Origin of the sequence: Corallococcus aberystwythensis (assembly GCF_003612165.1) — a bacterium.
Lineage (GTDB): Bacteria > Myxococcota > Myxococcia > Myxococcales > Myxococcaceae > Corallococcus > Corallococcus aberystwythensis.
Genome location: NZ_RAWK01000042.1, coordinates 1 through 44,575 on the forward strand (window position 1 = coordinate 1; position 44,575 = coordinate 44,575).

Consider the following 44,575-nt stretch of genomic DNA (forward strand, 5'->3'; position numbering starts at 1 on the left):
GCGCGTGGGCGTCCTCCGACCTGGACCAGCTTTCGTTCAGCGTCGCGCGCACGCAGTTCAACCTGCGGATGACGCCGGACAACGTCACGGGCCCCGAGTTCCAGGTGTCGCGTCTTCCCGGCGAGCTGCGCGGCCGCGTGGCGGACATGCCGGTGACGCTGAAGCTGGAGGACGAGAAGGTGAAGGGCAACATCGGGTCCTCGGTGGTGAACCTGGACGTGAAGAAGGAAGGCGACGCGGTGAAGGCGAAAGGCGGCTTCCAAGGCCGTCCTGTCACGCTGACGCTGTCGCCGCAGGAGCTGACGGTGTACGTGCGCGACTGCACGTACCGGCTGAAGGCGAAGGAAGCGGGCCGCACCTACGAAGGAAAGCGCAGCTGCGACCGCTCGTTCATGCCGCCCACGGTCATCACGCTGCCAGACGCCTTCCTCGCGGCCTCGCCCGCGGAGCAGGCGTCCCTGCTGCTCCTGGCGCTGTAGTTTCCCCATAGGCTCGGGGCGCCATGGCGCGTCCCGCTTCATTTGGAGTGAGGTCCTGGCACCGGATACCGCCGGTGCTGGGACTTCTTTGGATGCTCGCGCTGACCGCGTGCGCGAGCGATGGTCCCTTCGAGGGAGAGTCCCCGGAGGGGGCGTCGGGGAATGACACTCCGGCCGAGCGCGCGGGCCTCGGGTTCACGCGGGATGGGGCGCTGGAGCGCGTCTCGCCCGTGGGCGGTGAGCGCGCCCGGCAGGCGGAAGCGGCACGGGTGGTGCGGGAGCTCTGGGAGGTCGCCGGTGCGCGCGGAGCTCCGGGCGAGGTGTGGACCTTCGACTACCAGGTGCACGGCGGTGCGCTGACGTTGTTGTCGTTCCGGCGCACGTCGGTGGGCGTGGGCCAGGGCGCCGGTGGGACCGTGGAGTGGAGCGGGTTCTCCCGCGAGCTGACGCGGAGCCTGTCCACGCTGGCGGGCGTGAAACCCAGACGTCTGCGCTTCACGCTGAAGCGTGGGCCGGAGCGCTGGCGCTTCGACCTGGAGACGGTCCGTGGCCCGGTCGCGGTCCATGCGCGAACGGTGGCGGAAGCCCTGCCGGGTGCGTCCGAGCCCCGGGTGTCCGATGCGTTGACCGTGGCTCGGCAGCTGCTGCCCGCGTCCCGTGTCCCGTGGGAGGGCCGGGTGCACGAGCGGGCGAGGCTTCAGTTCGAAGGCCTGCGATTGCTTCAGGAGGTGGAGCTGGGAGTCTTCGAGGTCCAGGAGGGTTCGGGCCGGAGGAGCGCTCCCGGGAGCGCGGATCTCCGCATGCCGGTGGTGCAGGCTTTGTTGCCCTTCGCGAACGCGGTGGGAAGCCGCACGGTCGAGGTGGAGCTGGAAGGAAGGCACGTGCGCGGTGAAGCCGAACCGCGCTGGAGGGTGGTGGCGGCGACGACGCTCGAACCCACGGCGCCTTCCGAGGGGATGGAGGACATCGCCAGGGAGTACCGGGCGATGCAGGAGGACATCCTCCGGCACTGGCGTCAGGAGGTGGAGGACAGCGCGCGCCGCGCGGGAGTGTGGTCCTTCGAGCAGCTCGCGTACTGGTACGTGGGAGGCTTCATCGCGAAGGGGGCGCTCGGGGCGATGGAGGCCGTCGCGCCGACGGTGGCTGCGGTGCTCGGCAAGGGAGGGGCGAAGGCAGCGCAGTGGTTCCGCACGGTGCTCATCCGGACGCCCCCCGCCGAACGTGAGGCCCTCCAGCGCATCTGGATGAAGGCGGAGGCGGAGGGGCTGATGGCGCTCAAGGCCGGGGAGCGGGCCGAGCTCCAATCATTGCTGAAGGACATGGAGCACCGGCTCCGGGCGCCCATCACAGACAAATACTCGAAGGACAAGCTTCGGGAGTGGGCCCGGCAGGAGTACTTCGAAGTGCATCAGCCCCGGTTGGCTCAAGCCCTGGGGAAGGACCTCCTGGGGACGTATCAGGTGCACCATCTGGTGCCCATCGAGCATGCCCATCTGTTTCCCACCCGCAGCATCAACGCGGCGGAGAACCTGGTGGGCATGGCTCGGGAAGTCCATTCGAGCGTCAACTCGGTCTGGACCTTCGTGCGAACGAACGCGAAGCACGCCTCCGCGAAAGAGGTGGAGGAAATCGCTCGCATCACGCACAAGCACTTCGGACGGTGGTTTCACGTCCTGTACGATCCGTCGAAGTCAGGAGCTGCACTGGCCTCCGCGGAGAAGGCCGCGCTGAAGGAAGTCGTGGCCGTGCTGGGGTTGTAGGTCCTGACGGTTCAGGAGGCGCGTTCGCATGGTGGGACTGGATGCGGAAGGAACGGGATGGATGAGGCTGACGGAGGCCTGCCGTCGCCATGGCTTCCGGGTCAGCGTGGAGCCGCCATCGGCCGATGCCCCCCGTCCTGGCTCAACGCTGTTGGGGCATCCGCTTGATCCCATCCTCGCCGGTCTCTATTCGCAGGCGGGCCGAGCCACGCTGGGCGACATCGAGCTGTACCGCCCTGGCTTCGGCCCGGATGGCGTCCTGGACGTGAACGCATGGCTGCGGGGCAGGGGACAGGCTCCCTTTCCTTCATGCGTTCTCTTCGGGCAGGTTTCGAACCTCGCGTACTACTACGGCGTCGTGCCGGGGCTGGCGGATGCTCGCGGAGTCCAGCCCGTGGTCTACATCGACATGCAAGAGGAATTGTTGGTGGTGCCGGTGGCTTCCAGCGTGGACTGGCTGCTCAACCAGCTTGCCCGGTTCATGGAGCTGCTTCCGGAGGATCCTGACTTCGTCCCGGGCAGGTGCTCGACCGCGACGTTCCCCTTCGCGGCGGCAGGGCTCATCGCCCGGGACACGGCCCTGGTGGAGATGCTGCGCGCGGGTCGCTTCGACGGACTCGTGACCCGGGATGAGGAGAGTCAGCGGTGGATGCGACAGGTGCTCGGCCAGTGACTTCCCGCGCGCTCTGCCTCCTCATCGCCTTCACCGCGTTCATCACCGCGGTGGGCACGGGAGTGTGGCTCGCGTGGCCCGGGCCGGACCTCACCGCGCAGGCGGACCTGTCGGACGACCCGGTCCACTTGAGCTTCGAATCCGGTGACGACCCGGACAGCGCCGCGAGCGAACCTCCCGACGTCGTCGTGCTGAGCAACGGCATCCGGCTGACGAACGTCCCCTCCCACTGCCACGCCGACACCCGGGGCTCGCTCGTCTGCGCGGACCGCTGCGACGCGGACGCCGCGTGCCCCGCGGACACCGTCTGCGCGCACCACCCGGACTTCGGCTTCCGCGACTGCCAGCCCCTGCACCGCTTCTGCGACGACGCGTCGGACTGCACCCCTTCCGATACCTGCCAGCCCGTGGACACCTCCGCCTCGGGCCAGGTCCTCCGCCGCTGCGTGCCGCTCGGAACGCTGCGCGCCGGGGAGCGGTGCACGGGCTACTCCCGGGAGCCCGAAGGCCAATGCGCGCCGGGGCTCCTCTGCGTCCACGAGTTCTGCGGCCCGCCGTGCAACGTTCACGACGCGAACGCCTGTGCCCCAGGCACCGAGTGCGCTCCCAATCCCTACCGTGTCGTCGGCGCGTGCGTCCCCAGCTGCCGCGACCGCGCCTGTCCCCAGGGCGAACGCTGCGAGACGGACTACGCGGGCGAGGTCCCCATCTGCCGCCCCTTCGTGGGCCCCGCCTGTCTGGACGCCGCGCCCTGCGCCGCGAACCAGGACTGCCTGCGCGGCTTCGCCGAGCCCTCCCTCGAAACAGAGGCCTTCGAGTGCCGCACCCGCTGTGACGCCACGGCCCCTTGCGCGAAGGGCCTCACCTGCGACGAGACCAGCGGCTACTGCTACCAGCCCTGCTCCCTCGACACCGACTGCGCCGCCCCCCAGCGCTGCCACGCCATCCACCGGCGCGAAGCCCAGCGGGGCTGCGGCTTCATCGCGGAGGGGCTCCCCGCCTTCCACCGCTAACCGCGCGGCAGCTCCACGATGAACGTGGAGCCCTCGCCCAGCACGCTCTCCACCTCGATGTGGCCGCCCATCGCCTCGACAATCTGCCGGGCGATCCACAGCCCCAGCCCGAAGCCGCCGTAGTTGCGCTCGGACACCGCGCGCTCGAAGCGGTGGAACAGGCGCGGCAGGTGCTCCTTCGCGATGCCGATGCCGCCGTCGCGCACCCGCAGCCGCGCGCGGTCTCCTTCCATCTCCAGCGACACGTGCACCGGGTTGCCCCGCCCGTACTTCAGCGCGTTGGAGAACAGGTTCGTGAAGACCTGATCCAACCGCAGCCGGTCCCACTGGCCGCGCACCTCCGGCGCCAGTGACAGCTCCAGCGGCGTCCCCGAGCGCGCGTACTCCGGTTCGAAGCGCTCCGCCACCTCCCGCACCAGGCTCCCCAGCTCCACGGACTGGAGCACCAGCTCCAGCTTCCCCGCGCTTAAGCGCGACACGTCCAGCAGGTCGTTCACCAGCAGCGTCTGCCGCTTCACCTGCCGGTCCACCCGCTCCAGGCCGCGCTTGAGCCTCTCCAGGTCGAAGCCCGCCCCCGACCGGTTCAGCCCCGCCAGCAGGCTCTGCACCTGGAGCTGCAGCGCGCTGATGGGCGTCTTCAGTTCATGGCTCGCGATGGACAGGAACTCCTCGCGCAGGCGGATGGCCTGACGCGCGTCCCGGTAGAGGCTCGCGTTGTCGAGCGCCAGCGCCGCCCGCCGCGCCAGCTCCTGCGCCAGCGCCAGGTCCTGCGCGTCGTACGCCCGCTTCGACGTGACGAACGTCAGCGCCCCCAGCGTGTGCCCCCGCACGCGCAGCGGCACGCACAGGTACGCGCACGTCCCGCCCGCCCGCGCGCACGTCGGGTCACCCTCCGACAGCCCCGAGCGCGTCTCCGGCCTCCCGGACTGGATGACCCGCGCCACCACCGCGAGCCCCGGAGGTGGCACCTCTCCGTTCTCACTGCCGCCCGCCGTGGCCACGCAGCGCACGCCGCCGGATTCGTCCTCCAGGAACACGCCGCAGGCCTCCGCGTACTGCGGCACCGCCAGGTGCGCCACGCGCTCCAGCGTCTCCTCCTCCTCCAGGCTCCCCGCCAGCACCCCTCCGGCCTCCGCCAGGAAGCGCTGCGCCGCCTCGCCGCGCTGGCGCTCGGTGATGTCCACCATCACGATCAGGCACTGCGGCGGGCCGCTCGCCGGGTGCACGCGCCCCGTCCACATGGCCACCTGCACCGCGCCGCCGTCGCGCCGCCGTGCCGCCAGGGGCGCCCCGTCCAGCACCGTGCCCCGCGTGGCGCGCTCCAGGCCGTGGCGGAACGCCTCCCAGTGCTCCGGCGGCACCGCCGGCAGCACCTTCCCCAACACCTCCTCCGCAGTCCACCCCAGCATCCGCTCCGCGGCCGGATTCCACAGCCGCACCGTGCCGTCGGGGTCCAACAGCATGATGGCCGTGGGGCTCGCCTGGATGATGGCCTCCAGCGTCCCGTGCGCCTCGCGCAGCGCCGCCCGTGCCCGCTGCTCGCGCTCCAGGAGCCGCGCCCGCGCCAGCGCCTGCGCCGCGTGGTGCGCCACCAGCTGGAGGAAGGCCCGCTCGTCGTCGTCGAACCCGTGCGGCAGGCCGAAGGTGAACACCAGCGCCCCCAGCGCCCGCCCGTCCGCCACCAATGGCAGACACGCGGACGAGGGCGCTGGCCGCTCCGTCCCCGCCAGCGCGTCCTCCGCCATCAGCCACACCGGCCGCGACTCGCGCAGCACCCGCGCCACCGGCGAGTCCCCCTCCAGGGACATCCGCTTCAGCCGCTCCGCCGCGTCCGGCGTGCAGCCCGCGCAGCGCAAGAGCGTGGCGCTCGTCGCGTCCGGCTCCACGGCCCACAGCGCCCCGGCCCTGGCGTCCGCCACCGCCAGCCCCTGCTCCAGCACCACCTCCGCCACGCGCGCCGCGGTGAGCGCCTCCGACAGCTCCGCGGTGACGTGCTGCAGCCGCGCGAGCCTCCCCGCCGCCACCTCCGCCGCCTGCCGGGCCTGCCGCTCCGACGCGTACGCCCGCGCCACGTCCAGTGCCAGCGCCGCCCGGTCCGCCAATTCCTGGAGCAGCAGCTGCTCCCCGGATTCGAACGACGCGGGCTCCGGCGCCTCCCGCCACACCGTCAGCGTCCCCAGTGCCCGTCCGCGCGCCCGCAGCGGCAGCACCAGCACCGCCTCCACGCCCTGCGCCTCGCCTGAGTCCAGCACCTCCGCCGCCACGCCCTCGTCCGCGCGCACGCGCTGGCAGAACAGCGCCTGCAGCCGCACGCGCGCCTCCGGCACCGCCGCCGCGGACGCCACCGTGCGCAGCCACAGCCCGTCCTCCGACAGCAGCCGCAGCGCGCACGCGGAGCCGAGCAGCGGCACCACCAGCCCGCACAGCCGCTCCATCACCGCGGGAGGCTCCAGCGACGCGTCCGCCAGCACCCGCGAGGCCTCCGCCAGCAGCGCCAGCCGCTCTTCAATCTCCGGAAGCCGCGCCCCGTACTGCCGCGCTTCCTCCAGCCTGGTTGCGACCATCGTCATGCGACTCCCCCCGTTGCATCCACCATGGGAACACGCACGCGCCCGGCGCGCTCTGCGTCCCAGGTCCCGCCAACCCGGATTTCTGTGGATGCTCGACAACCACCCCCCTGAAGCGTTGGTGGCGGGCACGCGCCTCGTTCCGCGGCCCGGCACCCTCGGGGGCAGGGTGCCCTGGCGCGCACATGGGAACACCCCAAGCGGTTGGAAACCAAAGGAGTGGCACGGCTTCGGTTGCGGCGGGCCCGGGTTCGGCTAAAGCGGGGGCCGTGAACGCACCCTCGGAATCCTCACCGGCCTCCCCCTCGGAAGGGCCGGACTCTCCCAAACGCACCGCGATGCTGGCCCTGAGCGCGCTGGGCATCGTCTACGGAGACATCGGCACCAGTCCGCTCTACGCGCTGCGCGAATGCTTCACCGGCGTGCACGGCGTCACCCCGACGCCGGCCAACGTCCTGGGCGTGCTGTCGCTCATCGTGTGGTCGCTCATCATCGTGGTGTCGGTGAAGTACCTCATCTTCGTGATGCGCGCGGACAACCGGGGCGAGGGCGGCATCCTCGCGCTGATGGCGCTGGCGATGCAGCGGCCCCGGGGCCAGTCGCACCGCGCCCGGCCGGTGCTCATCACCCTGGGCCTCTTCGGCGCGGCGCTCATCTACGGCGACGGCGTCATCACCCCGGCCATCTCCGTGCTCAGCGCGGTGGAGGGCCTGAGCGTGGCCACCCCCGTCTTCGAGCCGTACGTGATTCCCATCTCGCTGGTCATCCTGCTGCTGCTGTTCATGGTGCAGCGCAAGGGCACGGCGGGCATCGGCGCGGTGTTCGGCCCGCTCATGACCCTGTGGTTCCTGACGCTGGCGGTGCTGGGCGTGAAGGAGCTCGTGCACAACCCCTCCGTGCTCTGGTCGCTGTCACCCCTGCACGGCGCGCACTTCTTCATCGAGAACGGGTGGCACGGCTTCCTGGTGCTGGGCGCCGTCATCCTGGTGGTGACGGGCGGCGAGGCGCTCTACGCGGACATGGGCCACTTCGGCGCGGGGCCCATCCGGCGCGCCTGGTTCATGCTGGTGCTGCCGTCGCTGGTGCTCAACTACCTGGGCCAGGGCGCGCTGCTCTTGCGCCACGCGGAGGCCGCCAGGAACCCCTTCTTCCTCCTGGCCCCGAGCTGGGCCCTGTACCCGCTGGTCGCACTGTCCACGGCCGCCGCGGTCATCGCGTCCCAGGCCCTCATCTCCGGCTCCTTCTCCACCACCCGGCAGGCGATGCAGCTGGGCTACAGCCCGCGCATGGAGGTGGTGCACACGTCCGCGGAGGAGATGGGGCAGATCTACCTGCCCGGCCTCAACGGAGCGCTGCTGGTGGGCGTCATCGCGCTGGTGCTGGGCTTCGGCTCCTCCAGCCGGCTGGCGGCCGCGTACGGCATCGCGGTGACGACGACCATGGGCATCACCACCATGCTGGCCTACGTCGTGGCCCGCGAGCGCTGGGGCGTCCGCCGCGCCGTGGCCCTGCCCATCGCCAGCGTGTTCATGCTGGTGGACCTGGCCTTCTTCGGCGCCAACTCGGCCAAGATTCCCGACGGCGGCTGGTTCCCGCTGCTGCTCGCCGTCTGCATCTTCACGCTGATGACCACCTGGAAGCGCGGCCGGGAAATCCTCGCCGGCAAGCTGCGCGCGGCCAGCTTGAGCCTCAAGGACCTGCTGGGCAGCTTCGGGGACCACCCGCCGGTGCGCGTGCCCGGCACCGCCATCTTCATGACGGGCAACCCGGAAGGCACCCCGCCCGCGCTCCTGCACAACCTCAAGCACAACAAGGTGCTGCACGAGCAGGTGGTGCTGCTCACCATCATCCCGGAGGAGATTCCCCACGTCGTGGCCGGTGAACGCGTGGAGGTGGAGCCCATGGAACAGGGCTTCGTGCGCGTCGTCGCCCGCTACGGCTTCATGGAGAACCCCAGCATCCCGGACATCCTCAAGCGCTGCCGGGAGAAGGGCCTCCAGTTCCAGCTCATGGGCACCAGCTTCTTCCTGGGCCGCGAAACGCTCATCCCCACCAAGAAGCCCGGCATGGCCGCCTGGCGCGAGGCCCTCTTCACCTGGATGAGCCGCAACGCCCGCAGCGCCACCGCCTACTTCCGCATTCCCCCCAACCGCGTGGTGGAGCTGGGAAGTCAGGTGGAGCTGTAATCCGGCCCCTGCCGCATCCGGACTTCACTCCAGGAGTAGAAAGGCTACTCCCCCTGTAATGCACGTGTTTTACCGGGCTTGAGGTTTATTCCGCCTCGTAACCCATTGAAAACACATGCGTACCGTTCTCGGGGGAGGGGTGAATATGACCCAGCGGTGCCCAGCAGTGGTCGCAATGCAGCCCTTTACGCAGGGGCTTGCCTGCTTCAAATTGCACCGCCCCCGCCCGTTTTTTCCGGTTCAGACATAAAAATACGGCAGGGACGCAACACTTCCGTCGATGAATCGAGAATCTTTTCGCGGGGCAGAGAAAAGTACTGTCCCAGCGCAATAGAACTTGGTTACCCTGCGGCCAGGTGTCCCCCGGCACCCGGCGTCCGAAACGAGGTCACTACCGTGCTCCAGGCCATCTCCTCCGCTCCCGTGTCGTCGTCCCCGGTCTCCCCGGTGAAGTCCGTCATGCCGTGGATGGCCGAGCCCCGGATGCCGCTGTCGGACGCGGCGCCGTACACGGTGCTGAGCGCGCAGGAGCTGTACCCGCGCATCTGCGTGCGCGATCCGTACTTCGCGCTGAAGGACGTGACGGTGCTGCCGGGTGAGGTGGTGGCGCGCGTGCCGGTGCAGATGGCGCCGGACGCGGAGGCGATGCCGCTGGGCCTGGGCGAGGCGGGCCGGCACCTGGCCATCCTGGGCTCGTGCGGCGCGGCGCTGGTGGCGCCCAAGGACGGGCAGCACTTCTACCTGGCGAGCGCCGCGCGCGGTCAGTGGCTGCAGCCGTCCGCGCAGGAGCGCGCCACGGACATGCTCTGGGCGCTGGCGCAGGCGGAGTACACGGGCAAGCGCACCTGCACGGCGCGCACGCTGCTCTCCTCGTCGGACGGCACGCCGCTGTTCCGGCTGGAGGTGGACTACAACGTGCTGTCCGCCGCCGCCTTCACGCGCCTGTTCGGCGAGGCGCGCCAGGAGATGCGCCGCGAGCCGCGCCCCGCGGAGACCGTGACGCGCACCCCGGAGGAGTGGGCGAAGCTGCGGCAGAACCCGTACAGCAAGCCGCTGGACCTCCAGGACTTCCAGACGGACGGCGACGTGCTGCGCTCGTCGCTCATCGTCACCCCGGAGCTGTGCAAGGGCCACTTCGCCATGCACCCGGTGATGCCGGTGGCCGTCGTCGCGGGCGGCATGACGCGCATGGCGACCACGCTGGGCCGCAACCTGGAGCGCAACGGCGAGGCGCGCTTCGTGGCCAAGGACGTGAAGCTGTCCGCGGACAGCCTGGCCTACGCGGGCCAGACGGTGGTGTTCGGCGCGCGCCGCACCCGCGTGCGCGGCGCGGACCACACCTTCGCCTGCACGGCCTCCGTGGGCGAGCGCGTGGTGGCGCAGCTGGACGTGACCTACACCCGCGTCGACTGAAGGGCCGTGGGTCCTTGAGGCTTGAGGTGACGCGCGGCCCCGCGTCCCGCTTCAGGTCCACTCGATGTCGTAGTCCACGCGGTCGATGCCCTGCGGCTTCGCGGTGGCCTTGCCCGTCAGCCCCAGCACCTTGAGCGAACCGGTGAGGATGCCCACGTGGTACGCGGGCGGCATCATGTCCCGGCGCATGCGCAGGGTGCCGGACTTGGGGCCCGTCGTGAGGTACTCGCGGTTGCCGTAGGACACCGCCGCGCTGTACGCCATCTGCGCGCCCGCGAAGAGCTTCTGTGGATCCCCCCGGGAGATGATGCCGAACACCAGCATCCCGGGTCCCGTGGAGTAGCGGGTGATGCTCACCTCGCCGCACGCGTGGAACACCGCGTCCTGGGGGCCGAGCGCGCCCTCCAGCAGGTCCGCCGCGTGGAACAGCAGCGTGAGGAACTCCCGCGCCGGGTACGAGCGCAGCTCCGCGTAGTCGTGGTTCAGCTCCCCCACGCGCAGCGTCTCCATGCCGTTCGCGCCCGCGTGCTGCTGCACCAGGCCGAAGACGGACTTGAAGATGAGCCCACGGATGGAGTCCCCCGACTGGAGGACCGCGATCCGGGCGGCGAGTTCGGCCTTGTCCGACGGCATGACTTCCACTCCTTGGTTCACAGGCGAACCCGGGGGCAGCTTAACGGCCTGCTTCCCCCTGTCGACAAAGCACCCTGACCTGACAGGTCCGGTTCAGCGCTCGTCCAGCAGCACCGGCGCGAAGCCGGCCGCGTCGCACGACGCGAGCACGTAGCGCACGCCCCCCCGCTCACCGGTGAAGCCCGCGGGGATGCCGCTCGAGTGCAGGTGGCCGTACACGCAGACCTTGGGCGCGAACGCTTCAATGGGGGCGCTGAAGGCAGTGGCGCGCTCGTTCGCGTACACGGGCGGGAAGTGCACCGCCACGATGCGGGTGAGCGGCGTGGGGTGGGCCGCCTCCTTCTTGCGCGCGTCCTCCAGTGACGTGGAGAGCCGGCGCGTCTCGCGCTCCACGTAGCCGGAATCCCCCTGCTCGTCGCCCATCTCCCCGCCGGGCATGGGCGGAGCCTCCGGCGCGGTCCACAGCCGCGTGCCGGCGATGACCCACGGCCCCAGCACCACCGCGTTGTTGTGGAGGAAGCCCTCCAGCGTGCGGAAGGGCTCCAGCAGCTTGCGCAGCTTGGACGCGGAGTCGCCCCACCAGTAGTCGTGGTTGCCGCGCACCAGCACCTTGCGCCCCGGCCGCGCGTCCAGCCACGCCAGGTCCTCCATCACCTCGTGGGGGCGGGTGGCCCAGGAGATGTCCCCCGCGACGATGACCGCGTCCTCCGGCCGCACCCGCTCATCCCACGCGCGCTGCAGGGGCAGCGGGTGGTCCGTCCAGCCGAAGCGGTGCATGTCCTTCTGCCGGGTGGACGGCAGGTGCGTGTCGCCAATACCGAAGAGCCGCATGATGCCCGCGTCATAGCGGATGCCCTGGCCGCGTGTCGGCCCTTCCCGCGCGCCCGCCGCCCGGACGGCCTTCCTTCACCCGTCCGCCAAGGGTTCAAATAGTGATTAATACAAGAAATGGCGTAACAAAACGTTACGCTAGGGATGTCCTGAAACACGGCAGTGAGACATCCATGCGCCATGCCGGACTCCGCGTGTAAACGGCAGGTCCAGCGATGTAGGCAATTCCGTGATTTCAGGTGTTTGAAGTCACAAGGAACGGCGCGCGCTTCGGAGGGAGTGGAGCATGCATGTACCGGTCGCGGAAGAAAACTGGACGAAGGTGATGGGCGGAGGGGGTCTGGCACGCATGGTGCTGTGAAGGCGGCTCCAGCCGTCTCCGTGGGAAAGCGGGGACGGGCCGTGGAGTTCCTCCCCCGACTTTTGGAGCCCCCTCATGTCAACCTTCCGCAATCCCTTCGCGGCGGCCGCCGCGGCCCTGGTGCTGTCCGCGTGTGGCCCCCAGGCCCAGCCGCAGAACCCGGAGGCCCCTCCGGCGGAGACGCCGTCGCAGCCGTCCCCGGAAACGGCTGGCAGCACGCTGCCGCGTGAGCTGGATCCGCTGTTCGCGCAGGCCGCGCAGGAGTTCAACGTCCCGGCGGAGCTGCTCAAGGCGGTCTCCTACGCGGAGACGCGCTGGCAGATGGTGCTGGGCGAGGCGGAGTTCCCGGGCCAGCAGCCCGCGTCCGGCCTGATGGCCCTGCGCGGTGAGGACCTGGAGAAGGGCGCGGCGCTGGCGGGCGTGACGGTGGATGCGGCGCGCACGGACGCGCTGTCCAACCTGCGCGCGGGCGCGGCGCGGCTGTCCCAGCTGGCCACGGACGCGAACGTGGAGCGCGGGGACCTGGCGGCGTGGGCGCCGGTGGTGGCCCAGCTGAGCGGCATCACCAACCCGGAGGCGCAGGCGGAGCACGTGCACCGCGGCGTGTACGCGGTGCTGAACCAGGGCGCGGTGGCGCTCAACCAGGACGGCTCGGTGGCCGCGTCGCTGGAGCCCGTGCAGGTGGAGGCGAAGTTCGCGCGTCCCCAGGTGCGCGCCATGGCGGCGGGCCCGGACTACGGCGTGGCCGTGTGGCGCCCGTCGCCCAACTACAACGCGCGCCCCGCCGGCAGCACGGGCGACCCGTCGATGATCATCATCCACACCTGCGAGGGCAGCTACTCGTCCTGCTGGAGCTGGCTCACCAACAGCGCCTCGGGCGTGAGCGCGCACTACGTGGTGAACGAGAGCGGCAGCGAGGTCTCCCAGCTGGTGCGTGAGGCCAGCCGCGGGTGGCACATTGGCGCGACGTACGACGCGTCACTCAACGGCGGCAGGGAGACCTGGCTCAACGGCGTGTCGGCCAACCACTTCACCATCGGCATCGAGCACGGGGGCTACGCCAGCCAGACGTCCTTCCCGGCCGGGCAGATTGACGCGTCCGCGAAGCTGTCGTGCGACATCGCGCGCGACAACGCCATCGTGAAGGACAGCTACCACATCGTGGCGCACGGCCGGTTGCAGCCGGCGACGCGCACGGACCCGGGTCCCAACTGGCCGTGGTCGTCGTACATCAGCAAGATCAACAGCTACTGCGGCGCCACGACGCCGACCGGTGAGATCATCATCGACAGCAACAGCGCGAACAACGACGCCGCCAAGGCGCGCTTCGAGCTGACGGGCGCGTGGACCGCGGGCTCCAGCGCCGGCTACTACGGCAGCGGCTACTACTTCGCGGCGACGGAGGCCGTCTCCGCGCCGGCCACGTTCTGGTTCTACCTGCCCACCGCGCAGACGCGCACGATTGACGGCTGGTGGGTGGCGGGCACGAACCGCTCCACTTCTGCGGCGTTCATCGCCTTCGACGCGGCCGGCAACAACCTGGGCACGGCGACCGCGAACCAGCAGGCCAACGGCGGCAAGTGGGTGCAGCTGGGCACGTACAACTTCAGCGCTGGCTGGAACAAGGTGCAGCTGAGCCGCTGGCAGGCCGCGGGCTCGGTGGTCATCGCCGACGCCCTCCGGGTGCGCTGACATGATGCACGGGGGCCTTGAACGGCGGACGCGTTCCGGGCCCTCGCGGGCACGGCGGTGGTGGGCCGTGCTCGCATTGCTGGGCGCCATGGGCTGTCAGGGCCGCTGCGGCGGCGCTGCGTCCACCCCGGCGCCTGGCGCCCTGTCGGAGGCGGAGCGGCGGGCCCTGCCGGGCACCATCGTCTTCCTCTCCGAAAGGGCGGGACAGAAGGACGTCTGGCGGGTGACGCCCGCCGGAGAAGAGACGCAGGTCACCTCCGCGCCGGAGGACGAGTACCCCGGTCCGCCGTCGCCGGATGGCCGCACGCTGCTGGTGATTGCGTCGGGCGAGGCGAACGGGCGCGTCTTCCAGCAGATGCGGCTCCAGCCGCTCGCCGGAGGCCCCCAGGTGGCGCTGCATCCGCCGCGGCCCCGCGCGCGCAACGTGAGCTGGGCGCCGGACGGCACGTGGCTGGCCGCGGAGTCCGACGCGCAGGGCTTCAGTGACGTGGTGCGCGTGCAGCCCACGGCGAACGCGGCGGACGCGGCGGACACACAGCTGACGCACGTGAAGCAGGGCTGCTTCGAGCCCGCCGTCTCTCCGGACGGCACGGAGGTGGCGTGCGTGTGCAGCGGCGAGGGGGACCCGGAGGTCTACGTCTTCCGCGCGGACGGCACGGGCGAGCCCCGCCGCATCACCACGTTCTACCTGGAGGACCGGACGCCGCAGTGGAGCCCGGACGGCAAGTGGCTGTTGTTCGTGAGCAACCGCGAGCGCAAGGAGCGCGTGTACCGGGTGCGAGCGGACGGCGCGGACCTGAGCGCCCTGTCCGGCGAAGGCTTCGCGGGCGACGAGCGCGAGGCGGTCTTCAGCCCGGACGGCAGGCGCGTGGCGTACGTGGCCCGGCTCGAGGACGGCAAGAGCCGCATCTGGGTGGCGGACGTGGCGGGCGGCGCGCCGGTGGCGCTGACGGACGGCCAGCACCGCGACGACATGCCGGCGTGGAGCCCGGACGGCAAGGCGCTGGTGTTCGTCTCCGAGCGCGACGGCGACACCGACCTGTACCTCATGCGCCCGGACGGCACGGGCCAGACACGGCTCACCACGGCGAAGGGCGCGGACTGGTTGCCGCGCTGGTTCGTGCCGCGCTAGCCCACACGCTGCCGCGGCGATTCGGACTCCGCCGGGGCTTCGGGGGCTTCCAGGGGCACGCTGAAGAAGAAGGTCACGCCCCGGTCCGGTTCGCTCTCCACCCAGATGTGGCCACAGTGGGCCTCCACGATGAGCCGGCTGATGTAGAGCCCCAGGCCCAGCCCCTTGCCGTCCTGCGAGCGGCCGTCCTCCGTGCGGTAGTACTTGTCGAACAGGCGCGCCGCGTCCCGGGAGGACAGCCCCGTGCCCTGGTTGGTCACCGACACCACGGCGTGGTCGTGCACGGCGGCCAGCCGCACGTCCACCGGCGTCCCCTTGGGGCTGTACTTGAGCGCGTTGGTCAGGAGATTGGTCACCACGCGCTCCAGCCGCGCGGCGTCCATGGGCACCGGCGGCAGCGGATCCGCCAGGTGCAGCCGGAAGCGCTCGCGCGCGTCGGGCGGCACGTCGCGCTCCAGCACCTCCGCCAGGAAGCGGCCCAGGTCGTGCGCCTCGCGGCGCAGCGTCACCCGGCCGGACTCCAGCCGCGAGCCCTCCAGCAGCTCTTCAATCATCGTGCTCATCCACTCCACGTTGTGGATGATGGCCTGGGCCATGTGCCCTTCACGCTCCAGCTTCCGCTCGTGCAGCGCTCGCTGCAGCAGGTGGGCGCGCAGGTTGATGGTGTTCAGCGGGTTGCGCAGGTCGTGGGAGATGAGCCCCACGTACTCCTCGCGCAGCTTCTCCAGGTCCCGGCGCTCGGTGACGTCGCGCAGGACGGCGATGCGCGTGGCGTCGTCCCCGCCCTCCAGCGGACTCAGCCGCACCTCCAGCGGCACGCTGGTGCCGTCCTGCCGCTGTCCGGAGACCAGCCGTCCCGCGGTGGCGCGCTCCAGGCCTTCCGCGGCGGTGAACGGGCCGTGGAGCCCGCCGTGGAGCCCCTCCGGCACGAGCAGCTCCACCTCGCGGCCCAGCAGGGCTTCACGGCGATAGCCGAAGACGCGCTCGGCCTCCGCGTTGGCGAACCGCACGCGGCCGGCGCCGTCCACCACCACCATGGGGTCCGGCGCGGTGTCCAGGAAGGTGCGGAAGCGCTCCTCGGAGGCCTCCAGGGCGGCGGTGGCCCGCATGCGCTCCGTGTCCAGCATGTCCAGCGCCCGCGCCGCCAGCAGCACCAGCGTGACGCCGCCCGCAGCCACCACCGTGGCGAAGAGGGGCAGCTTCGCGTCATGGCTGAGCCCGCCCGTCAGGTGCATCAGCACCAGCGTCAGCCCCAGCACCGGCGGCCCCAGGAGCGTCACCGGCACCAGCCGCCGCGCCACGAAGCCGCCCAGCGTGTTCCGGGTGAGCCGCGCCATCAGCCCCAGCTCTGGCCGGGCGCACAGCGTGCCCACGCCCAGCAGCATCAGCACGCAGGTGGTGTGCAGCCCCATGCTGCGCTCCTGGAAGAACGGAGCGGCGGCGGGCGTCACCAGCGGGCCCAGCAGGAAGCCGTTGAGGCCCGTCAGCGCCGCCATCAGCGCGAGCGCCACCAGCCCGTCCGACCACGACAGCCGCTGCGGATGCCCCCGGTCCACCAGCGCCAGCGCCGGGCCCAGGAGCATCAGGCACAGCGCCGTCAGGGGCGACGGGACGACGCCAGGGGGCGCGAAGCCATCCTCACCCAGGGCCTTCAGGAACAGCGCGTCCAGGCCTCCGGTCCCTCCGGTGATGACGCCGTCCACGAGGCTCGCCGCGCCCAGCAGGGCGGTGGCCAGCGCGAGCGCGGTGCCCAGCCGGTGACGGACGGGGCCAGGCGACGTCCGCAGGCGCAGGCCCAGCGCGGCCCCGCCCAGCAGCAGACCCAGCGCGGCGCTGGGACGCATGGCGGGGAGCGCGGCGCCCATGGACTTGAGGACCATGACATCCAAAGCCCAGCCCACCAGCACCAGCAGCCCCACCATGCAGGAGGCCACCGCGGAGCTGCGCGCAAGGGCACGGACCAACGCCGTGCTTCGTGGCATGGATCGGCCGCTCATCATCCGCGTCCCCCCGGAACGCCAGCCCTGCATCCTGCCACAACATCACGCCTCGGGGGGCCCCCCGGCTATAGGACGCCGGGGTTGGACGCCTGTCCTCCTTAGGCCGGGATGTCCGACCTTTCGAGGGTTGGGTCAGGGCGCGTAGCGGCCCGGGTACACGGTGAGTACGACACCCAGGCCGGGGCCCACGTCGACGTTGCGCGGCACGTAGGCGCTGGCGCCCTCCACGGACAGCTGGAAGGACGACACGCCGGCGCCGGAGTGCACGAAGAGGAACAGTCCGTGGCCCGCGGTGCCCGTGGTGTTCACGGACGCCAGGTCGCCGGACGGGTAGTAGACGCGGTCCGCCAGCTCCGCGCGGTCCAGCGCCACGCGCACCCCGCTCACGGGCTGACCGTTCAGGTCCACCACGCGCCCCAGCACGAAGCCCGCGGAGGCCAGGGTGGCCGCCGGGTCGCCGGTGTGCCCCTGAAGGCGCGGCGCCCCCACGGCGGTGCCCAGCTGGTCCACGAACGCGGTGGGCAGGGCCCAGGCGTGCGCGTCGATGATGTCCGTGCGCGGACGGGTGCCGGTGAAGGCGGTGTCGTAGACGAGCGTGGTGCTGCGCACGAGGCCGTCGTGCGAAAGGCCCACCGCCAGCCCCTGGTGCACGTCGCGCACGGGCACGTCGGTGATGCGGAAGGCGCCGTCCTCGGACACCTCGCCGGTGGCGAAGGTGGCGCCCGGGTCGTTGACGGCCACGCGCAGGGGCTCCTCCACGGTGAGCGCCATCCCGGTGAGCGACGCCGGCGCCGCGGCCATGCCCTCGGCCTCCGGGAACACGCGCGCCTCGCCGCTCACGCGGATGCGAAGGTTTTCCAGATCCACCGCCTCGGCGTCCTCGGTCCGCACGCCGGGGTCCGGTGTGAAGCCGCCGTCGCCACAGGCCATCGCCAACAGCCCGAGCACGGCACCACCCGCCGCCCGAATGTAGTGTTTCATCGCGCCGCAACATCTTCACGGCCCGGGGTGATCGCAATCCGTCCCCCCGCGCCGTCCGTCCCCTTCACGACGCACGGGTGCTCCCGCGGGCCGGACCCACCAGACACCGGGCCCTCCGGATGTTGAAAACACGTCGGCACCGGGAGCCTGCCCTCCGTTCAGGACGGAAGGCCGCGCCCGGTGCCGCGGGTCACGCCAGGGAGGAGGAGGCGGAGCGCCTACCAGCGCGTCCCGCCCTTGCCGGAGCCGGAGGAGGAACCGGAGCCCTTGCCCGTGTTCCAGCCGCCGCTGCCGCTGTTGCCGCTGCTGCTTCCACTGCTGCCGCGGCCACTGCCACCACCGCTGCTCCCGCTGCTCCCGCTGCTGCTCCCACCGGGGCTGCCCCAGCCGCTGCCGCTGCTCCGGCCACCGCCGCTGCTGCTCCCGCTGTTGCCACGGTTGCTGTCGTTGTCGTCGTCGCGGCTCTTGCTGGCCGGGGTGTTCCAGCCGTTCCCCTTGTTGTTGTCGTTGTCGTCATTGCGCGAGCTGTTCGCGGCGGGGGCGGCGTTGCTGCGGCCCCAGCCGCCGGAGCCGCTGGGAGGCCGGGCGCCGGTGCCATTGCCGCCCGGAGGCGGGTTGCGGCCCTGGTTGACGGGAGCGGGAGCGGGCCGCGAAGGGGCGACGTTGTTGCGGCCGGACCCGGCGGAGGCCGCGTGGGTGTTGTCCCAGCGGTAGCCCCGGCCGCCGCGGTCGTAGGAGTAGCCCGAGCCCCACGAGCCGCGCGGGTAGTAGTCGTGCTGGTGGCGCCCGTGGAGGTTGCAGTAACCGCCGCTGGAGATGGGGTGGTAGTCCCAGTACCAGACCACCGTCGGGCCCCGGTAGTAGTAGACGTTGTCCGTGTAGACGTAGGACGCCTGGGGCGGCTGGTAGTCGTGGACGTGGGCGTAGTCCTCCGGGCACCAGCCGCCGCCGTAGTCGTCGGGGACGGGGTGCGCGCCGGCGAACCGGTACTCCGCCACGGGGGCGACGTAGGCCACGCGGCGGACGGGGCGATGCGAGTGGGCCTCGACGACACAGCCGGTCCCCATCAGCAGGGCCAGGGGGACGACCAGGGCGAGCAAGCGGTTCATGACGGGTCTCCTGGCGCGGAAGTGGACCCCCAAAGCGTCCCGCTCCGCAACCTCTGCCCCCACCGACGGCCGGACGCCGCGTTAATTCATCCGGAATGCCCGCCCGCCAGCAAGGGGAGGGGCCCGCCTGATATGACACCCGGGTCGCGGCCTCTGGGGGGCCGCGCCAGGGAGGCATGCGGATGTCGGATGTGGATTTCGGACGCGCGATGGGGGCGTCCTGCGCGCTGCACCCGCTGCGGGAGGCCACGGGCACCTGCGCGCGCTGTGGCAACTTCACGTGCGACACGTGCAGTGACAGCGGCTCGTCGCCGCGCTGCCCCACGTGCCGGGAGCGCTTCGGCGCCACGTTCCCGCTGAACCGGGAGAACTGGTCCTTCAGCAAGCTGTGGGACGTGTGCTGGGTGGCGTTCCAGCGCGAGTGGGGCATGTTGTCGCTCGCGGTGCTGGTCCTGGTGGGCGTGTCACTGGGCGCGCAGCTGATCAGCAGCATGTTCACGGCCATTGGCGAGGCGCTGGACAGCGGCGTCCTCGCCGTGGTGCTGACCATCGTGGGGGTCGTGGCGCAGCAGCTGGTGCAGGGGCTGGTGCAGCTGGGCCTCGTGCGCGTGTGCTTCGACGTGCTGCACGGAGGCCGCGCGGACGTGGGACGCCTCTTCAGCCAGGTGCACAAGGCGGGGCCCTACGCGCTGACGATGCTCCTGCTCTTCGTCATCGTCTTCATTCCCGTGGCCCTCCTCATCTTCCTGGGCATCCTCGCGGCCGCGGGCCTGGGCCTGGAGACGGGCTCCGTCGTGGGCCCGGACGCCTCTCCGCAGGAGCGCTGGGACGCGGTGGCGCCCGTCCTCGGCGTGATGGGGATGGCGTTCCTGGTGCTGGTGTGGCCCATCACGTACCTGGTGCTGCCGCTGTACCTCGTCCAGCCGGAGCTTGCGTACAACGACGTGCCGCCCTCGCCCCTGGAGGTGCTGCGCCGCAGCTGGGCGGCGGCGCGGGGTCAGCGGCTGGGCATGCTGGGCGTGAGCTTCGCGGCGGGGGCCGTCATGGTGGCGGGGTTCATCATGTGCTGCGTGGGCTTCATCCCCGGCATGGCGCTGGCCCAGTTGCTCACCGCGGGGATGTACCTGTCGCTGCGCTCCTCACACGAGGACGGCGCGGAGTCCTTCCCGGGCTGAAGAAGACGCGGGGAGGCACGCGCGCCTTCGCCAAGAGGCGAAGGCGCGCGGCAAGAAGAGGCAGCGGGCGCTTCAGTGCACCAGCCGCTCGGAGGAACCCGAGCGGGGCGCGACGACCTTGCCCAGGCACGCGAGGATGTGCTCGCGGTACTCGGTCAGCTCGCGCAGGCCGCACAGCATCCACCGGCCACCGATGACGAGCGTGGGCACGCCGCGCACGCCGCGGCTGCCGGCCAGCCGGTGCTCGTCGTAGATGAGCCGGCGCGTCTCTTCCGAACGGAAGGCCGCGGAGAACTGGTTCATGGACAGGCCCACGCGCGACGCGAGCTCGAACACCACGTCCGAGCGCGACACGTTGACGCCCTGCTCCAGCGCCGCGCGTTGCATGGACCGGGCGAGGAAGGCCCGCGCCTGCTGGCCCTGCAATCGCGCCGCCTCCAGCGCCGCCAATGCGGGGACGCTGGAGCGTGGCGGATCACCGCCCAGCCACAGGTCCGTGGAGAGCAGCGCGGCGGTGGGGTCGGTTTCGCGCTGGGCGCGCTTCACCTCTTCCACCAGCCCGCGCACTTCGCGTTCCGTGGGCAGCACGTCGTGCAGACGCAGGGGATAGGGACGCACGCTCCAGCGGACGGCGTCGCCAAACTCCTGGCGAAGCACCTCCAACCGTTGGTCGGCGAGGTAGCACCAGGAGCAAAGCACATCCTGGTAGACGGTGACCTGCAGCGGCTTGTGCAGCGTTTTCATCGGGGGTCGCCAGATTAGAGGCGCATCCCCGTCGCTGCCAACACCCGCCGACAATCCCCGCCCGGATGCATTCCCGTATTCCTGAGGAGCATCCAAGGCACCGTGCGCACCGTGAAGTCCCGCACGCATGCTACGGAGCAGGCGGGCAGGCACACGGGCACTGCTTGCGTGCTTGCTGCCACACCAGATTCAGGACGCGCGGCCCGCACGAGCAAGCAGCGCGCCGCTCCGGGTCCCCGCGTACACCAACGCGTGCTCCACGATGTGGCCCGCGATGTCCTGACCGGTGGCGCCCTCCAGGCCCTCGAAGCCGGGGCTGGAGTTGATCTCCATCAGGCGCGGGCCTTCACGGCCCTCCAGCATGTCCACGCCCGCGACCTCCAGGCCGATGATGCGCGCCGCCTTCACCGCGGCCTCCACGTAGGCGGGGGGCAGGGTGATGGCGCGGCCCTCGCCGCCACGGTGGATGTTGGAGCGGAACTCGCCCTTCTTCGCCTTGCGGCGCATGGCGCCCACCACCGTGTCGCCCACCACCAGCGCGCGCACGTCGCGGCCCTCGCTCTCCGCGACGAACTCCTGGAGGACGATCTCCTGGCCCAGGTCCCAGAAGGTGTCGAGGATGGTCTGCACCTCCGGCAGCGTGTGGGCAATCATCACGCCCACGCCCTGGGTGCCCTTGATCAGCTTGATGATGACGGGCAGGCCCCCCACCTCCTGCACCAGCTTGCGCACGTTGCCGCGGTCGTGCGCCATCACCGTCCGGGGCATGTCCAGGCCCGCGCGGGCGAGGAACTGGAGCGCGCGCAGCTTGTCGCGGCTGCGCGCGATGGCCGTGGGCGGGTTGAGGACGGGCACGTCCATCATCTCGAAGTGGTTCACCACCGCCAGGCCGTACGCGGTGATGGACGCGCCAATGCGCGGAATCACCACGTCCACGCCCTTCACCTCCGCGCCGCGGTAGGTCATGCGCGGCTTGCCGCGGGCCAGCAACAGGCAGCAGCGCAGCGTGTCGAACACGAGCGCCCGGTGCCCCCGGGCCTTGATGGCCTCCACCAGCCGGCGCGTCGAGTACAGCGAGCGCTTGCGGGACAGGATGGCCACGGTCTTCTTCACACGGGGCCGCTTGGGTCGCGGTGCGTCAGCGCGCTCGGGTGCCTGTGCGCCAGGCGGGACAGGCGCTTTCTTCGACTGGACTTTTCGGGGGGGCATGCGGGGCGCGGGACACTAGCACGCACGGGCGAGGAGGCACGGCACGTGGGAACCCTTTGCTATCCTCGCGTTCACTGATGACCGCACCGAACCCCCATCCCGACGACATCCACACCAACCCGGGAGACGTCGGCCTTGAACTGTCCTCCCAGTCCTCGCTGCTGGGGGAGACGCAGGTGGTGGATCCGCGCGCCACCGTGAAGCTGCACAAGTGCCGGCTGCTGGTGACGTCGGGGCCGGACACCGGGCGCTCCATGGCCAGCGACAAGGAGCGGCTTCGCTGCGGCGCCCATCCGGGCAACGACCTGGTGCTGGTGGAGGACCGCACCGCCAGCCGCCATCACTTCGAGGTCCAGTACACCGAGCGCGGCTACCTCCTGGTGGACCTGAACTCCACCAACGGCACCTTCCTGGACGGTCGGCGGATTGAGCGGGCCTACCTGTCCCCGGGCTCGCAGATCCGCGCCGGCTCCTCCGTCATCACCTTCGCCCCGCTGGATGAGGAGGTGGCGGTGGAGCCCGACCGCGAGGGCGAGCTGTGCGGCATGGTGGGCCAGAGCGTGAAGATGCGGCAGGTGTTCGGGCTCATCAAGCGCATCGCGCCCATGGACGTGTCCGTCATCATCCAGGGGGAGACGGGCACGGGGAAGGAGCTGGTCTCCAGCGCCATCCACGAACTGTCCAGCCGCAAGAAGGGCCCCATGGTGGTGCTGGACTGCGGCGCCATCCCGCCCAACCTCATCGAGAGCGAGCTGTTCGGCCACGAGAAGGGCTCCTTCACCGGCGCGACGTCCAGCCGCCCCGGCGCCTTCGAGCGCGCGCAAGGGGGCACCATCTTCCTGGACGAGCTGGGCGAGCTGCGCCTGGACCTGCAGCCCAAGCTCCTGCGCGTGCTGGAGAACCGCGAGGTGCGCCGGGTGGGCGGCAACGACGTCATCGAAGTGGACTGCCGGGTCATCGCCGCCACGCACCGCGACCTGGTGAAGGAGATCGCCGCGGGCAACTTCCGCGAGGACCTCTACTTCCGCCTGTCCGTCATCCACATCCAGCTGCCGCCCTTGCGTCAGCGCCGGGACGACATCCCGCTCATCCTCAAGCGGGCGCTGGCGGAACCGGAGGTCGTGGAGAAGCACGGCCGCAAGCGCTTCTCCGCGGAGGCCCTGGGGCTGCTGATGGCCTACGCGTGGCCCGGCAACGTGCGCGAACTGATGAACGTCCTCTCCCACGTGCTGACCTTCTCCGAGGAGGGCGAGGAGCTCCTCCCGTCCCACCTGCCCCCGCGCGTCCGCGGTCAGGCCCGCGAGGGACCGCTGCCCTTCAACGAGCACCTGGCCTTCAAGGACGCGAAGGAGCAGCTGCTGGAGAACTTCGAGCGCGAGTACGTCACCAGCGTCCTCACCCGCTGCGAGGGCAACCTGTCCCGAGCTGCCCGGGAGAGCGGGTTGCACCGCAAATCCATTGAACGCCTGGTAAAAAAGTATCAGCTCGACGCGAAGGGCCTGAAGCCCCGCTGAGACAGCGGTGTCACGGGGGTTCACTCAGGGTGTCGAATCCCGGAAGGTTTCCAAGCGCCTCGGTCCTCTGCGACAATCCAGGCCCCCCCTTGGACCCCGACGCGGCGTATCGGCGGTCAGTTGACGGATACTGCGAGGCTCCCCCGTCCCGCAGGATGAGCCTCCGTATGAGCGCACGATCCCCCCGTGACACACGCGAGTCAGGCCAGGCCGCGGTTGAAGCAGCGGTCACCCTGCCGCTGGTGGTCTTCCTCGTGCTTGGGACGTTGCAGCTGTTCCTGATGATGCAGGGCCGGCTGATGGCGGAGTACGCGGTCTTCCGCGCCACGCGCGTGGGCAGCGTGCGGCATGGCGACTGCGAGGCGATGACCCACGCGGCGGTCGTGGCGCTGCTGCCGAGCTTCTATTCGTTCCTGGGACGGGGCGGCGGCGGCACGCCGGGCCAGCTGCTGGCGGACGCCTTCGCCGCGCGCCGCAACAACCCGTTCAACCAGTTCCGCTACGTGCCGGGCCCGGATGGCAACCACGACGGCGTCATCCTGTGGCTCATCCGCGAGGGCCCCGTCGCGGCGTCGGTCCCCGACGAGGACGCCCACTTCGACCAGTGGGACGCCGACCCCATCCGGCGCCTGGAGATGCGGCTGGTCTACTGGTTCCCGCTGAAGATTCCCTTCGCGGACTGGGTCATCAGCCGCATGGTGCTGGCCCGCTGGGGCTGGCAGGACTACTCGGCGCAGAACCCGCTGATGCTCACGCAGAAGGCCCAGTGGGAGCAGACGCATGCCCTCAACGTGGAGGGGGCCATCCGCGCGGAGGTCATGGCCCGGTTCGCGGCGCGCCAGTACGTCATGCCCATCCAGGCGTCCGCCTCCCTGCGGATGATGACGCCGTTGCAGCGTCGCTTCTTCACCACCCAGAACTGCGCTCCGGCCCCGGAGGTCCTATGAAGCTGCCGCGTCTCACCCGTGGCCAGACGTTGGTGTTGTTCACGCTGACCCTGCTGTTGATGACCCTGCTGGTCTGCCTGACGCTGTCGCTGGGCAGCAAGGTGAAGGAGAAGATGGAGACGCAGGCGGTCGCGGACGCCGTGGCCTACAGCCAGGCCGCGCAGACCGCGCGCGTCTTCAACGAGATGGCGCTGATGAGCCGCGCGCAGATTGGCCACATGGTGTCCCAGGCCGCGGTCAACAGCCTCATCAACTGGAGCAGCTACTACCGCTCGCAGATTGGCGCCGCGATCGGGGCCTACGAGATTGCCTCCGCGCCATACTGGGCGCTGGTGCCGTGTTGCTTCCCCTATTCAGGGTGCAGCCAGTTCTGCGGCTGCGCCTTGGGCGCCATCGCGACCATCGGCCAGTCCGTATCGCGGCTGATTGCGTACGACCAGATGCTCAGTGCTCAATGGGAGGCCCTGGAGGCCCCCGCCGCCCGCCGCGCCATGCTGCTGGGCCGCGCCGCGCAGCTGATGTTCCTGGCCGGCCAGACAGCGGAGTACACGCGCTTCATGCTGGAGATGCAGAGCGAGCGCGTCGCGGACCGCATCGTCCAGGACGCGCAGCGCGGCAGCCCCTTCGCGGGGGAGATCCGCTCCAACAGCAACACGGCCATCAACGAAATCTACCTGGGCGTGGGTGCGGTCATCCCCGACATCTTCTCCCAGCACCACGTCTTCGCGGCCATTGGCAGCCGGGGCCACAGCTTCGTGACGGAGCGCAACCTCTACCCCACCGCGGACCTGGCCATCACCACGGGCATCCAGACGCGGGGCATCACGCCGCCGGACGTCTTCCAGTCCATTGGTGGGTTTGGCGCCGGCTACTGGTCCGCCTTCCCGGACCACGCGAGCTTCGGCTCCAGTGACGTGGCGGCCATCGCGGACGACCACGGCTTCGCCTCGGTGATGTTCAACCGGGGCCGTCCTCCCTGCCCGACCACGTCGGGCGGCGTCATGGTCAGCGCGTCGCTGCTGTACGCCACGGACAACATGGAGGCCTCGGACGTCCATGCGTGGCTGCCCTCCGCCACCTCGGGGCTGGGCAGGGACATGGAGCCCGCGCAGACGCGGCATGACATGGGCCGCTGCACGCGCCTGGGTATCGGGCGGTGCCCGTCCGTGTGGCCCATGTTCATGGACTACAACGGCCTGCACCTGATGGACTCCGGGGACATCTGGGGACAGCCGAAGAACTACGCGGTCATCCAGCGCGACTACGCCCAGCGCTCGGCGGCCGGGGGAGACCCCTGGGACCTGCTGTTCCGCTTCCGGTTCAACCCGTCCAGCAACGGCACGCAGTTCGACAACCGGGGCATCCAGCTGGGGCCCAAGTTCGGAGGCATGGACATCAGCCAGCAGACCTCCGTGTCCACGGGCGTCACCTACTACCACCGCCGCGACCACTGGCGGGAACCGCCCAACCTGCTCAACCCCTACTGGCGCGCCACGCTCGCGACGGATGACGTGGATGGCGAGGACATGACCGACGCGCTGAACGACTCCTCCGTGGGCTGGGCGGCGGACGCCTACAACGCCCTGAAGGCCCAGGGCTACCGGGGGCTGCCGTGAGCGTCCGCGTCCGGGGACGCCATCGCCGGGGCCAGGCCGTGCTGGAAGCGGCCCTGGGCATGCTGGTGTTCACCACGGTGCTCGTCTTCCTCATCCACTTCTCGGAGATCTCCGTGTTCTCCGTGAAGGTGACGGCGGCGACGCACGCGGCGCTGCTGGATGCGCCCGGCCACCGGCTGCATGACTGGCCGGGAGACTCGGACCCGTCCCGGCAGGCCGTCATCGACGCCGCGGCCGCCACCACCAACAGCTATGCGGACTTCGACGGGCTGAGCCGCACGCCGGGCCCGGGCACGGGCATCACCCAGGTCTTCACCCGGACGGACGGCATGCAGGTCACCTGTACGCCCAACGGCCCGGGGTATGACCCGCATCCCTTCGCCTACGTGGCCTACAGCGATGGCGGCGGAATCGCCTGCCAGGCGCGGGCGCAGCTGGCCGCCTTCCAGTTCCCGCAGCGCTTCGTGGAGGACTCGCAGGGGACGACGGGGTTCTTCAAGGAAGGCCACTACAACATGGCGCCGCTGAACGTGTGCGGCATTGGCCGGGCGTGGCAGAGCGGAGCGTGCTCGGCGTCGCTGACCAGCATGCTGGATGACTGGGGCCTGACGGGTGACGGCGAGTCCGGCTCGTGCCCCATCGTCCCGGACGTGCCCGCGCCGTGTCCCACGAACCTGCCCTATTGGAACATGGCGGCCAGCGTCTACGCGGCCAGCCTGTTGACGAACGCGATGGGGCCGGACTTCTCCGGCAGCTCGCTGGCGCTGGGCATCGTGGGGAGCATTCCGCTGCCCTTCTTCTATGGCGCGGAGAACATGTTCTGGATGAGCGCCATGGGTGAGGAGTGGGGTTTCCTCCAGCCGATGCCGGTGGATCCGGGTGGCTATTACGGTCCCGCGGCGTTGATCTACGCGTGGCCCACCTCGCCGGGTGCCATGCCTCCGGGGCCCTTCCTGGGCGCGGTCCCCTATCCCCTCGCCTGGGCGCAGCGCGACGGCTGTTTCCTGGGGAAGAACTGTCCTTGATGATGATTCCGTTTCTGTTGTCGCTCGCGCTGTCGGCGGGCCCCACCACGCCGGCGGATGCGGGAAGTCCGCAGCCGCGCCCGCCCTCGCGTGGCAAGGCGGGGGGGAAGGCGCAACCTCCGCCGGATGCGGGCGTGCCCGAAGCCGAGGCGCCCAAGGCACCGTTCCGTTGGGACATCCCGGGCAAGGTCATCTGGGTGCAGTCCCCGGGCCCGCAGGTGTCCGACGGCGTCCCCATGAACCTGGAGCTGGCGCGAACCGACTGGCCGCTCAACGCGGTCGTCCAGCACATCATGGAGAGCTTCCGGAAGGCCGGCTTCTACATGGCCCCGATGAAGGAGCAGCGCTCGCCCACCACGGAGCCGATGCTGACCGCGCTCGACGTGGAGAAGCTGCTCGCCTACACGGTCATCTTCCAGGAGAACGCGGACAAGTCGGTGACGCTCATCCTCGGCGTCTCCAACATGTCCAACTACAAGCCGCCCGGGACGACGCTCAGCTGGGCGCCGTTGATGCCGGGCGCGGAGGGGTTGACGCGCTCGGAGCTGGAGGGCGCGCACCTGGCCGTCTACGCGACCCCGCCCGGCACGACCGAGGCGCAGGTGCTCGACTACTACCGCACGGCGCTGAAGCCCGTGGGCTACGAGGAAGACCCCGATGAGAAGGGGCGCTTCCGGCGGGGCACGGAGCTGCTGATCATCGGCACGCGCACCGAGGAGAACCGCCTGATGGTGTCCCTGCGGCACCGCCAGGGGGGCGCTGCGAGCGCCCCCTGAGGGTCAGTGTCCGGAGCCCTTGCGGCGGACGTTCTGGGCGTTCTTGGCGTCCTTGGGGCTCAGGACCTTCATGCCGCAGCCCCGGTTGCAGGAGACCATCTTCTCCGCGCAGCGGGCGGGACAGCCGTGGTCGCCCTTCTTGCACTGGTTGATGCAGCGGCCCATGGGCTCCTGGCACTTGGACACGCACTGCGCCTGTTCCTGGCTCTGGAAGGGCGGCTTCATCTCCTCGCCCTGGTCATTCTTCACGGGCTGGAGCGGCGTCGCGGCCACGAGCGCGTTCAAGGACTGGGAGACGGCGGACGCGGGAAGCGCCCAGGCCGCGGGGGCGGCGAGCAGGACGAGGGCGCAGAGGCCCATCAGCAGTGCGGCGAGGGGGGACTTCATGGGATGCCTTTCGAGGGGAGCATGCGGCAAGGCTGGCCCCAAGCGGGAGCGCGCGGAGCATAGCGCTCCCCCTCGCGGGAATGAAGGCACACCCAGGATGCCCGCGCGGTGCTTCCTGAGCGATGATTCCGGGGCACAAGGAGCCTGACGACATGAAGACGCGAATCGCGATGCGGGGATGGCTGGGCTGGATGGCGCTGGGCGCCGTGCTGGTGGCGCCCCAGGCGCTGGCGGCGGATTCGCCACGGGCGCCGACGTGCGACGAGAAGTGCTCGCTCAGCGCCAGCTCCACGCTCAAGGCCTGTGCGAAGAAGTGCCCGGTGAAGAACCAGGCGTGCACGAGCACCTGCACGCAGAAGTTCCAGTTCGCGCAGGCGAAGTGCGCCAAGAAGTGTCCCAAGGGCAAGGGCAAGTCCGCCCCCGAGCCGCACTCGCACGAACACGGCGACGACCACCACGACGAGTGAGTCCGCGCGGCGGATTGAAGGACCGGCGGGAGGGTGTTACGGGCGCTGCCAGCCATGAGCGACGCCCCCTCCCGCAAGGACCTCGACGCCACCGTCCACCTGCCGCGCACGGAGTTCCCCATGAAGGGGAACCTGGGCCAGCTCGAACCGCGCCTGCTCGCCTGGTGGCGGGAGCAGGATGTGTGGACGCAGTTGCTGGCGAAGAACGCGGGCCGTGAGCCCTTTGTGCTGGCGGACGGGCCTCCGTACGCCAACGGCCACCTGCACGCCGGGCATGCGCTCAACAAGGTGCTGAAGGACATCGTGGTGAAGTTCCGGAACCTCTCCGGGCGCCCGTGTGACTTCATCCCCGGCTGGGACACCCACGGTCTGCCCATCGAGCAGGCGGTGGAGAAGCGCCTCAAGGAGCAGAAGCTGGACAAGCGCACGCTGTCCCGCGACGCGCTCCTGGAGCGCTGCCGCGAGTACGCGCTGGAGTTCGTGGACATCCAGCGCGCGGAGTTCCAGCGCCTGGGCGTCTTCGGGACGTGGGATGCGCCCTACCGGACGCTCGACTTCAGCTACGAGGCGCAGGAGGTGCGCGAGCTGGCCGGGTTCGCGCGCAGGGGCATGTTGTACCGGCGCAAGAAGCCCGTGGCGTGGTGCCTCCAGGACCAGACCGCGCTCGCGGAAGCCGAGGTGGAGTACGCGGAGCACACGTCGCCGTCCGCGTACGTGGCCTTCGACGCGGGGCCGGAGCTGGTGGCGCGGCTGCCGCAGCTGAAGGGGCAGCGTGTGTCCTTCGTCATCTGGACCACCACGCCGTGGACGCTGCCGGCGAACCTGGCCATCGCGGTGAACGCCGCGTTCGAATACGTCTTCTACCGGCTGGAGGACCGCGTCCTCTGCGTGGCGAAGGACCTGCTGGCGAAGGTGCTGGCGGAGGTGAAGTCGGACGAGCTCGCGGTGAAGCACGTGCAGTTGCCCATGGGCGAAGTGTCGTCACCGGCGCTGGTGGATCCGTCGCGCATCCTCGCGTACGCGACAGGCGAGGACCTGGAGCACGTGACGTATCAGCACCCGTTCCAGGAGCGGCAGGGGCGCGTGGTGCTGGGCGAGCACGTCACGCTGGAGGCGGGCACGGGCCTGGTGCACACGGCGCCGGGACATGGCCAGGAGGACTACGAGGTCGGCCTGAAGTACGGCCTGGACATCTACAACCCGGTGCGCGCGGACGGGCGCTACGACGACACGGTGGGCGAGGTGCTCGCGGGCCGCCGCGTGTTCGACGCGAACCCGGTGGTGCTGGACCTGCTGGCGCAGCGGGGCGCGCTGCTCAACGACAAGTCAGACACCGTCACGCACAGCTATCCGCATTGCTGGCGCTGCCACCAGCCGGTCATCCAGGCGGCCACCTATCAGTGGTTCATCCCCATGGACTCGCCGTTCCACGGCACGCAGACGTTCCGGCAGGTGGTGCTGGAGCAGGTGGACAAGGTCCAGTGGGTGCCGTCGTGGGGGCAGTCGCGCATCCGGGGCATGCTGGAGGGCCGTCCGGACTGGTGCATCAGCCGGCAGCGCAGCTGGGGCGTGCCCATTCCCATCGCGTACTGCGACGGGTGCGACGACGCGGTGGTGTCCCCGGAGGTGATGGAGCGGGTGGCGGCGGCGGTGGAGAAGGAGGGCGCGGGCGTGTGGTACCGCACGCCGGTGAAGCAGTTCCTCGGGGAGGACTTCACGTGTCCGCGCTGCGGCAAGGGAGAGTTCCACCGCGAGACGGACATCCTGGATGTGTGGTTCGACTCGGCGTGCATGGCGCCCGCGGTGCTGGAGAAGCGGCAGCGCGTGCCGGCGGACCTGTTCCTGGAGGGGAGTGATCAGCACCGGGGCTGGTTCCATTCCTCGCTGCTGGTGTCGGTGGGCACGCGCGACGTGGCGCCCTACAAGGCGTGCCTCACGCACGGCTTCGTGGTGGACGGCCAGGGCGAGAAGATGTCCAAGAGCCAGGGCAACACGGTGGCGCCGGACAAGGTCATCCAGCAGTACGGCGCGGAGGTGCTGCGGCTGTGGGTGGCCGCCAGCGACTACCGCAACGACGTGCGCCTGTCGGACGCCATCCTCAAGGGCCTGTCGGAGGGCTACCGGAAGATCCGCAACACGCTGCGGTACGCGCTGGGCAACCTGCACGACTTCGACCCGGCGAAGGACGCGGTGGCACCGGATGCGCTGCTGCCCCTGGACCAGTGGGCGCGAGGACGGCTGGCGCAGGTGGCCGCGCGGGTGCGGCAGGCCTACGAGGATTATGAGTTCCATCTCGTCTACGCGACGGTGGTGGACTTCTGCGCCAATGACCTGTCGGCCGTGTACTTCGACATCCTGAAGGACCGGCTCTACACGGCGAAGCAGGACGGCCCCGCGCGGCGGGGCGCGCAGACGGTGCTGCACGAGGTGCTCACGGTGCTGCTGCCGTTGCTGGCCCCGGTGATGAGCTTCACGTCGGAGGAGGCGTGGCAGCACCTGCCGGGTGAGCGCGCGAAGAGCGTGTTCCTGGCGGGCTTCGCGGACGTGGGCGCCACGATGCCTCCGGAGCTGGAGGCGCGGTACGCGAAGTTGTTCGCGGTGCGCGGCGCTGTGCAGGGCGTGCTGGAGGTGGCGCGGCGGGACAAGCGCATCGGCGCGTCACTGGAGGCGCGTGTGGTGCTGAGCGCCACGGGCGCGGTGCGGGAGCTGCTGGAGGCGCACCTCGCGGAGCTGCCCGGGCTGTTCATCGTGAGCCAGGTGGAGCTGGCGGAGGCTCCGTCTGATTCGACGAAGGCACTGGATGTTTCACAGACATTCGGTGACGGCGCGTCCCTGTCCGTGGAGGTACTTCCGGCGCTGGGCTCGAAGTGCCCCCGCTGCTGGGTGTATTCCGAGGCGGTGGGGCAGGGCGGGGATGTCTGTCTCAAGTGCCGTGAGGCATTGGGCTGAGTCAGGGATTGGTGGTCTCCAGCCTGCGCAGCGTGTCCACCAGGTTCTGCATGCGTTCGTGGTGCGTGCCGGGCCAGAAGACACGCTGACAGCCGGGGCACTGTTGGAAGTGGCTGTGGCGCTGGGCGACACCTTCGGGGACACGGCCCTGCACTTCGTCCGGCGTCGCGGTGGACAGCGAGGCGTTGCACGCGAGGCAGCGGGAAAAGGGCCGCATGCGCGACGTCAGGCCGTAGCGGCGCACCACCTCCACCAGCTGGTGCGCGGAGTCGGTGGCTCGCGGGAAGTAGCCCTGCACCACCTCCGACCGCTTGAGGACTCCCAGGTCCCTTGTGAGCAGCACTCGCGATTCGTCGTGGGACAGGCGCGCCAGCAGGTCATCCGCGTAGTCGTTGCGCCACAGGGTGTCGAAGCCGAGCATCCGCAGGAAGCCCGACAGCCTCCCCAACCCCACGTCGAGGATGAAGCGCGGCAACTCCGGGAGCGGCACTGGGATGGAGGCCGGATACACGTCCAGGTTCGTGTCCGCCTCCGCCCGGTGCCCGAAGCCCACCGGCTCCCCGTTCACCAGCACCACGTCCACCTCTGGATGCGGCGGCCCCAGCGACTCGATGAGGTCCTTCACTGAAGGGCTGCCTTGAAGCACGTGCGTGAACACCTGCTCCCGGCGCTCCGGTGCGACGAAGTCGTTCAGTGCGCCGTGAAACCGCACCGTGAGCTGCCGTGCTGACATCCTGGACTCCTCACGTCGTGCTGCGTCGTGGCCCGATCTCGCGATGCCTTCCTCTGAATCCCAGCCTTCCCCAGCTCCAGGTGTGTCGGGACTCTCGGATTCTTGAAAGGCGGAGGAAGTAATCCTCACGGGCCGTCAGGGGACAGCCTTCCTGCAAACTTCTATAATCACGCGCCAGTCGGCGTGCCGAAGCCGATGGGTCACCCCCTCGACACCCTCGGAAGCAAGGATCCAGGCCCTGCATGGCAATGAAGCTCCCCCCGTTCCTCCGCCCATTTGTAGCGCTGGGCTTTCTGGCGCTCGCTTGCGGCCCGGGTGACGAGCCCATCACGCCTCCGGACTCGGGGACCTCGGCGGATGCCGGCTCCCAGAACGACGCAGGCACCACCGTGGACGCCGGATCCGAAGTGGACTCCGGCGACAATGATGCCGGTACCGTCGTCGACGCGGGCACGACCGTCGATGCGGGCACCACCATCGACGCGGGCACGACCGTCGACGCGGGCACGACTGTCGATGCGGGCACTTCGACCGACGCCGGTTCCACGACCGATGCGGGCTCCGCCACGGATGCGGGTTCCACGACCGACGCGGGTTCGGCCACGGACGCGGGCTCCTCGACCGACGGTGGCTCCTCGACCGACGGTGGCTCGGCTGGCGAATCCGACTCCGACGGTGGCTACACGCAGATCCGCCTGATGGCGGCCAACCTCACCAGCGGCAACGGCCAGGACTACGACCCGGGCCACGGCATCCGGCTGATGCAGGGCGTGAAGCCCGACGTCGTGATGATCCAGGAGTTCAACTACAAGTCGGACTCCGCCGCGGACATCCGCTCCCTGGTCGACATGGTGGGCCCGGGCTTCTACTACTACCGCGAGAGCGGCGCGCAGATCCCCAACGGCGTCATCAGCCGCTACCCCATCATCGAGTCCGGCGAGTGGGAGGACACCCAGGTGTCCAACCGCGACTTCGCCTGGGCGCGCATCGACATCCCGGGCCCGCGCGACCTCTGGGTCGTCAGCGTGCACCTGCTCACCAAGAGCTCCGGCGCCCGCAACACGGAGGCCACCAACCTGGTGAAGTTCATCAAGGCGAACATCCCGGAGGCCGACTACCTGGCCATCGGCGGTGACTTCAACACCGACAGCCGCACCGAGGCGTGCATCACCACCTTCAAGCAGGTGGTGGACACCTCGGGCCCGCACCCGGCGGACAAGAACGGCAAGGAAGGCACCAACGCCGCCCGCGGCAAGCCGTATGACCACGTCATCGTGGACGCCGACCTGCGCAAGTACCAGGTGTCCACCGTCATCGGGGCCAGCACCTTCGCCAACGGCCTGGTGCTCGACAGCCGCGTCTACACGCCCATCTCGGAAATCTACCCGGCGATGAACTCCGACAGCGGCGCCGCCAGCATGCAGCACATGGGCGTCGTGAAGACGTACCTCACGCCCAACTTCTAGACGGCGTGCAGGTGAAGCGGGCCGGTCATCGGGAAGCTCCGGTGTCCGGCCCGTGCCTTTTTCAGAAGAGGTTGCTCCACTTGTGCCGGTTGCGCTCCAGGAAGCGCGCCACCGGCGGGATGCGAGCAACCAGCGGCGTCAGCAAGAACACCGCGCCCAACCGCAGGGGCTTGATGACCTGCGTGGCCACGTAGGCCGCGCCCCACGCGCCCGCCTGCGCCCCGGTGCCCTCCGGCTGGAAGCCGGCGCGGATGGCCGCCCAGAAGCCCACCAGCGACAGGCCGAAGCTCAGCCAGTACAGGCCAAAGGCCACCGGGCCGTACTCCAGCAGCAACGCCTTGAAGCGCGCCATCAACGTTGGCTTCGCGGAGGGCGTGGTGGTTCCGGGTGGGGCAATGTCGGGAGCGGAAGGTTTCACGTCGGGCTCAACAGGCGCCATGGGCGCACCATGCCCGAAACACGTGGCCTCCGGGAGGGCAAGGGCAGGCGGGCCAGCGGCCCCCCACCCGTGTCCGGGTTGTCAGGGCTCCCGGGGGCACGATAGAGGTTCGGGCACCGCATGAAAGCCTCCCTCCGCCTCCTCCTCGTGGTGGTCCTCGCCGTGCTGGCGGCGGATCAGGTGACCAAGTACCTGGCCGTGTCCCGGCTGACGGAAGCGCTGGACGGCCGCAGCGGCCTGTCGCGCGTGTCCGGCTTCCTGAGCGAGCAGAACCTGGACAATGACCCTCCGGTGGAGGGCGTGTTCCGCAAGAACACCCGGCCGTACCGCTTCATCGAGGACTACTGGCACTTCCGCTACGTGGAGAACCCGGGCGCGGCGTGGGGCATGTTCTCCAACCTGCCGGACACCGCGCGCAAGGCGTTCTTCCACGTGGTGAGCCTGGCGGCGCTGGCGTTCATCCTGGTGCTGTACCGCAAGACGGAGCCGTCGCAGAAGATGGTGCGCGTGGCGCTGGCGCTCATCACCGGCGGCGCGCTGGGCAACTTCGTGGACCGGCTCATCCGGGGCTACGTCATCGACTTCATCGACTGGCACTGGCGCAACCAGCCGGGCATGCGCTGGCCCACGTTCAACGTGGCGGACGCGGCCATCTGCGTGGGCGTGGCGCTCATGCTGCTGGACTCCTTCCGCCGGCCGGAGGCCGTGGCCGCGTCGCCGCTGCCCCAGGGCAGCAGCCCGCAGCCGTGACGCGTGGGGGTGGGCTGGTATATGCCCACCCCGTGCCGCGCAAATACGCCATCCTCCTCGCCCTCACGCTGGGCGTCATCGTGCTGGACCAGTGGACGAAGTACCTGGTCGTGCGGGACCTCACCACCCGCTTCGACGGGGCCACCACGCTGTCCCAGCGGCTGGGCGCGTTCTATTCGCCCGCGGAAGCGCCGGGCTACCGGGGCCTGCACTTCCAGCCCCGCACGCACGTGGAGGTCGCGGAGAACTTCTTCCGCCTGCGCTACGCGGAGAACCCGGGCGCGGCGTGGGGCATGTTCCGCGACCTGCCCCCGAACGTGCGCGGCCCGCTCTTCCACCTGGTGAGCCTGGGCGCGGTGCTGCTCATCGTCTTCTACTTCCGGAAGCTGTCCGGCACGGACCCCGCGGAGGTGTGGGCGCTGTGGGGCCTGCCGCTGGTGCTGGGCGGCGCGCTGGGCAACTACATCGACCGCGTGGCGCGGGCCTTCGTCATCGATTTCCTGGAAGCCCATTGGTACGACAAGGCCGCGTGGCCGTCGTTCAACGTCGCGGACATGGCCATCTGCATCGGCGTGGGCATGCTCGTGGTGGATGCCTTCGTGCGCAAGGAGAAGCCGGAGCCCTCCGCTCCCGTCAAGGCTTCGTGAAAGCGTAAGGTCCCCCATGCTCCCCGTCCTGCTGCGCCTGTCCTTCACCACGCTGTGGATGCAGCTGTTGCTGTACGCCGCCGCGGTGGGAGTGGTGGCCTCCGTCGCCGTCAATGGCTGGCGGGGCACGCTGGGGCCGGTGGATGAGAAGACGGGCAAGGAGGGGCCCGCGCCGCTCCAGGACAAGCTGCTGCGCGCGGTGGGGTTCGCGGTGGTGGGTGGCTTCCTCGCGTACTTCGGCCTGATGTACGCGCTGCCCGCGGACGCCTTCCCCGGCGGCAGGGGCGAGGGCATCCCGCTGCACACCTACGGCGTGCTCCTGGCCGCGGGCTTCATCACCGCGGTGTCGGTGGCGGGCCGGCTGGCGCAGGACGAGTGGCGCCGGGTGTCCTTCGTGGAGGGCCGGGGCTGGGTGGACACGGAGGGGCCGCGGAAGCGCGAGCAGGTGATGGACCTGGCGTTCTGGGTGCTGGTGGGCGGGCTCGTGGGCAGCCGCGTGCTGTTCGTGCTGGTGAACTGGCAGGACTACGCGCGCGACTGGACGCAGGCCTTCTCCCTGGGCGGCGGGCTGGTGTTCTACGGCGGCCTGATTGGCGCGGGAGGGGCGGCGTACCTCTTCGCCCGCAAGCACGGCCTGGACTTCCTGCGGCTGGCGGACGTGTGCATCCCCACGGTGTCGCTGGGGCAGTGCCTGGGGCGCCTGGGGTGCTTCTCCGCCGGGTGCTGCTGGGGCGACATGGCGGGGAGCCACTCGCACACGGGCGTCACCTTCCCGGGCTCCGCGCTGGCGCAGGACCTGTTCGGCCGGCTGGGGCACACGTCCAGCCTGGCGTATGGCTCGCAGGCCGGGGATGACCGCTTCGTGGTGGAGGCCACCGGGCAGGTGCTCCACCAGGCGGCGCCGGGCGCGGTGCGCATCTCCGACTGGGTGGCCCAGCACGGCACCACGCTGCCGGTGTACCCCACGCAGCTCTTCGAGTCGGTGGGCCAACTGGTGCTCTTCGTGGCGCTCCTGTACGCGCGCCGCTTCCGCCGCTTCCACGGGCACATCTTCGCCCTGTGGCTGATGGCCTACGCCGTGCTGCGCACCACGGTGGAGCTGTTCCGGGGCGACGTGGAGCGCGGCACCCTGCACGGCCTGCTGGAGTCGCTCGGCGCCCAGGGGCTGGCAGGGGCGGTGCCCCTGGAGGCCTGGTACAACGTGTCCACCAGCCAGTTCATCTCCCTGTGCATGTTCACCTTCGGTGCGCTGCTGATGGCCCGCCACCGGCCGGCGGGTGAGGCCGCTGGCCTGGGGCCCACACCGACAGCGGCCTGAGGTTGCGAGCCGCGCCCGGGTTGGGGACACTCCCGGGACATGCCGCCGCCCGACAACGCACGGCCCGCCGCCAAAGGTGGGGGCCGGCCCGCGCAGGACGCCAGTTCCTCCAGCGAAGCCGCCCTTCACGAATGTGAGGAGCTGGAAGCGTCCATCGCGGAGCTGCGCCACAGCTACGAGCAGTACTTCATGGGCATGGAGCGCCAGGCGCCCATCCGCGCGCATGAAGATTTGAAGAAGCGGATGCTGAGGCTCAAGGGGGCCTTCGTCCGCAGCACGTCGGTGAAGTTCCGCGTGCAGAGCCTCCACAACAAGTTCCTCACCTACGAGCGGCTGTGGGTGCGCACGATCCAGGAGATTGAGGCCGGCACCTACCGCCGCGACCTGGCCAAGGCCCGCCGCCGCGCCGGGACGAAGCAGCCCGGTGCCGCCGGGGAGCGCCAGAAGGGCGTGGTGGACCTCACGGAAGAAGTCACGGACATGGACTTCGAGGAGGTGGAGGAACTCACCGGCCGCCGCCCCATCAACGAGCCGAAGCTCGCCTCGGAGTACCTGGCGGAGCCGCAGCCCGCGGGGGGAACGCCCTTCCGGGGCTCGCCCGCCGTGGCCCCTGTCGCGGCGCAGCCGGCCGGTGCGCCCCGGGGCACGCCCGCGGGGCTGGTGCCTCCGGCGAAGGGCATTCCGGCGGTCGCGCCCGCGAGCAGCGGGCTGCCGTCCATCGCGCCCGTGGGGACCCCGGCGCTGGGGACGTCGAAGCTGCCCTCCGTGACGCCCGTGGTGCCTCCGGGTGGGACTCCGGCGGCGGGACGTCCGGCGGTGCCTCCGGGCATGGCCGCGAAGGCGCCCGGGGCTCCGGCTCCGCAGCAGCCCGCGCGTCCGGCGGCGGTGGCCGCGCCGCCCCGTCCCGCGGCGGCCGGCCCCGGTGGCGGCATGTCCGATGACAAGCTGCGCGCGGTGTACGACGCGTACGTCACCGCGAAGCGCCGCTGCCAGGAGGACACGTCCAAGCTGTCCTACGAGTCGGTGGCCGCCACGCTGCGCAAGCAGGTGCCGGAGCTGCTCAAGCAGCACAACGCGAAGGCCGTGGAGTTCAAGGTCGTCATCAAGGACGGCAAGGCCTCGCTCAAGGCCGTGCCCAAGTAGCGGAGGGCACGGCATGAACCAGGACCTGGAGTCGCTCAAGGCGCGGGTGGCGCGCCTGTCGGTGATGATCTTCGACATCGACGGCACGCTCACCGACGGCCGCATCTTCTGGGTGCCCAACTCCGGCTGGACGCAGATGTACAGCGTGCGCGACGGCATGGGCATCAAGCGCCTGCAGGAGGTGGGCATCGAGGTGGCCGCCATCTCCGGCGGCGACAGCCTCTCCGCGCAGATGCGCATGCAGTCGCTGGGCTTGCGCCACGTGCACTTCGGCAGCCAGGACAAGGTGGCGCACTTCGAGAAGCTGCTCGGCATCCTCAACGTGTCCGCGGAGAACTGCGGCTACATGGGGGACGAAGTGGTGGACCTGCCGCTGCTCAACGCGGTGGGCTTCTCCGCCACCGTGCCCGAGGCCCCGGACGAGGTGCGCGCCCAGGTGCACTACGTGGCCCAGCGCGCCGCGGGCTTCGGCGCCGCGCGCGAGGTCTGTGAGTTCATCCTGAAACACCGGACGCGCTCGGCGCCATAAGGGCTGCTTCACAGGCCTTCTTCACACGTGCCCAAACGTTCGCTCCTGGAAACGCCTGCCTCCCCATGGTGAGTCCGGGTTGTCGCTCCCCAGGCCCGTTCCTACCTTGCGCTGCCTGACGGCCGGTGGACGGCCCGAGACACGCGGGAGGCGACGTGGGGATGCGGCGGATGTGGCTCGGACTGGCAACGACCGTGGGACTCGCGGTGTCGACCGGATGTGGACAGTCCCCCGAGGACTCCGAAGCGCGGCTCGCGGCCCTGGAGGCCGAGGGCAAGCAGATGGACCAGGCCCTGGACGCGGTCGAGGACCGGCTCCTGGGCAGCCAGGGACGGCTGACCATGTGGAACGAACTGGGGCGGCGTCACCAGGAGGTGAGCGCCATCCAGTGCAAGGTGTCCGAGGCCCACCTGGCCGCCATCCTCAAGCACGAGGACAAGCAGAACCAGAAGGCGCGGATGATCAAGCAGCACAACTCGATGGCGTCCGTGGACACCGCCGTGCTCACCTCCGGCAAGGTGCCCTCGCAGCAGCGCAGCAACTGACCGGCACGCCTAACCGGGGATGCGCGCGGCACGGTCGCGCACGCGCTTCTCCACCGCGATGACGCCCCGGAGGAACAGCCCGGGCGCCAGCCGCCGCAGTCGCCAGAACCAGCGCGCATCCGCCATGGGCAGCACGTGCGGCGAGCCCTGGTCCACCGCCTTGAGCAGCCGCTCGGCGACCCACTCCGGACCAATCTTCGACTGGTCCACCAGCTTCATGCTCATGCGGCGCGTCCCCGCGTCGGCGTAGGGCGCGGCCGCCGCGGCGATGTTCGTGCGGAAGAACGTGGGGCACGCCACCGTGACGCCCAGCCCCAGCGGATGCAGCTCCGCGTAGAGCGTCTCCGACAGCGCGACGACCGCGGCCTTGGACGTGTTGTAGGCCGCCAGGTTCGGCGCGTACACGAGCCCCGCCGCGGACGCGATGTTGAGCACGTGCCCGGAGCCCTGCTTGCGCAGGCGCGGCACGAACGCGTGACAGCCGTGGATGACGCCCCACAGGTTCACGTCCAGCACGCGCTTCCACTCCGACAAGGGCAGCGTGCCCACCGCGCCGCCCGTGGCGACGCCCGCGTTGTTGACCACCAGGTCCACGCCGCCGAACGCCGCGTCCGTGGCGCGCGCCAGCGCCTCCACCGCGTCCGGGTCCGTCACGTCGCACGGGTGCACGCGCGCCTCACCCCCCAGCGCGGTGACGCGGCGGGCGGTCTCCTCCGCGCTGGCCGCGTTCATGTCCGACACCATCACCCGCGCCTGACGGGCCGCCAGGGCTTCACACAGCGCACGGCCCAGGCCACTGCCGGCACCCGTCACCACCGCGCGAGGACGAGAGGGAAGGCTCATGGTTCTTGGGCTCCTGAGACATGAAAGAGGGGCGTGACGCGACAGGGCTAGCATGACAGGCGGGCAGGCGGGCGCACGGTTCGTGACCCGGAGTCAGAAGTTGGCTAGAACCCGGGCCGTGCAACGCGCCTTGGTGGCAACAATGGCGGTCGTGGCGGCGGGGCTCCTGGGCTGCAACGACCTGGAGAACTGCGGCTCGACGGCGGTGGACATCACCCGGACCGACGGGGGCCTCTACCGTTGCGTGACGTCCGAGGATTGCCCCCGGACCTCACGCGTCTCCGTGTGCGTGACGGACGTCTCCTCCGAGCGCGAGTGCGTGCGCTGCGAAGAGACGCACTGCGTGCGACTCATCCCGGAGGCGTGCCAATGACGCGGCGGCTGTCGCGGTGGGCCTGCGTGCTCGCGGTGGGAGCGCTCGCCGTCACGGGTTGCCGCGACAAGCCGGTGGACCACATGCAGCGCGCCCGCGACGCCATCTTCGAGAAGCGTCCGGACGAAGCGCTGGTGGAGTACCGCAAGGCCTACGAGATGCTCCTGCGCGACGAGTCCCCGGAGGCGCTGGTGATGCGCGCCCGGGCGCTCAAGGGCGCCGCCGACGTGTATTGGCTGGAGCAGCGCAAGGTGAAGGAGGCGGTGAGCGTCTACCGCCAGCTCATCCAGCAGGCGCCGGAGTCGCCGGAGTCGCTGGACGCGCGCATCATCCTGGCGGAGCTCCTGCGGGTGCACTACCGCGACCTGCGCGGCTCCATTGATCAGCTCACCGCCGCGCTGCACCGCAACCCGCCGCAGAGCGCGGAGTTGCAGTACCAGGTGGCCAAGACGTACTTCGAGCTCCAGGACTATCCGCAGTGCGAGCTGGAGGCGAAGAAGCTGCCGGACCGCTTCGCCACCAGCCCCTACGTGGACGACGCGCTCTTCCTCCAGGCGCAGGCCCTGGCCATGGTGGAGGGCAAGCGCCAGGAAGCGCTGCGCACCTACGCGGACCTGCGCACGCGCTTCCCGGACTCGGAGCTGGCGCCGCACGCCCTCTTCGAGATGGGCAAGCTGCGCGCGGACGCGGGCGACAACGAGAAGGCCATCGAGACCTGGGTGGAGTGCTTGAAGACGCACCCGGATCCGTCGCTCGTGCAGGACGCCATCGCCCGGGCACGCCGCCGCCTGGCCAACCTCACGGTGGAGGGCATTGGCAAGAAGGAGGTGGCGTTCGACCGCAGCAAGCAGGCGCGCACCTCCGTGGAAGCCATGGGTGGCTCCGCCGAGGAAGCCGCCCGCGACCGCGGCGACTGACTTCTCGCGTGGGAGACATTCACATGAACGTGCTGGTGACAGGGGCCACGGCGGGCATCGGGCAGGCCATCGCGCGCCGCTTCGTGAAGGAGGGCGCGCGCGTCATCGCCACCGGGCGGCGCGGCGACCGGCTGGAGGCGCTCCAGGCGGAGCTGGGCGAGCGGCTCCTGCCGGTGACGCTGGACGTGACGGACAAGGCGGCGGTGAAGGCGGTGTTCGCTTCATTGCCGGCGGACTTCGCGCAGGTGGACGTGCTGGTGAACAACGCGGGGCTCGCGCTGGGGATGGAGCCCGCGCAGGCGGCGCGGCTGGAGGACTGGGACGTGGTGGTGGACACCAACGTGAAGGGCCTCCTGTACTGCACGCGCGAAGCGCTCACGGGCATGGTGGCGCGCGACCGCGGGCACGTCATCAACATCGGCTCCATCGCGGGGGAGTTCCCGTACCCGGGCGGCAACGTGTACGGCGCGACGAAGGCGTTCGTGCATCAGTTCACGCTCAACCTGCGCGCGGACCTGCACGGCACCCAGGTGCGCGTGACGGACATCCAGCCGGGCCTGCTGGGCGGCACGGAGTTCTCCCACGTGCGCTTCCGCGGCGACGACGCGAAGGCCGCCGCGCTCTACAACAACACCCAGCCGCTCATGCCCGACGACATCGCGGACACCGTGTACTGGGTGGCCACGCGGCCCGCGCACGTGAACATCAACGTCATCTCCATGATGCCGGTGGCGCAGGCCTTCGGGCCGCTGCTGGTGAAGCGCGGCGGTTAGCCCGGCACGGGCAGCGCGGCTTCCAGGAGCGGCGCGGGCACCGACGGGTCGTCCGCGTCCGCCACCAGCAGCACGTGGACGCGGCCACCCTCCACGCGCGCGTCCACGCCCTCCAGCTTCACGGGCACGTCCACCGCGTCCAGGTACATGGGCGTGCCGTCCGGCGCGAGCACCCCCACCGCCGAGCCCGCCACGGGCCCGTCCGCCACGCGGTCGCGCGAGGCCTCCGCCGTGGCGGTGAACACCACGCGCCCGTCCGGCAGTGGTGATGCGTCCGTGAAGGACAGCCGGACGCCGTTCGCTTCGCCCAGCTCCCACCGGCGCACGGTGCGCACCGCCTCCGGCCCCATCACGCCCACGTCCAGGCTGGCGAGCACGCGGTCCAGGTCCAGGTCCACGAGCGCGTCCACGCCGCCCTCGCCGTTGCCCCGGTTGAGCAGCCGCAGCCGCTTGCCCGCCACCGCCGCGCCCTCGACATTGAGCGCCACCAGCTCGCGCTCCAGCTGCACGTAGAGCGACGAGCAGTCCACCGTGCGCGGTTCTCCCGCGAGCGTCCCGTCCGCGTTCAGGGGCAGCACGGACGCCCGGCGCCGCGTGGGCGTGGAACCCGAGGGCAGGGCCAGCAGCGCCCCGTGCGCGAAGGACGCGGACGGGCCCAGCCGGCACAGCGCCTCCAGGTCCGGCTTCGCGGCCTTGCGCTCCGCGTGCCCGCCCGGAAGTTCTCCAGAGAAGAGGCGCACGGTGTGGCCCGGCGCGTCTCCGGTGGCGGGGAACACGGCCAGGTGGAGCGCGTCGTCCGCGACGACGTAGAGCCAGTCCCCCGCGCGCACCAGGCCGCTGGCGGCGGAGACGTGCGCGGGACGCCCCGGGGCTTCGGGCGCCGCGAGGGTGAGGGTGCGGCGGCGGGTGGTGGGAATCATGGGAGCCCGGGAGCGTCGCCGACTACAGCAGGGTGCCGCGCAGGAAGAGGCTCGCGGCCGTGAAGTAGATGACGAGTCCGGTCACGTCCACCAGCGTCGCCACGAAGGGCGCGGACGCGCTCGCGGGGTCGAAGCCCACGCGCCGCAGGATGAACGGCAGCATGGAGCCGGACAGCGTGCCGAACATCACCACGCCCACCAGCGACACGCCCACCGTCAGGCCAATGACGAACGCATGGTCGCCGTAGCTGTGGAACAAACCCTGCCACACCATCACGCGGGTGAAGCCCACGATTCCCAGCACCGCGCCCAGTGCCAGGCCCGTGCTCAGCTCCCGCCGGGCCACGCGCCACCAGTCCTTCAGCCGCATCTCCGACAGCGCCAGCGACCGGATGATGAGCGTGGTGGCCTGGCTGCCGGAGTTGCCGCCCGAGCTGATGATGAGCGGGATGAAGAGGCTCAGCACGACGGCGCGGGCAATCTCATGCTCGAAGTAGCCCATGGCCGTGGCGGTGAGCATCTCCCCCAGGAAGAGCACCATCAGCCAGCCGGCGCGCTTCTTGAGCATCGCCAGGAAGCCCACGTCGAAGTAGGGCGCGTCCAGGGCCTCCATGCCGCCGACCTTCTGGATGTCCTCCGTGGCCTCCTCCTGGACGACGTCCACGATGTCGTCCACCGTGACGATGCCCTTCATGCGCCGCTGCTCGTCCACCACGGGCATGGCCATGAAGCTGTGTTCGGAGAAGGTGCGGCTGACCGCCTCCTGGTCCGTGTTCTCCGCTACGGTGATGACGTCGCGCTGCATGACGTCCGCCACGCGCTTGTCCGGCGCGGCCTGGAAGAGCTGGCGCAGGGACAGCACGCCCTGCAGCCGCTGCTCGGCGTCCAGCACGTACGCGTAGTAGACGGTCTCCACCTTCTCGCGCGCCTGCTTGCGCAGGTAGCCGATGGCCTCGTCGATGCTCATGTCCGGGCGCACGCGGGCGAAGCGCGGGTTCATGAGGCCACCCGCGTCGTCCTCCGAGTACGCCAGCAGGACGTTCACCTCGCGGCGGCTGGCGTCGTCCAGCTGCGACAGGATGGCGTCCACCTGCTCCGGCTCCACGGCCTGGACCAGGTCGGCCAGATCGTCCGGGGGGAGCAGGCGGACCCAGGGGCGGCGCTCGCCCTGGGGGAGGCTGAGGATGAGCTCGCCCTGTTCGCGCGCGGTGAGGCCCAGGAAGAAGTCGTCCACCACCGCCGCGGGCAGGAGGCGGAAGCCCTCCAGGCGCTCGTCCACGGAGAGTACCGCCCAGGCCTCGTGGAGCTCGTCGGGGGACAGCGCGTTCTGGGTCTGGGGACTCTCCACCATGACGACGGCCTCGGAAGAAGAGGGGGAGGGTGCGCGGCCTCGCTGCATCGCGCGCGGGCCTCTCTACACCCCCGCAGGGGGCGCGGCGAGCGGAAGGCGCGAAACATCGCGTGGAAGACCCATGGGCGCCTGCCTGCCCGTGCGGTCCGTGTCAGGGGCCCGGGGCGTGCCCGGGGCCCTGACACGGAC

At 70.5% G+C, this 44,575-nt stretch carries 40 protein-coding genes; 26 read left to right on the forward strand and 14 right to left on the reverse strand.

What is annotated here, in order from left to right; all coding sequences use genetic code 11:
* From D7W81_RS09110 to D7W81_RS09125, 4 genes are all read left to right on the forward strand, one after another.
* Positions 1-479: hypothetical protein (locus D7W81_RS09110; protein ID WP_120554945.1), on the forward strand; the 479-nt coding region annotated here is incomplete at its 5' end.
* Between the two features lie 74 nt (positions 480-553).
* Positions 554-2,239, forward strand: a complete 1,686-nt coding sequence (locus D7W81_RS09115) for a hypothetical protein (RefSeq protein WP_147445398.1) — start codon at positions 554-556, stop codon at positions 2,237-2,239.
* Positions 2,240-2,300: 61 nt separating this feature from the next.
* Positions 2,301-2,912 carry a hypothetical protein gene (locus D7W81_RS09120; RefSeq protein ID WP_120554947.1) on the forward strand — a complete coding sequence of 204 codons (612 nt, stop codon included), beginning with the start codon at positions 2,301-2,303 and terminating at the stop codon, positions 2,910-2,912.
* Positions 2,909-3,925, forward strand: a complete 1,017-nt coding sequence (locus tag D7W81_RS09125; protein WP_120554948.1) for a hypothetical protein — start codon at positions 2,909-2,911, stop codon at positions 3,923-3,925. The genes D7W81_RS09120 and D7W81_RS09125 overlap by 4 nt, the downstream gene beginning before the upstream one ends.
* Here D7W81_RS09125 and D7W81_RS44055 read toward each other — a convergent pair.
* Complete coding sequence (locus tag D7W81_RS44055) at positions 3,922-6,495, reverse strand: GAF domain-containing protein (protein WP_120554949.1); 2,574 nt, start codon at positions 6,493-6,495, stop codon at positions 3,922-3,924. The genes D7W81_RS09125 and D7W81_RS44055 overlap by 4 nt on opposite strands.
* Before the next feature lie 182 nt (positions 6,496-6,677).
* Between D7W81_RS44055 and D7W81_RS09135 the strand changes: the two genes are divergently transcribed.
* Positions 6,678-8,678, forward strand: a complete 2,001-nt coding sequence (locus tag D7W81_RS09135; RefSeq protein WP_438503353.1) for a potassium transporter Kup — start codon at positions 6,678-6,680, stop codon at positions 8,676-8,678.
* 396 nt (positions 8,679-9,074) lie between these two features.
* Complete coding sequence (locus D7W81_RS09140) at positions 9,075-10,091, forward strand: hotdog family protein (protein ID WP_120554951.1); 1,017 nt, start codon at positions 9,075-9,077, stop codon at positions 10,089-10,091.
* A 51-nt stretch (positions 10,092-10,142) separates the two neighbouring features.
* On the opposite strand, the gene D7W81_RS09145 is transcribed toward D7W81_RS09140, so the two are convergent.
* On the reverse strand, positions 10,143-10,724 hold the full coding sequence (locus D7W81_RS09145) for a DUF2378 family protein (RefSeq protein WP_120554952.1): 582 nt from the start codon (positions 10,722-10,724) through the stop codon (positions 10,143-10,145).
* A 93-nt stretch (positions 10,725-10,817) separates the two neighbouring features.
* Entirely contained in the window at positions 10,818-11,555 is a 738-nt protein-coding gene (locus tag D7W81_RS09150) for a metallophosphoesterase (protein ID WP_120554953.1), read from the reverse strand.
* A gap of 436 nt (positions 11,556-11,991) precedes the next feature.
* Here D7W81_RS09150 and D7W81_RS09155 point away from each other — a divergent pair, with 436 nt between their 5' ends.
* Together D7W81_RS09155 and D7W81_RS09160 are read left to right on the forward strand one after the other, a co-directional pair.
* Positions 11,992-13,608 carry a golvesin C-terminal-like domain-containing protein gene (locus tag D7W81_RS09155; RefSeq protein ID WP_120554954.1) on the forward strand — a complete coding sequence of 539 codons (1,617 nt, stop codon included), beginning with the start codon at positions 11,992-11,994 and terminating at the stop codon, positions 13,606-13,608.
* 76 nt (positions 13,609-13,684) lie between these two features.
* The gene (locus tag D7W81_RS09160; protein ID WP_208721229.1) at positions 13,685-14,740 is read left to right on the forward strand and encodes a TolB family protein; all 1,056 of its coding nucleotides are present in this window, start codon (positions 13,685-13,687) and stop codon (positions 14,738-14,740) included.
* On the opposite strand, the gene D7W81_RS09165 is transcribed toward D7W81_RS09160, so the two are convergent.
* The 3 genes from D7W81_RS09165 to D7W81_RS09175 form a co-directional block, all read right to left on the reverse strand.
* Positions 14,737-16,722, reverse strand: a complete 1,986-nt coding sequence (locus D7W81_RS09165) for a sensor histidine kinase (RefSeq protein ID WP_147445399.1) — start codon at positions 16,720-16,722, stop codon at positions 14,737-14,739. The genes D7W81_RS09160 and D7W81_RS09165 overlap by 4 nt on opposite strands.
* Before the next feature lie 150 nt (positions 16,723-16,872).
* Positions 16,873-17,721 carry a carboxypeptidase regulatory-like domain-containing protein gene (locus D7W81_RS09170; protein WP_120554957.1) on the reverse strand — a complete coding sequence of 283 codons (849 nt, stop codon included), beginning with the start codon at positions 17,719-17,721 and terminating at the stop codon, positions 16,873-16,875.
* Between the two features lie 218 nt (positions 17,722-17,939).
* Positions 17,940-18,830 (reverse strand): hypothetical protein, encoded by an 891-nt coding sequence (locus tag D7W81_RS09175; protein ID WP_120554958.1) that lies wholly within the window; start codon positions 18,828-18,830, stop codon positions 17,940-17,942.
* Positions 18,831-19,012: 182 nt separating this feature from the next.
* Here D7W81_RS09175 and D7W81_RS09180 point away from each other — a divergent pair, with 182 nt between their 5' ends.
* On the forward strand, positions 19,013-20,005 hold the full coding sequence (locus tag D7W81_RS09180) for an RING finger protein (protein WP_120554959.1): 993 nt from the start codon (positions 19,013-19,015) through the stop codon (positions 20,003-20,005).
* A 72-nt stretch (positions 20,006-20,077) separates the two neighbouring features.
* On the opposite strand, the gene D7W81_RS09185 is transcribed toward D7W81_RS09180, so the two are convergent.
* The gene (locus tag D7W81_RS09185; RefSeq protein WP_120554960.1) at positions 20,078-20,749 is read right to left on the reverse strand and encodes a DsbA family oxidoreductase; all 672 of its coding nucleotides are present in this window, start codon (positions 20,747-20,749) and stop codon (positions 20,078-20,080) included.
* Positions 20,750-20,938: 189 nt separating this feature from the next.
* On the reverse strand, positions 20,939-21,958 hold the full coding sequence (locus D7W81_RS09190; RefSeq protein ID WP_120554961.1) for an ATP-grasp domain-containing protein: 1,020 nt from the start codon (positions 21,956-21,958) through the stop codon (positions 20,939-20,941).
* A gap of 77 nt (positions 21,959-22,035) precedes the next feature.
* On the opposite strand from D7W81_RS09190, the gene D7W81_RS09195 reads away from it, so the two are divergent.
* From D7W81_RS09195 to D7W81_RS09215, 5 genes are all read left to right on the forward strand, one after another.
* Entirely contained in the window at positions 22,036-23,472 is a 1,437-nt protein-coding gene (locus D7W81_RS09195; RefSeq protein ID WP_208721225.1) for a sigma 54-interacting transcriptional regulator, read from the forward strand.
* Positions 23,473-23,639: 167 nt separating this feature from the next.
* Entirely contained in the window at positions 23,640-24,419 is a 780-nt protein-coding gene (locus tag D7W81_RS09200) for a TadE/TadG family type IV pilus assembly protein (RefSeq protein ID WP_120554962.1), read from the forward strand.
* Positions 24,416-26,035 (forward strand): pilus assembly protein, encoded by a 1,620-nt coding sequence (locus D7W81_RS09205; protein WP_120554963.1) that lies wholly within the window; start codon positions 24,416-24,418, stop codon positions 26,033-26,035. The genes D7W81_RS09200 and D7W81_RS09205 overlap by 4 nt, the downstream gene beginning before the upstream one ends.
* Positions 26,032-27,060 (forward strand): pilus assembly protein, encoded by a 1,029-nt coding sequence (locus D7W81_RS09210; RefSeq protein WP_120554964.1) that lies wholly within the window; start codon positions 26,032-26,034, stop codon positions 27,058-27,060. Before D7W81_RS09205 ends, D7W81_RS09210 begins: the two co-directional genes overlap by 4 nt.
* Positions 27,060-27,836, forward strand: coding sequence for a hypothetical protein (locus tag D7W81_RS09215; protein WP_244227084.1), 777 nt, complete (start codon positions 27,060-27,062; stop codon positions 27,834-27,836). The genes D7W81_RS09210 and D7W81_RS09215 overlap by 1 nt, the downstream gene beginning before the upstream one ends.
* A 3-nt stretch (positions 27,837-27,839) precedes the next feature.
* On the opposite strand, the gene D7W81_RS09220 is transcribed toward D7W81_RS09215, so the two are convergent.
* Entirely contained in the window at positions 27,840-28,223 is a 384-nt protein-coding gene (locus D7W81_RS09220; protein ID WP_120554965.1) for a hypothetical protein, read from the reverse strand.
* A gap of 152 nt (positions 28,224-28,375) precedes the next feature.
* Here D7W81_RS09220 and D7W81_RS09225 point away from each other — a divergent pair, with 152 nt between their 5' ends.
* Both D7W81_RS09225 and ileS read left to right on the forward strand, forming a co-directional pair.
* Positions 28,376-28,690: a hypothetical protein gene (locus D7W81_RS09225; protein WP_147445400.1), complete on the forward strand. Its 315-nt coding sequence runs from the start codon at positions 28,376-28,378 to the stop codon at positions 28,688-28,690.
* A gap of 54 nt (positions 28,691-28,744) precedes the next feature.
* Positions 28,745-31,639: an isoleucine--tRNA ligase gene (gene ileS / locus D7W81_RS09230; RefSeq protein WP_120554967.1), complete on the forward strand. Its 2,895-nt coding sequence runs from the start codon at positions 28,745-28,747 to the stop codon at positions 31,637-31,639.
* Between the two features lies 1 nt (position 31,640).
* Here ileS and D7W81_RS09235 read toward each other — a convergent pair whose 3' ends face one another.
* Entirely contained in the window at positions 31,641-32,372 is a 732-nt protein-coding gene (locus tag D7W81_RS09235; protein ID WP_120554968.1) for a Mut7-C RNAse domain-containing protein, read from the reverse strand.
* Between the two features lie 242 nt (positions 32,373-32,614).
* Here D7W81_RS09235 and D7W81_RS09240 point away from each other — a divergent pair, with 242 nt between their 5' ends.
* The gene (locus D7W81_RS09240) at positions 32,615-33,838 is read left to right on the forward strand and encodes an endonuclease/exonuclease/phosphatase family protein (RefSeq protein WP_120554969.1); all 1,224 of its coding nucleotides are present in this window, start codon (positions 32,615-32,617) and stop codon (positions 33,836-33,838) included.
* Positions 33,839-33,899: 61 nt separating this feature from the next.
* Here the strand turns inward: D7W81_RS09240 and D7W81_RS09245 are convergent, their stop codons facing one another.
* Complete coding sequence (locus D7W81_RS09245) at positions 33,900-34,256, reverse strand: hypothetical protein (RefSeq protein WP_244227085.1); 357 nt, start codon at positions 34,254-34,256, stop codon at positions 33,900-33,902.
* Positions 34,257-34,397: 141 nt separating this feature from the next.
* Here D7W81_RS09245 and lspA (D7W81_RS09250) point away from each other — a divergent pair, with 141 nt between their 5' ends.
* The 6 genes from lspA (D7W81_RS09250) (at position 34,398) to D7W81_RS09275 (ending at position 39,209) form a co-directional block, all read left to right on the forward strand.
* The gene (lspA, locus tag D7W81_RS09250) at positions 34,398-35,027 is read left to right on the forward strand and encodes a signal peptidase II (protein WP_120554971.1); all 630 of its coding nucleotides are present in this window, start codon (positions 34,398-34,400) and stop codon (positions 35,025-35,027) included.
* Between the two features lie 32 nt (positions 35,028-35,059).
* The gene (gene lspA / locus D7W81_RS09255) at positions 35,060-35,674 is read left to right on the forward strand and encodes a signal peptidase II (protein ID WP_120554972.1); all 615 of its coding nucleotides are present in this window, start codon (positions 35,060-35,062) and stop codon (positions 35,672-35,674) included.
* Positions 35,675-35,690: 16 nt separating this feature from the next.
* On the forward strand, positions 35,691-36,992 hold the full coding sequence (locus D7W81_RS09260) for a prolipoprotein diacylglyceryl transferase (RefSeq protein ID WP_120554973.1): 1,302 nt from the start codon (positions 35,691-35,693) through the stop codon (positions 36,990-36,992).
* A gap of 39 nt (positions 36,993-37,031) precedes the next feature.
* Complete coding sequence (locus D7W81_RS09265) at positions 37,032-38,135, forward strand: MXAN_5187 C-terminal domain-containing protein (RefSeq protein WP_120554974.1); 1,104 nt, start codon at positions 37,032-37,034, stop codon at positions 38,133-38,135.
* Between the two features lie 13 nt (positions 38,136-38,148).
* Positions 38,149-38,664, forward strand: a complete 516-nt coding sequence (locus D7W81_RS09270; RefSeq protein WP_120554975.1) for a KdsC family phosphatase — start codon at positions 38,149-38,151, stop codon at positions 38,662-38,664.
* 170 nt (positions 38,665-38,834) lie between these two features.
* The gene (locus D7W81_RS09275) at positions 38,835-39,209 is read left to right on the forward strand and encodes a hypothetical protein (RefSeq protein ID WP_244227086.1); all 375 of its coding nucleotides are present in this window, start codon (positions 38,835-38,837) and stop codon (positions 39,207-39,209) included.
* Between the two features lie 9 nt (positions 39,210-39,218).
* Here the strand turns inward: D7W81_RS09275 and D7W81_RS09280 are convergent, their stop codons facing one another.
* Complete coding sequence (locus tag D7W81_RS09280) at positions 39,219-40,052, reverse strand: SDR family NAD(P)-dependent oxidoreductase (protein ID WP_120554977.1); 834 nt, start codon at positions 40,050-40,052, stop codon at positions 39,219-39,221.
* Positions 40,053-40,194: 142 nt separating this feature from the next.
* Here D7W81_RS09280 and D7W81_RS09285 point away from each other — a divergent pair, with 142 nt between their 5' ends.
* Genes D7W81_RS09285 through D7W81_RS09295 form a run of 3 tightly spaced genes read left to right on the forward strand, consistent with a single transcriptional unit; the run spans position 40,195 to position 42,115 of the window.
* Positions 40,195-40,425, forward strand: coding sequence for a hypothetical protein (locus tag D7W81_RS09285; RefSeq protein ID WP_208721228.1), 231 nt, complete (start codon positions 40,195-40,197; stop codon positions 40,423-40,425).
* Positions 40,422-41,342: a tetratricopeptide repeat protein gene (locus tag D7W81_RS09290; protein WP_120554978.1), complete on the forward strand. Its 921-nt coding sequence runs from the start codon at positions 40,422-40,424 to the stop codon at positions 41,340-41,342. Before D7W81_RS09285 ends, D7W81_RS09290 begins: the two co-directional genes overlap by 4 nt.
* Before the next feature lie 23 nt (positions 41,343-41,365).
* Positions 41,366-42,115, forward strand: a complete 750-nt coding sequence (locus D7W81_RS09295; protein ID WP_120554984.1) for an SDR family NAD(P)-dependent oxidoreductase — start codon at positions 41,366-41,368, stop codon at positions 42,113-42,115.
* On the opposite strand, the gene D7W81_RS09300 is transcribed toward D7W81_RS09295, so the two are convergent.
* Positions 42,112-43,035, reverse strand: coding sequence for a DUF6929 family protein (locus D7W81_RS09300; protein WP_120554979.1), 924 nt, complete (start codon positions 43,033-43,035; stop codon positions 42,112-42,114). The genes D7W81_RS09295 and D7W81_RS09300 overlap by 4 nt on opposite strands.
* A gap of 22 nt (positions 43,036-43,057) precedes the next feature.
* Positions 43,058-44,386 (reverse strand): magnesium transporter, encoded by a 1,329-nt coding sequence (mgtE, locus tag D7W81_RS09305; RefSeq protein WP_120554980.1) that lies wholly within the window; start codon positions 44,384-44,386, stop codon positions 43,058-43,060.
* Positions 44,387-44,575: the final 189 nt, after the last annotated feature.

What these genes read in the sequence shown, in the direction of transcription:
- D7W81_RS09120 (WP_120554947.1), top strand. Translation starts at nt 2,301, where the DNA reads ATGAGGCTGACGGAGGCCTGCCGTCGCCATGGCTTCCGGGTCAGCGTG.
- D7W81_RS44055 (WP_120554949.1), bottom strand. Translation starts at nt 6,495, where the DNA reads ATGACGATGGTCGCAACCAGGCTGGAGGAAGCGCGGCAGTACGGGGCG.
- D7W81_RS09135 (WP_438503353.1), top strand. Translation starts at nt 6,678, where the DNA reads ATGGGAACACCCCAAGCGGTTGGAAACCAAAGGAGTGGCACGGCTTCG.
- D7W81_RS09145 (WP_120554952.1), bottom strand. Translation starts at nt 10,724, where the DNA reads ATGCCGTCGGACAAGGCCGAACTCGCCGCCCGGATCGCGGTCCTCCAG.
- D7W81_RS09150 (WP_120554953.1), bottom strand. Translation starts at nt 11,555, where the DNA reads ATGCGGCTCTTCGGTATTGGCGACACGCACCTGCCGTCCACCCGGCAG.
- D7W81_RS09155 (WP_120554954.1), top strand. Translation starts at nt 11,992, where the DNA reads ATGTCAACCTTCCGCAATCCCTTCGCGGCGGCCGCCGCGGCCCTGGTG.
- D7W81_RS09165 (WP_147445399.1), bottom strand. Translation starts at nt 16,722, where the DNA reads ATGCCACGAAGCACGGCGTTGGTCCGTGCCCTTGCGCGCAGCTCCGCG.
- D7W81_RS09170 (WP_120554957.1), bottom strand. Translation starts at nt 17,721, where the DNA reads ATGAAACACTACATTCGGGCGGCGGGTGGTGCCGTGCTCGGGCTGTTG.
- D7W81_RS09175 (WP_120554958.1), bottom strand. Translation starts at nt 18,830, where the DNA reads ATGAACCGCTTGCTCGCCCTGGTCGTCCCCCTGGCCCTGCTGATGGGG.
- D7W81_RS09180 (WP_120554959.1), top strand. Translation starts at nt 19,013, where the DNA reads ATGTCGGATGTGGATTTCGGACGCGCGATGGGGGCGTCCTGCGCGCTG.
- D7W81_RS09185 (WP_120554960.1), bottom strand. Translation starts at nt 20,749, where the DNA reads ATGAAAACGCTGCACAAGCCGCTGCAGGTCACCGTCTACCAGGATGTG.
- D7W81_RS09190 (WP_120554961.1), bottom strand. Translation starts at nt 21,958, where the DNA reads ATGCCCCCCCGAAAAGTCCAGTCGAAGAAAGCGCCTGTCCCGCCTGGC.
- D7W81_RS09195 (WP_208721225.1), top strand. Translation starts at nt 22,036, where the DNA reads ATGACCGCACCGAACCCCCATCCCGACGACATCCACACCAACCCGGGA.
- D7W81_RS09200 (WP_120554962.1), top strand. Translation starts at nt 23,640, where the DNA reads ATGAGCGCACGATCCCCCCGTGACACACGCGAGTCAGGCCAGGCCGCG.
- D7W81_RS09205 (WP_120554963.1), top strand. Translation starts at nt 24,416, where the DNA reads ATGAAGCTGCCGCGTCTCACCCGTGGCCAGACGTTGGTGTTGTTCACG.
- D7W81_RS09215 (WP_244227084.1), top strand. Translation starts at nt 27,060, where the DNA reads ATGATGATTCCGTTTCTGTTGTCGCTCGCGCTGTCGGCGGGCCCCACC.
- D7W81_RS09220 (WP_120554965.1), bottom strand. Translation starts at nt 28,223, where the DNA reads ATGAAGTCCCCCCTCGCCGCACTGCTGATGGGCCTCTGCGCCCTCGTC.
- D7W81_RS09225 (WP_147445400.1), top strand. Translation starts at nt 28,376, where the DNA reads ATGAAGACGCGAATCGCGATGCGGGGATGGCTGGGCTGGATGGCGCTG.
- ileS (WP_120554967.1), top strand. Translation starts at nt 28,745, where the DNA reads ATGAGCGACGCCCCCTCCCGCAAGGACCTCGACGCCACCGTCCACCTG.
- D7W81_RS09235 (WP_120554968.1), bottom strand. Translation starts at nt 32,372, where the DNA reads ATGTCAGCACGGCAGCTCACGGTGCGGTTTCACGGCGCACTGAACGAC.
- D7W81_RS09240 (WP_120554969.1), top strand. Translation starts at nt 32,615, where the DNA reads ATGGCAATGAAGCTCCCCCCGTTCCTCCGCCCATTTGTAGCGCTGGGC.
- lspA (WP_120554971.1), top strand. Translation starts at nt 34,398, where the DNA reads ATGAAAGCCTCCCTCCGCCTCCTCCTCGTGGTGGTCCTCGCCGTGCTG.
- D7W81_RS09260 (WP_120554973.1), top strand. Translation starts at nt 35,691, where the DNA reads ATGCTCCCCGTCCTGCTGCGCCTGTCCTTCACCACGCTGTGGATGCAG.
- D7W81_RS09265 (WP_120554974.1), top strand. Translation starts at nt 37,032, where the DNA reads ATGCCGCCGCCCGACAACGCACGGCCCGCCGCCAAAGGTGGGGGCCGG.
- D7W81_RS09270 (WP_120554975.1), top strand. Translation starts at nt 38,149, where the DNA reads ATGAACCAGGACCTGGAGTCGCTCAAGGCGCGGGTGGCGCGCCTGTCG.
- D7W81_RS09275 (WP_244227086.1), top strand. Translation starts at nt 38,835, where the DNA reads ATGTGGCTCGGACTGGCAACGACCGTGGGACTCGCGGTGTCGACCGGA.
- D7W81_RS09280 (WP_120554977.1), bottom strand. Translation starts at nt 40,052, where the DNA reads ATGAGCCTTCCCTCTCGTCCTCGCGCGGTGGTGACGGGTGCCGGCAGT.
- D7W81_RS09285 (WP_208721228.1), top strand. Translation starts at nt 40,195, where the DNA reads ATGGCGGTCGTGGCGGCGGGGCTCCTGGGCTGCAACGACCTGGAGAAC.
- D7W81_RS09290 (WP_120554978.1), top strand. Translation starts at nt 40,422, where the DNA reads ATGACGCGGCGGCTGTCGCGGTGGGCCTGCGTGCTCGCGGTGGGAGCG.
- D7W81_RS09295 (WP_120554984.1), top strand. Translation starts at nt 41,366, where the DNA reads ATGAACGTGCTGGTGACAGGGGCCACGGCGGGCATCGGGCAGGCCATC.
- D7W81_RS09300 (WP_120554979.1), bottom strand. Translation starts at nt 43,035, where the DNA reads ATGATTCCCACCACCCGCCGCCGCACCCTCACCCTCGCGGCGCCCGAA.
- mgtE (WP_120554980.1), bottom strand. Translation starts at nt 44,386, where the DNA reads ATGGTGGAGAGTCCCCAGACCCAGAACGCGCTGTCCCCCGACGAGCTC.